46 protein-coding genes and 1 pseudogene (2 of these 47 running past the window's edge) are annotated in these 57,671 nt (G+C 61.1%); 27 read left to right on the top strand and 20 right to left on the bottom strand.

The features are described 5' to 3' along the window. Positions 1–770 carry the 5' portion of a zinc-dependent alcohol dehydrogenase gene (locus ACA041_RS14960; protein WP_497441821.1) on the bottom strand. The gene continues 454 nt to the left of window position 1, outside the view, so 770 of the gene's 1,224 nt are visible here — the first part of the coding sequence; its start codon is at positions 768–770; its stop codon lies off the left edge, out of view. A 340-nt stretch (positions 771–1,110) separates the two neighbouring features. On the opposite strand from ACA041_RS14960, the gene ACA041_RS14955 reads away from it, so the two are divergent. After that, positions 1,111–1,587: a PA2171 family ribosome-binding persister protein gene (locus ACA041_RS14955; RefSeq protein WP_497441820.1), complete on the top strand. Its 477-nt coding sequence runs from the start codon at positions 1,111–1,113 to the stop codon at positions 1,585–1,587. A gap of 56 nt (positions 1,588–1,643) precedes the next feature. On the opposite strand, the gene ACA041_RS14950 is transcribed toward ACA041_RS14955, so the two are convergent. Continuing rightward, positions 1,644–2,180, bottom strand: a complete 537-nt coding sequence (locus tag ACA041_RS14950) for a hypothetical protein (RefSeq protein ID WP_497441819.1) — start codon at positions 2,178–2,180, stop codon at positions 1,644–1,646. Between the two features lie 84 nt (positions 2,181–2,264). Between ACA041_RS14950 and ACA041_RS14945 the strand changes: the two genes are divergently transcribed. Continuing rightward, a complete protein-coding gene (locus ACA041_RS14945; RefSeq protein ID WP_497441818.1) occupies positions 2,265–2,504 on the top strand; it encodes a hypothetical protein in 240 nt (79 codons plus the stop codon). Between the two features lie 15 nt (positions 2,505–2,519). Here the strand turns inward: ACA041_RS14945 and ACA041_RS14940 are convergent, their stop codons facing one another. The 4 genes and pseudogenes from ACA041_RS14940 to ACA041_RS14925 form a co-directional block, all read right to left on the bottom strand. Then, complete coding sequence (locus ACA041_RS14940; RefSeq protein WP_497441817.1) at positions 2,520–4,442, bottom strand: hybrid sensor histidine kinase/response regulator; 1,923 nt, start codon at positions 4,440–4,442, stop codon at positions 2,520–2,522. Positions 4,443–4,528: 86 nt separating this feature from the next. Continuing rightward, positions 4,529–5,194: pseudogene (locus ACA041_RS14935) on the bottom strand (zeta toxin family protein); the annotation flags it as partial. Then, positions 5,160–7,451 carry an ATP-dependent DNA helicase gene (locus ACA041_RS14930; RefSeq protein WP_497441816.1) on the bottom strand — a complete coding sequence of 764 codons (2,292 nt, stop codon included), beginning with the start codon at positions 7,449–7,451 and terminating at the stop codon, positions 5,160–5,162. The pseudogene ACA041_RS14935 and the gene ACA041_RS14930, both read right to left, overlap by 35 nt. After that, the gene (locus tag ACA041_RS14925; protein ID WP_497441815.1) at positions 7,448–9,115 is read right to left on the bottom strand and encodes a VRR-NUC domain-containing protein; all 1,668 of its coding nucleotides are present in this window, start codon (positions 9,113–9,115) and stop codon (positions 7,448–7,450) included. Before ACA041_RS14925 ends, ACA041_RS14930 begins: the two co-directional genes overlap by 4 nt. Before the next feature lie 206 nt (positions 9,116–9,321). Between ACA041_RS14925 and ACA041_RS14920 the strand changes: the two genes are divergently transcribed. Further along, on the top strand, positions 9,322–9,546 hold the full coding sequence (locus ACA041_RS14920) for a YgdI/YgdR family lipoprotein (protein ID WP_497441814.1): 225 nt from the start codon (positions 9,322–9,324) through the stop codon (positions 9,544–9,546). 24 nt (positions 9,547–9,570) lie between these two features. On the opposite strand, the gene ptrR is transcribed toward ACA041_RS14920, so the two are convergent. Continuing rightward, positions 9,571–10,482 (bottom strand): putrescine utilization regulator PtrR, encoded by a 912-nt coding sequence (gene ptrR / locus ACA041_RS14915; RefSeq protein WP_497441813.1) that lies wholly within the window; start codon positions 10,480–10,482, stop codon positions 9,571–9,573. A gap of 99 nt (positions 10,483–10,581) precedes the next feature. Here ptrR and ACA041_RS14910 point away from each other — a divergent pair, with 99 nt between their 5' ends. After that, complete coding sequence (locus ACA041_RS14910; protein ID WP_497441812.1) at positions 10,582–11,973, top strand: aldehyde dehydrogenase family protein; 1,392 nt, start codon at positions 10,582–10,584, stop codon at positions 11,971–11,973. Between the two features lie 161 nt (positions 11,974–12,134). On the opposite strand, the gene ACA041_RS14905 is transcribed toward ACA041_RS14910, so the two are convergent. Then, positions 12,135–13,415 carry a serine/threonine transporter gene (locus ACA041_RS14905; RefSeq protein WP_497441811.1) on the bottom strand — a complete coding sequence of 427 codons (1,281 nt, stop codon included), beginning with the start codon at positions 13,413–13,415 and terminating at the stop codon, positions 12,135–12,137. A gap of 400 nt (positions 13,416–13,815) precedes the next feature. Between ACA041_RS14905 and ACA041_RS14900 the strand changes: the two genes are divergently transcribed. The 4 genes from ACA041_RS14900 to ACA041_RS14885 all read left to right on the top strand — a co-directional run bounded on the left by ACA041_RS14900 (position 13,816) and on the right by ACA041_RS14885 (position 17,561). Continuing rightward, the gene (locus tag ACA041_RS14900) at positions 13,816–14,421 is read left to right on the top strand and encodes a TetR/AcrR family transcriptional regulator (RefSeq protein WP_497441810.1); all 606 of its coding nucleotides are present in this window, start codon (positions 13,816–13,818) and stop codon (positions 14,419–14,421) included. 149 nt (positions 14,422–14,570) lie between these two features. After that, a complete protein-coding gene (locus ACA041_RS14895) occupies positions 14,571–15,536 on the top strand; it encodes a 2-hydroxyacid dehydrogenase (RefSeq protein ID WP_497441809.1) in 966 nt (321 codons plus the stop codon). A 145-nt stretch (positions 15,537–15,681) separates the two neighbouring features. Then, a complete protein-coding gene (locus tag ACA041_RS14890; protein ID WP_497441808.1) occupies positions 15,682–16,749 on the top strand; it encodes a phosphotransferase family protein in 1,068 nt (355 codons plus the stop codon). 44 nt (positions 16,750–16,793) lie between these two features. Continuing rightward, positions 16,794–17,561 (top strand): SDR family oxidoreductase, encoded by a 768-nt coding sequence (locus tag ACA041_RS14885; RefSeq protein ID WP_154860142.1) that lies wholly within the window; start codon positions 16,794–16,796, stop codon positions 17,559–17,561. Positions 17,562–18,118: 557 nt separating this feature from the next. Here ACA041_RS14885 and ACA041_RS14880 read toward each other — a convergent pair. Next, positions 18,119–18,367: a DUF1652 domain-containing protein gene (locus tag ACA041_RS14880; RefSeq protein WP_497441807.1), complete on the bottom strand. Its 249-nt coding sequence runs from the start codon at positions 18,365–18,367 to the stop codon at positions 18,119–18,121. A 192-nt stretch (positions 18,368–18,559) separates the two neighbouring features. Next, positions 18,560–20,056: a PAS domain S-box protein gene (locus tag ACA041_RS14875; protein WP_497441806.1), complete on the bottom strand. Its 1,497-nt coding sequence runs from the start codon at positions 20,054–20,056 to the stop codon at positions 18,560–18,562. Between the two features lie 305 nt (positions 20,057–20,361). On the opposite strand from ACA041_RS14875, the gene ACA041_RS14870 reads away from it, so the two are divergent. Next, a complete protein-coding gene (locus ACA041_RS14870) occupies positions 20,362–21,468 on the top strand; it encodes an enoyl-CoA hydratase/isomerase family protein (RefSeq protein WP_497441805.1) in 1,107 nt (368 codons plus the stop codon). Between the two features lie 3 nt (positions 21,469–21,471). Beyond that, complete coding sequence (locus ACA041_RS14865; protein WP_497441804.1) at positions 21,472–22,623, top strand: acyl-CoA dehydrogenase family protein; 1,152 nt, start codon at positions 21,472–21,474, stop codon at positions 22,621–22,623. 109 nt (positions 22,624–22,732) lie between these two features. On the opposite strand, the gene ACA041_RS14860 is transcribed toward ACA041_RS14865, so the two are convergent. The 7 genes from ACA041_RS14860 to pssA form a co-directional block, all read right to left on the bottom strand. Continuing rightward, on the bottom strand, positions 22,733–23,506 hold the full coding sequence (locus ACA041_RS14860) for an enoyl-CoA hydratase (protein ID WP_497441803.1): 774 nt from the start codon (positions 23,504–23,506) through the stop codon (positions 22,733–22,735). A gap of 13 nt (positions 23,507–23,519) precedes the next feature. After that, positions 23,520–24,647, bottom strand: coding sequence for an acyl-CoA dehydrogenase (locus ACA041_RS14855; RefSeq protein ID WP_497441802.1), 1,128 nt, complete (start codon positions 24,645–24,647; stop codon positions 23,520–23,522). Positions 24,648–24,787: 140 nt separating this feature from the next. After that, positions 24,788–25,981: an acetyl-CoA C-acyltransferase gene (locus ACA041_RS14850; protein ID WP_497441801.1), complete on the bottom strand. Its 1,194-nt coding sequence runs from the start codon at positions 25,979–25,981 to the stop codon at positions 24,788–24,790. Between the two features lie 12 nt (positions 25,982–25,993). Then, a complete protein-coding gene (locus tag ACA041_RS14845) occupies positions 25,994–26,755 on the bottom strand; it encodes an SDR family NAD(P)-dependent oxidoreductase (RefSeq protein ID WP_497442083.1) in 762 nt (253 codons plus the stop codon). A gap of 16 nt (positions 26,756–26,771) precedes the next feature. Then, on the bottom strand, positions 26,772–28,436 hold the full coding sequence (locus tag ACA041_RS14840; RefSeq protein ID WP_497441800.1) for an AMP-binding protein: 1,665 nt from the start codon (positions 28,434–28,436) through the stop codon (positions 26,772–26,774). Positions 28,437–28,691: 255 nt separating this feature from the next. Next, the gene (locus tag ACA041_RS14835; RefSeq protein ID WP_497441799.1) at positions 28,692–29,708 is read right to left on the bottom strand and encodes an AraC family transcriptional regulator; all 1,017 of its coding nucleotides are present in this window, start codon (positions 29,706–29,708) and stop codon (positions 28,692–28,694) included. Between the two features lie 121 nt (positions 29,709–29,829). Then, positions 29,830–31,173 carry a CDP-diacylglycerol--serine O-phosphatidyltransferase gene (gene pssA, locus ACA041_RS14830; RefSeq protein WP_497441798.1) on the bottom strand — a complete coding sequence of 448 codons (1,344 nt, stop codon included), beginning with the start codon at positions 31,171–31,173 and terminating at the stop codon, positions 29,830–29,832. 217 nt (positions 31,174–31,390) lie between these two features. Here pssA and ACA041_RS14825 point away from each other — a divergent pair, with 217 nt between their 5' ends. Further along, the gene (locus ACA041_RS14825; protein WP_497441797.1) at positions 31,391–31,954 is read left to right on the top strand and encodes a TetR/AcrR family transcriptional regulator; all 564 of its coding nucleotides are present in this window, start codon (positions 31,391–31,393) and stop codon (positions 31,952–31,954) included. Positions 31,955–32,010: 56 nt separating this feature from the next. Then, the gene (locus tag ACA041_RS14820; RefSeq protein ID WP_497441796.1) at positions 32,011–32,487 is read left to right on the top strand and encodes a nuclear transport factor 2 family protein; all 477 of its coding nucleotides are present in this window, start codon (positions 32,011–32,013) and stop codon (positions 32,485–32,487) included. 117 nt (positions 32,488–32,604) lie between these two features. On the opposite strand, the gene sfnG is transcribed toward ACA041_RS14820, so the two are convergent. After that, a complete protein-coding gene (gene sfnG, locus ACA041_RS14815; RefSeq protein ID WP_497441795.1) occupies positions 32,605–33,696 on the bottom strand; it encodes a dimethylsulfone monooxygenase SfnG in 1,092 nt (363 codons plus the stop codon). Positions 33,697–34,049: 353 nt separating this feature from the next. On the opposite strand from sfnG, the gene ACA041_RS14810 reads away from it, so the two are divergent. Together ACA041_RS14810 and ACA041_RS14805 are read left to right on the top strand one after the other, a co-directional pair. Next, entirely contained in the window at positions 34,050–35,288 is a 1,239-nt protein-coding gene (locus ACA041_RS14810; protein ID WP_497441794.1) for an acyl-CoA dehydrogenase family protein, read from the top strand. 195 nt (positions 35,289–35,483) lie between these two features. Continuing rightward, a complete protein-coding gene (locus ACA041_RS14805; RefSeq protein ID WP_497441793.1) occupies positions 35,484–36,263 on the top strand; it encodes a TSUP family transporter in 780 nt (259 codons plus the stop codon). On the opposite strand, the gene nudC is transcribed toward ACA041_RS14805, so the two are convergent. Both nudC and ACA041_RS14795 read right to left on the bottom strand, forming a co-directional pair. Continuing rightward, on the bottom strand, positions 36,231–37,061 hold the full coding sequence (gene nudC / locus ACA041_RS14800; protein WP_497441792.1) for an NAD(+) diphosphatase: 831 nt from the start codon (positions 37,059–37,061) through the stop codon (positions 36,231–36,233). The two genes, ACA041_RS14805 and nudC, sit on opposite strands and share 33 nt — an antisense overlap. 6 nt (positions 37,062–37,067) lie before the next feature. Then, entirely contained in the window at positions 37,068–37,880 is an 813-nt protein-coding gene (locus ACA041_RS14795) for a crotonase/enoyl-CoA hydratase family protein (protein WP_497441791.1), read from the bottom strand. Positions 37,881–38,441: 561 nt separating this feature from the next. On the opposite strand from ACA041_RS14795, the gene glgA reads away from it, so the two are divergent. From glgA to ACA041_RS14730, 13 genes are all read left to right on the top strand, one after another. After that, complete coding sequence (glgA, locus tag ACA041_RS14790) at positions 38,442–40,025, top strand: glycogen synthase GlgA (protein WP_497441790.1); 1,584 nt, start codon at positions 38,442–38,444, stop codon at positions 40,023–40,025. 14 nt (positions 40,026–40,039) lie between these two features. Next, complete coding sequence (gene treZ, locus ACA041_RS14785; RefSeq protein ID WP_497441789.1) at positions 40,040–41,836, top strand: malto-oligosyltrehalose trehalohydrolase; 1,797 nt, start codon at positions 40,040–40,042, stop codon at positions 41,834–41,836. Further along, complete coding sequence (gene malQ, locus ACA041_RS14780; protein ID WP_497441788.1) at positions 41,833–43,911, top strand: 4-alpha-glucanotransferase; 2,079 nt, start codon at positions 41,833–41,835, stop codon at positions 43,909–43,911. Before treZ ends, malQ begins: the two co-directional genes overlap by 4 nt. Next, positions 43,908–46,700, top strand: a complete 2,793-nt coding sequence (locus tag ACA041_RS14775; RefSeq protein ID WP_497441787.1) for a malto-oligosyltrehalose synthase — start codon at positions 43,908–43,910, stop codon at positions 46,698–46,700. Before malQ ends, ACA041_RS14775 begins: the two co-directional genes overlap by 4 nt. A 21-nt stretch (positions 46,701–46,721) precedes the next feature. Then, on the top strand, positions 46,722–47,075 hold the full coding sequence (locus tag ACA041_RS14770; protein ID WP_497441786.1) for a DUF2934 domain-containing protein: 354 nt from the start codon (positions 46,722–46,724) through the stop codon (positions 47,073–47,075). 114 nt (positions 47,076–47,189) lie between these two features. Then, complete coding sequence (glgX, locus tag ACA041_RS14765; RefSeq protein ID WP_497441785.1) at positions 47,190–49,352, top strand: glycogen debranching protein GlgX; 2,163 nt, start codon at positions 47,190–47,192, stop codon at positions 49,350–49,352. A 1-nt stretch (position 49,353) separates the two neighbouring features. Beyond that, a complete protein-coding gene (locus ACA041_RS14760) occupies positions 49,354–50,343 on the top strand; it encodes an acyl-CoA dehydrogenase family protein (protein ID WP_497442082.1) in 990 nt (329 codons plus the stop codon). Beyond that, a complete protein-coding gene (locus ACA041_RS14755) occupies positions 50,340–51,098 on the top strand; it encodes a PIG-L deacetylase family protein (RefSeq protein ID WP_497441784.1) in 759 nt (252 codons plus the stop codon). Before ACA041_RS14760 ends, ACA041_RS14755 begins: the two co-directional genes overlap by 4 nt. Continuing rightward, positions 51,095–51,694: an SAM-dependent methyltransferase gene (locus ACA041_RS14750; RefSeq protein ID WP_497441783.1), complete on the top strand. Its 600-nt coding sequence runs from the start codon at positions 51,095–51,097 to the stop codon at positions 51,692–51,694. The genes ACA041_RS14755 and ACA041_RS14750 overlap by 4 nt, the downstream gene beginning before the upstream one ends. Before the next feature lie 177 nt (positions 51,695–51,871). Next, positions 51,872–52,630, top strand: coding sequence for a PIG-L deacetylase family protein (locus ACA041_RS14745; RefSeq protein ID WP_497441782.1), 759 nt, complete (start codon positions 51,872–51,874; stop codon positions 52,628–52,630). Positions 52,631–52,742: 112 nt separating this feature from the next. Further along, positions 52,743–53,543, top strand: coding sequence for an endonuclease/exonuclease/phosphatase family protein (locus tag ACA041_RS14740; RefSeq protein ID WP_497441781.1), 801 nt, complete (start codon positions 52,743–52,745; stop codon positions 53,541–53,543). 244 nt (positions 53,544–53,787) lie between these two features. Next, positions 53,788–56,355 (top strand): autotransporter family protein, encoded by a 2,568-nt coding sequence (locus ACA041_RS14735; protein ID WP_497441780.1) that lies wholly within the window; start codon positions 53,788–53,790, stop codon positions 56,353–56,355. 314 nt (positions 56,356–56,669) lie between these two features. Continuing rightward, on the top strand, positions 56,670–57,671 hold the 5' portion of the coding sequence (locus ACA041_RS14730; RefSeq protein ID WP_497441779.1) for an autotransporter domain-containing protein. 66 nt of this gene lie beyond the right edge of the window; the window shows 1,002 of its 1,068 coding nt (coding positions 1–1,002); it begins with the start codon at positions 56,670–56,672; its stop codon lies off the right edge, out of view.

Raw genomic sequence — 57,671 nt, 5'->3', positions numbered from 1 at the left:
CCCCGGCTGCCCGCCGTCTGTCGAATGATGGTGTCAGCCGGATCGTCATCGTCATCGAAGTTGATTGGAATCACACCATAGGTGCGCTGGGCATAGGCCAGCCGATAGTCGTGATGGTCGACCATGAAAATTTGCTCGGCACCGAACATCTTCGCGCACGCTGCACTCAAGAGCCCCACCGGCCCGGCGCCATAGATCGCAATGCTTGAACCCGGCCCGATCCCGGTATTGAGCACCGCCTGCCACGCCGTCGGCAGGATGTCCGACAGGAACAACACTTTCTCGTCCGCCAGCAGCCCGGGAATCTTGAATGGCCCGGTATTGGCCTTGGGCACCCGGACCAGCTCGGCCTGCCCGCCCGGAATGCCGCCATACAGGCGGCTGAAGCCAAACAAGGCGGCAGGGGGTGGAATCGCCTTTTTATTGATGATGGCGCCACGGCCGGTATTGGTGGTTTCACAACTGGCGAAAAGATCACGCTGGCAAAAGAAGCACTCGCCACACGCGATCACAAACGGGATCACCACCCGATCGCCGCGCTGCACGGCCGTCACCGCCGAGCCGGTTTCTTCAACGATGCCCATGAACTCATGACCAAAGATATCGCCATGCTCCACGGTCGGAATCTTGCCCCGATACAAATGCAAATCCGATCCGCAAATCGCGGTGGCCGTCACGCGCAAAATGATGTCGTCGGGTGCTTCGAGGGTGGGGTCGGGAACGGTTTCGATTTTGACGTCATGGGCTCCGTGATATGTCATTGCACGCATGGCTGCATCCTCACTGGGTCAATAAAGACATCGGTTGTCTGTATTAAGGGAGCGAGTCAGAACCGCGAGTTCAGTTGCGTGATTGACGAATCTGATCAGCGGTCGAGGCTGAAAATCATGCTGTCAGCGCGGTAAAAAGGCCACACCGCGAACTGCATGAGTCAATTTCCAGACTCATGCAGCCTGCACGACTTCAGTTTGCCATCAACGACCTCAAACCATTGATTTATATAAATATTAAAAGATTACAAAAACCGGCACGACAAATGCTCCAACACCAGAAGCGACCTTCGGCCTTGAGACCGTTCGCGCTCACCCTGACTAGCTGAGAGACTCAATCATGAACGCCATAGACCTGTTGAAAGCCGACCATGAACGCGTGAAAGGCATCCTGACCCAATTAAGCGAGTCCACCGAACGCGGTGTGAAAAAACGCACAGAACTGCTGGCCAAGCTGGAAATGGAGATCACCATTCATACCCGTCTTGAAGAAGAAGTCTTGTACCCGGCGTACAAGAAAGCCGGGGGCAAGGAGCAGGACGTGATGTATTACGAAGCCAAGGAAGAGCATCGCACTGTCGATTCGTTGGTGCTGCCCGACCTGAAAGTCACCGACCCGTCGACCCCCGAATTCGCCGGTCGGGTGAAAGTGGTCAAGGAACTGCTGGAGCACCATATCGAAGAGGAAGAGACAGAAATGTTTCCTCAGGCGAAAAAACTGCTGGGCAAAGCCACCCTCGAAGAACTGGGGGCGCAAATGGAAACCTTGAAGGCGCAGTACAAGAAAGAAATGAGTGCGGGCAACATGGCGGCTTGATGCCAGTCACGCGACAATAAAGGTCCGGCGCACGCCGGACCTTTTTTCTGTCCGGTTCAACCACCGGGATTGGTCACCTGAATAAAAACCGCGTAGCTGCCCAGCAATACCCAGAAAGTGGCGAAAATCCACGGTGTGCGCACCGAGAACAACAAGGACTTGCGGTAGCCCTTATGGGACGATTCCATCTCACTGAACAACGGCGACTCATCGTAGGCGAGGCCCATCAAGGGCTCGCTGCGCAACAACTCACTCTGTTTGAAATGCCAATGATCAATGATGTCGTAGGCCGCTCGAATACCCGGCCAGGCGTTGAGCGAACTGAGCAGCCCCAACAACGCCAGGAACGGCGGCACCACCAGGGTGAAGAGTTTGCCCCATTCCGGATTGAGGTTGGACATGCAGGAGGCAAAGGCAATCAGCAAAAAGGATTGCGCGGCCAGGTAGGCATCGGTGCGATTGGCCAGAATGCTGGTTTCGTACTGGATTTCCCGACGGTAGAAATCCAGGCGTTCCTTGGGCGAGCCGAACATTTTGGCATTGTGTTCAGTGAGGGTTTCTTCGGCCGGGGTTTCAGTCAGTATTCTTGGCACAGGAGTCACGCGAGAGAGGTCAAAACCTTTAGAAGAAACCTCTACCGACAAGTTCAGCTCGATTGACAACACAAGGGGTCAGCAATGGACTATCTCGATTGGGTGCAATGGCCGGCGATGCTGGTCACGGTGCTGGCAGCGTGGCTGATCGGTTCGCAAAGCCCCGAACGCCGGGTCTCGGGCTTCATCTGTTTTATCGTCAGCAATGTTTTGTGGGTGATATGGGGCTACCACACCCAGGCGTATGCACTGATCGTGTTGCAGTTTTGCCTGTGCGCCATGAACCTGCGCGGCTTCCGGAAGAACGCGCACTCTGCGACCTGATACAGGGTGCGGGGATCATTTCATGGTTGAAGCGATGATCTCCACCAGATTGAGTTGGGTGAAGGGTTTGGACAGGCGCGGCAGTTGCGTGGAAAAGCCTTCCAGCCGTTCGGCGTAGCCGGTAGCGAGGATGATCGGCAGATCCGGTTTCAGGTTCCGGATGGCTTGCGCCAATTGCGCGCCATCCATCTGTGGCATGGCCATGTCGGTAATGACCAGGTCGATGGCGGGCTCATTATCGATCGCTTTGAGCGCCAGAGAGCCGGACACCGCACTGATCACCCGATGCCCCAGGTCTTCGAGCAACAGGCTGGTGCTGGTCAGCACCAGGCTGTCGTCGTCCACCACCAACACGCACAGGCGCGGTACCGGCGGTGCGGTGTCCTCGTCGGTCACGGGCCGGGCAACCGAACCGCTCGTGGCGACGGGAATCCACAGTTCCGCCGTGGTGCCGTTGTCCTTCTGGCTCTTGAGAATGAATCGCCCGCCCAGCTGTTCGATGAAGCCATGCACCATCGACAGCCCCAGGCCCGTGCCTTTGCCCACGCCCTTGGTGGTGAAGAACGGGTCCATCGCCGAGGCCAGCGTGGCCTCATCCATACCCTCCCCCGTATCACTGACACTCAGGCACACATAGCGGCCTTTCATCGGGGGAAATTGGAGATGCTCGCGAACGTCCGCCGTTCGAGCACTGATCACCATCTTCCCGCCATGGGGCATTGCATCCCGGGCGTTGGTCGCCAGGTTGAGTAATGCCAGCTCAAGCTGATTGACGTCGGCCAGGACCGGTTCGAGTTCGGGTGAAAAACGGGTTTCGAGGACCACGGAAGGTCCGAGGGAGCTGCGTAACAAACCGGAGATGCCTTGTACCAGCGCCGGGATCTCGACCGGTTCGGCCTTGAGTTCCTGGCGTCTGGCAAACGCCAGCATGCGCTGGGTCAACGATACGCCACGCAAGGCGCCCTGGGTGGCGTTATCCACCAACCGGGTAATGCGTGGTTCATCCCCCAGGCGCTTGCGCACGATTTCCAGATTGCCGAGGATCACCGTCAACAAGTTGTTGAAGTCGTGGGCGATGCCTCCGGTGAGCTGGCCGATGGCTTGCATTTTTTGCGCCTGGAACAGCGCCTCGCGGGTTTGCTCAAGGGCCTGTTGAGCCTGGGTAACTTCGGTGATATCACGGGTGATCTTGGCGAATCCGAGTAACGTGCCGGTCTCCCCCCAGATCGGATCGACCACCACATGCGCCAGGAACCGCGTGCCGTCCTTGCGCACGCGCCAGCCCTTGTTCTCGAATCGCCCTTCACGGGTGGCAACGGACAGGGTCCGTTGCGGTTCGCCGGCCTCACGGTCCTCCGGGGTGTAAAACATCGAAAAGTGTTGCCCGATGACTTCTTCGGGCAAATAGCCCTTGATGCGCTGCGCCCCAAGATTCCAATTGGTCAGGCGCCCGTCGGGGGCGAGCATGTAGATCGCGTAGTCCGTGACGCTTTGCACCAGCAGGCGGAATTGCTGCTCGCTTTGCTTGAGGGTTTCTTCGGCCATCTTGCGGTCGGTCAGGTCCCGGGTGATCTTGGCAAAGCCCAGCAATTTGCCCGACGGGTCGATGATCGGATCGATCACCACATGGGACCAGAAATGCGTGCCATCTTTGCGTACCCGCCAGCCTTCGCCCTCGAAACGCCCTTCCCTGATCGCCGTGTCCAGCGCGCGCTGGGGCAAACCGTTACGGCGATCCTCATCGGTGTAGAAACGCGAAAAGTGCTGACCGAGTATCTCGGCCTCCTCATACCCCTTGAAACGCCTGGCGCCGGCGTTCCAGCTGGTGATGATGCCATCGGGATCAATCATGTAGATCGCATAGTCAATCACGGCATCGATCAACAGTCGGAAACGACTGTCATCGATGACGGTGGCTTTGGTTCGATCTTCGCTCATTGATCCCTCACATCATGAATGCTTTTGTGGAGTATGCGACAAAGCGCCAGTTTGGAGAGGCGCAAACCGGCTCTGGTCGCCAAATGTCATCTGTTTACGTATTTGGTGATGAAGGCGTACAGGGCGTTGTAGACAAAATCAGGGACATACTGAGCATGGGCCTGGGTTTTGAGCAGCGCCAGCTGACATTCCTTTAGAACCTCGTCCCGGTCTCGAGTCGCGAAGACATGATTATCGATAATGCTGGAGTACACGCTGTACGTAAAATTTATCTTGGTTGTTGTCGAGGTAACGGAACCATCGGCAGCCCTTGCGTAGGTGCTCTGGGCGATCAAGGCCCGCTCTTTCAACGCGCCGAAGCCGCGTTCGTACAGGTTGATCTGCGACCCGCTGACCGCCTTTGCAGCCGTTTCGAAGGCCAGGATGACTGCTTGCGCATAACACATGCTGGCCTTCAGCCTGGATAGCGTCAGAAACCTTTCCATCTCCCGATTTTCCATGCTTTGTAGCGCTCGTTTAAAGCACGACAGGTAAGCAAACTCTTGCGTGCAGCCAACGATGTGAGTCTCGAATTGATAACCGACGGCGGTCGCTTTCGGGGGAAAGGCCGCGAAATCGAAACTTTCGAATACGCATTCCAGGATGATGTTGTATTTGCCTGTAAACGCATGGGTAAAAATCTTTGCGCTGAGTTCACGGACAAATGCCTCTGTATGCTCATACGCATGCAAAACGCCGAGCTTGATCATTTCTTCGCGCAACCGTCCACCAACGCGGTAACAATTGCCGGACCTTGCTGTCGCCAAAGCGGTCATCGATCAGCATGATGACCCCTTGATCCTGCTGCGTGCGAATCACCCGCCCCGCCGCCTGCACCACCTTCTGCACCCCCGGGAACAGGTACGTGTAGTCATACCCGGCGCCGAAAATCGCCGCCATGCGATGTTTCAATTGCTCGTTGACCGGATTGAGCTGCGCCAGCCCGAGGGTGGCAATGAACGCTCCGATCAGGCGTGCTCCGGGCAAGTCGATCCCCTCACCAAACACCCCGCCCAGCACCGCGAAACCGACACCTTGACTGTCGGCGGTGAACTGATTGAGAAAATCCTGACGCTGCCCTTCCGCCATGCCTCGCGATTGCGCCCACAAGTTGATATGTGGATGTCGCTCGGCCAGTAGCTGCGCAACCTGCTGCAGATAATCGAAGCTGCTGAAAAACGCCAGGTAGTTGCCGGGGCGCTGGCTGAACTGGCTGGCGATCAGCTCGACAATCGGCGCCAGGGACGACTGGCGATGAACGAACCGCGTGGAGATCTGACTGACAATGTGCACTTGCAGTTGATCGGCGTGAAAGGGTGATTCGACATCGATCCACACTGTGTTTGCCGGCGTCCCCAACAGATCGGCGTAGTAATGGCGCGGGCTCAGGGTCGCGGAAAACAACACGGTGCTGCGTGCCGCCGTCAGCCGCGGGCGGATGAAACCGGCGGGCACCACGTTGCGCAGGCACAGCTGTGACAGGTTTTTCTTGCGCGCAACGTCGCGCTTGCTGATGTCGAACAGGAACTGTTCATCGAACAGTTCGGCGACCCGGCAAAATTGCAGCATGTCGAAGTAAAAACTCTGCAAGGCGCTGTCCAGGCCTTGCGGATGATCATTCAGGTAGTCGCCTATACTCGCGCTGCACGACGACAGCGCCTGCAGCAGTTTTTCCGGAGCCTTGTCGTAAGCCTGATAGGCGCCGGGCTGCAGGTCATGCAGGGCGTTCCACTGCCGATTGACCCGCTGCAAGGATGTCTTCAGCGCTTCAGGGGCGGTTTTGCGCACGGCGTTGAGGGTCGATTGGTCGAGGCTGGCGCTGTACATCTGCCGCCCCCGCTCCACCAGGTTGTGCGCTTCGTCCACCAGCACCGCGACTTTCCAGTTGTTGGCCTGGGCCAGCCCGAACAGCAGCGCACTGAAATCGAAGTAGTAGTTGTAGTCGGCCACCACCACGTCTGCCCAGCGGGCCATTTCCTGGCTCAGGTAGTACGGGCAGATGTCATGCTTGAGGGCAACCTCGCGCAATGCGCTCTGGTTCAGCAGGGTCTGCTCGCTGGCGGCCTGGCGCGCCGCGGGCAAACGATCATAAAAACCCTGGGCCAACGGGCAGGATTCACCGTGACAGGCTTTGTCCGGATGCTCGCAGGCCTTGTCCCGGGCAATCATTTCCAGAACCCGCAGGGCTGGCGCCTCGGCGCTCTGGAGTATGACTTGCGCGGCATCGAGCGCCAGTTTGCGGCCCGGGGTTTTCGCGGTCAGGAAGAACACCTTGTCCAGTTGCTGCGGCGCCAGGGCCTTGAGCAGCGGAAACAGCGTGCCGACGGTCTTGCCGATCCCCGTGGGTGCCTGGGCCATCAGGCAGCGACCGGTACTGACCGCCTTGAACACCGATTCGGCCAGATGACGCTGCCCCGGACGAAAGTCGGCGTGGGGAAAGGTCAATAGCTGCGCCGCCTTGTCGCGTGCTTCGCGGTGGGCCATTTCCTGCTCGGCCCATTGCAGGAACAGGCGGCAATGCTGCTCGAAAAATTGTCCCAGCGTTTGCGCGCTGAAGGCCTCGACCAGACAGGTTTCCTTTTCGCTGACGATGTCGAAGTACACCAGCGCCAGGTTGATCTGTGCCAGTTCCAGCTTCTGGCACATCAGCCAGCCGTAGATCTTCGCTTGTGCCCAGTGCAGCTGACGATGGTTGGCGGGCTGTTTACTCAAGTCGCCGCGATAGGTTTTGACTTCTTCCAGGCAATTTTGCGTCGGGTCATAGCCATCCGCCCTGCCCTTGACCTTCAACTTTTGATACAGGCCTTCGAGCGCGACTTCACTCTGGTAGCCCTCGCTGCGCCGGGACGCCACGGTGCGGTGCCCGAGGATGCCTTCCAGGGCAGTCGGCGACGGCGTAAAGCGCAGATCAAGGTCGCCGACCTTGGCGGTGAACTCGCACAACGCGCGTACCGCGATGCTGTAGCTCACGCGCTCTGCTCTGCCCATTGCACATAACAGACGGCTATCGGCATATGGTGCTCATGGCAGAACTGCAGCCAGCGTAACTGGTTGTCCTGCAGGCGATCGCCGGGACCTTTGACTTCGATCATGCGGTAGGTCTTGTCTTGCGGCCAGAACTGGATCAGGTCCGGCATGCCGGCGCGATTGGCCTTGATGTCCAGCAGCAGACGATGGAACCAGTGCTTGAGGTGTTCGGCCGGCAGGCAGGCGAGTGCCTGGTCGAGCAATTCCTCGCTGAGTGCGCCCCAGAACACGAAGGGTGATTGCACGCCCCACTTGGCGGCGTAACGTTCACGGATGGTCTGGCGGTAACGCCCGTCATCGAGTTCCGCCAGGCAAGCCTGGAACAGGTCGGCGCGGCGCACATGGAAATCTTCATTGAGCAGGTCCACTGGCCCACGCTGGAACGGGTGAAAAAATGCTCCCGGCAAGGGCGCGAAGATCGCCGGCCAGCACAGCAGCCCGAACAGCGAGTTGATCAGGCTGTTCTCCACGTAATGCACCGGCGCCGCCGCTTGCGCCAGGTGTGCCTGGACATGAAATTCCACCGACAGCGCCGGATCGGTCCTGGGCAGTTGCAGGTCCAGGCGCAGCATCTCCCGGGGAGACGCACGCTTGATCGGTGGCCCGCCGAGCTTGCGCCGCAGCCTGGGTAGCGTACGCAGCAATTGCTGCTGTTCGGCAGCGCTTTGAGGCAGTTGTTCGGCATGGCTCGCCAGGTCCAGCGCCAGCTGATACTCGCCGCAGCGCTCCAGCACACGAATCAGCCGCAACCGCGCGCCGGGCCAGGCGCATTCGCGGTAGATACCCAGGGCTGTAGAGAAATCCGCCGTGCGTTCGCAATACTGACCGAACTGGAACAACAGTTTGTCGCGACGGCGCTGCAGCCAGGGGTTGCTCAATGCCAGCGCGTTGACCTGCGCGACGATGCCGGCCAATGCTTCACCGGCCTCGAAACGCTGCTGACAGTCATGCAGGAAAACACAGGCATCCACATCCTCGCGGCTGCGCAGGCCACGGGAGTCGGCGCAGAACTCGACTTTTTCATAGGTGAACATCCCCAGGTCGGCCAGCACGAACTCCGACCAATCCTGGTAAAGATTGCCAAAGAACATCAACCGCAAGCGATCACACAGGCCCATGATGGTCAGGCTGAACAGTCGGTCATCCAGCGGTGCGCACCAGCGGCTGAAGCACTGGGCACCGGGAAACTGCTCGCTCAGTGCCGACAGCCAATCGGTCTTCTTGCCCTTGGGCTGATCGATGGCAGCACCGAGGCACTGGAGGATTTCCGCCTTGAGTAGCACCTCGAACAGTTCTTCGATCAACAGTGGCACCTGCTCGTCGATCCAGCCCAGTTGCAGCAACGGGCCGGCAGCGCTGACGGTGTCACCGATCTCGTCGTAATGCAGCTTGCTCACCCGAAAGTGTATGCCCCTGCGCATCACCATCCGCACCAGCAATGCCCTGGACGGTCGAGGCAGGCGGTTGAAACCGCGGATGAACCGTTGTTCCTCGACACTCAACACGTCGGAATAACGATGTTCAAGCCAATCAAGCACTTGTATGAAGTTGTTCAAGTAGTAGAACGGGTCGTCGAGAGGGTTTGCGGTCACAGGGAAACTGGCCATGGCGAGATAATACTGGTTATGCGTACAGATACCAGCTTGGCCCGGTTCGGTGCAAACGGAAATGGATAAGCGGTGGCGATTCAGTTTATTTTTTTGCCGTCTGTCGAACTTTCTGCCGATCCATTGTACCAATCGCGTTAGAGGTACAGTGACGATCAAGCTCGATCGCGACTGTCGCGCGGTTTTTTTAAGGATGAGAGGTGGGTATGAATTTCAAGACTCTGGGCTTGCCCGTTGCCGTAGCGGCCTTGCTGGCCCTGGCCGGTTGCTCGACGCCAACGGTGGTGACCCTGCAGAACGGCACCCAATATTTGACCAAGGACATGCCGAACACCAAGACCGAGGACGGCTTCTACGAGTTCGAGGATATTTCCGGGGCGAAAGTGAAGGTCAGGGCCGATGAAGTGGCCACGGTGCGCAAGGAAGACTGAACCGCGGTACGGATTGAGACCGCGTTATCGTTCTTCGCGAGCAAGCCCGCTTGTGTCTTGTCCCGCCCCCCGCACCACCCCTCGCTCCTCCAGCAGGCGCACGAACATGGTCAGGCTTTGCGACACTGTCCCGCGCCGCCACACCAGCCAGGTGCGCAGGAACCGGAACGATTCCGACAACGGCCAGACACTCACCGTGGCGCATCCTGGCATGCTTTCGAGCATGCTGCGGGGCATCAGCGCCAGACCGGCACCGGCGCTGACACAGGCCAGCATGCCGTGATAGGACTCCATTTCGAAAATCCGGCCAGGCACCGCGGCGTCCTTGGCGAACCAGCTTTCGAAGTGATGCCGATAGGAACAATTGGAGCGGAAGGCGTAGATGCTCTCGCCGTTGACGTCCTGTGCGCGCAGGATGGGGTCATGGTTGAGCGGCGCGATGAGCACCATTTCTTCCTCGAAAGCCGGCACCCCTTCCAGTGCCGGGTGCAGCACGGGACCGTCGACGAAAGCGGCGGCCAGGCGACCCGACAGCACCCCGTCGATCATGGTCCCGGAAGGTCCGGTGGAGAGATCCAGTTCGACTTTGGCGTAGCGCTGGTTATAGGCGGCCAACAGCTCAGGGATGCGCACCGCTGCGGTGCTTTCCAGCGAGCCAAGCGGGAACGATCCTTGCGGCTCCTCGCCCGCCACCGTGGCGCGAGCTTCCTGGACCAGATCGAGAATGCGCCGGGCATAGTCCAGAAAACTCCACCCTGCCGGAGACAGCCGCAGGCGGCTCTTCTCGCGGATAAACAAATCCACGCCCAGATCCAGCTCCAGTTGCTTGATTCGCGTGGTCAGGTTCGAAGGCACCCGATGTATGTGCTGGGCGGCGACGCTGATGCTGCCGTGCTCGGCGACGGCTTTGAAAATCTCGAGCTGTACCAGATCCAAGTCATTCTCCAAACGTGAACGATATGCTCAGTATTATTCAGTTTCCAGAAAACGAACACCACCGTAATCTGAACCTATACCCACCTGCAGGACGGTGCCATGACGCAAATATCCAGCCTCACCCATGCCATTTCGATCAACCCCGCCACCGGCGAGCAGATCGGCCACTACCCTTTCGAATCCGCATCGGAGCTGGACGCCGCCCTTGCCCGAGCCGCTGCCGGTTTCTCCACCTGGCGCCGCACGCCTGTCGAACAGCGCGCCCAGGCCTTGATCGTGCTGGCCCGGGTGCTTCGCGAAGACGCCGCTACGATGGCCAACATGATTACCCTGGAAATGGGCAAGCCCGTCACCCAGGCCCGCGGTGAAATTGAAAAGTGTGCTCAGCTGTGCGAATGGTATGCCGAACACGGCCCTGCCATGTTGACCGCCGAGCCGACGCTGGTCGAAGGCGGCAAGGCGCGCATCGAATATCGCCCGCTGGGTTCGATTCTTGCTGTGATGCCGTGGAATTTCCCGATCTGGCAGGTGCTGCGCGGTGCCGTGCCGGCCTTGATCGCCGGCAATACCTACGTCCTCAAGCATGCGCCGAACGTCATGGGATCCGCTTATCTGCTGCGTGATGCCTTGCGCCGCGCCGACTTCCCGGAAGGCGTTTTCGAGGTGATCAACGTTACGCCGGACGGTGTGTCCACGGCGATCGCCGACCCACGGATTGCCGCGGTGACGCTCACCGGCAGTGTGCGGGCCGGGATGGCCATCGGGGCCCAGGCCGGTGCGGCGATGAAAAAGTGCGTGCTGGAACTGGGCGGCTCGGACCCCTTCATCGTGCTTAACGATGCTGATCTGGACGAAGCGGTCAAGGCCGCCGTCATTGGCCGTTACCAGAACACCGGGCAAGTCTGCGCAGCGGCCAAACGCCTGATTGTCGAGCAAGACATTGTCGAGCAATTCACGCGCAAGTTCGTCGAAGCCACCCGCCAGTTGGCGGTCGGTGATCCGCTGTCGGCCAGTACTTACATTGGTCCCATGGCCCGTTTCGATTTGCGTGATGAACTGGATCAACAAGTGCGCGACACCCTGGAGGAAGGCGCGACCTTGCTCATGGGCGGCAAAAAGGCTGAAGGTTCTGGCAATTTTTACGAGCCGACGGTGCTCGGTGATGTGACCGACCAGATGACCTCGTTCAAACAGGAACTGTTCGGTCCGGTGGCCTCGATCATCACCGCCCGGGATGCGGCCCATGCCCTGGCGCTGGCCAACGACAGCGAGTTCGGACTGGCCTCGACCATTTACACGCGTAATGTCGAGCTGGCGCAACAGATGGCTGGCGAACTGGAAACCGGCGGTGTATTCATCAATGGGTATTGTGCCAGCGACCCGCGCGTGACCTTTGGCGGTGTGAAGAAAAGCGGGTTTGGCCGGGAGCTGTCACATTTCGGCGTCAGGGAGTTCTGCAATGCCCAGACGGTGTGGCTGGATCGGCGCTGAAGCTGTAGGAACTGGCTTGCCGGCGATGGCGGTCTGAAGCCTTGTGCCTGCCAGGACGACGCCTTCGCCAGCAAGCCGGCTCTTCCAGGTCGAAAAAAACGGCTGATCCGCCACGCGGATCAGCCGTTATTCATTTCATCAAATCCAACGAGCCGCCGCGATCACGCACTCAGCGAATAGATCAACGCCGAGATCGCCACCAGCCCCACCGCCGTCACAAACACATTGGAAGCCTGCCCCCGATAGCGCGCCATCGCCGGCACCTTGCGAATCGCATACATCGGCATCAGGAACAGGATCGCCGCGATAATCGGGCCACCCAAGGTCTCGATCATCCCCAGAATGCTCGGGTTCAGGGTGGCAACGATCCAGCACACCACCAACATGAAGGCCGCCGTCATGCGATCCAGCGTCTTCGGCGCCGGACGCTTGCCGCTTTTGACGATCAGCCCCTTCAAGCCCTCGCTGGCACCGATGTAGTGCCCGAGGAACGACTTGGATATGGCCACGAAGGCAATCAACGGCGCCGCAAAGGCGATGGTCGGGTTGCTGAAGTGGTTGGCCAGGTACGACAGGATCGACAGGTTCTGCGCCTTCGCTTCCGCCAGTTGTGCCGGCGACAGGGTCAGCACGCAGCTGAACACGAAGAACAGTACCATCACCACCATCAAGACGTGGGCCCGGGACAGGATCTGCGAGCTGCGCTCCTGGGCGTGATCGCCGTAGCGACGCTTCTGGTCCACCGCGAATGCCGAGATGATCGGCGAGTGGTTGAAGGAGAACACCATCACCGGAATCGCCAACCACAAGGTGTGCAACAACGCCGAGGGTTCAGGCACCGTCGAAGCAGTGGCCAGGATGCCGCCGTTCCAGTGCGGAATCAGGAACACCGCGAGGAACAGCAGTGCCACGATGAACGGATAGACCATCAGGCTCATGGCCTTGACGATCGCTTGCTCACCGCAACGCACCACCGCCAGCAGGCCGAGGATCAGCACCAGCGACAGCACGGCCCGCGGGGGCGGCATGATGTGCAGTTGATGCTCGAGGAAACTGCCCACGGTATTGGTCAGGGCCACGCTGTAGATCAGCAGGATCGGGAAGATCGCGAAGAAGTAGAGCAAGGTGATCAACGCGCCGGCCTTGATCCCGAAATGCTCCTCCACCACTTCGGTGATGTCCGCGCCTTCGCGTCCGGACAGTACAAAGCGGGTCAGGCCGCGGTGCGCGTAGAACGTCATGGGGAACGCCAACACTGCAAGGATCAGCAACGGCCAGAAGCCGCCCAGCCCTGCATTGATCGGCAAAAACAGCGTCCCCGCCCCGATGGCCGTGCCAAACAGGCCCAGCATCCAGGTGGTGTCATGACGATTCCAGCGGGTAAGGCTTGCTGGTGTCGCCGCTACATAGCGTTCGTCGACGCTATTGGCCTGATCATTCATCCGGTGGGATCTCCGCATTCCGGTCACTGGCTACCCGGTCAGGACGAGTCGGAAAACCCGACAGGCAGCGCCCTGGCCGAAACAGGGGCGCGATTGTCCGGGATTAATCAGCAGAAGCAAAGACTTAGCTGAGGAGCGGTTGTGCCGCCCCCTGTAGGAGCAAGCTGGCTCGCGAAGGCGGCGGCACATTCAACAATGATTTGCCTGACCCAACGCTATCGCGGCCAAACCTCGCCCCTGCATCGGATCAGCAGTCCCCCACTTGATAAAGGTCTCCCATCATGTATTTTGAAGTGACCTGCATTCCTTCTGGAGTCTTGCCATGCCACTGGTTCGCGTCGACATCGGCATTGCCCAGTACGCTATCTGATCGCCCTCCTTTTATATCTGTGAGCCGCCCATGCCCCGTGTTTCCCGCAAACAAGCCGATCTCAACCGCGAAGTCATCGTTGAAGCCGCCACGCGGCTGTTTCGCGAACGCGGGCTGCACGGGATCAGCGTCGTCGATGTCATGGCCGCGGCCGGCCTGACCCATGGCGGCTTCTATGGGCATTTCGAGTCCAGGGAAGCCTTGGCACTAGAAGCCAGCGGCCGGGCGTTCGAGCAATCGACAGAGCGCTGGAAAGAACGGATCGGCGCCCATGACGACAAAAACGCCGCGCGCCGGGCGCTGATCGAGCCTTACCTGTCCGCCGCCAGCCGTGACCATCCGGGTGAGAGCTGCCCGGTCGTGGCCTTTGCCGGGGACATGTGCCACGAAGCCGCCGGCAGCGGTTTGCGTGAAACCTTCATGGACGGATTGAACGCGCTGCTCGATACCTTCGGCTCGCTGATCGAAACCGGCGATGACGATGACAACCGCCGGCAGGTGCTGGTGCAATACTCGTTGATGGTCGGCGCATTGACCTTGGCCCGGGCCACCCGGGGCGAGGCGTTGTCGGACGAGATTCTCGAGGCGGCGCGCAGTTTTCTCACCGCGGACCGTCCACCCTTGATTCCTGCCTGATGACTCGATGTACGGAAATAGACCGCAGGCTTCCCCAGCTACACTGAGTCGAAGATCGCAGGATCGTTGGTCATTGCCAAACCGTAATGGAATCAGCAATCTGAAGCGACCTTCGAGCCCCGATATTCTGCTGCCCAAAGGAGCCCAGCATGCCCGCAACCGTTCTGGTACTGGTTGAAACCATCAATGATTACCTGCCAATTCTTGAACATCAGGGCTTTCACCTGATTCTGGCCCCGACGCCCGCCGAGCGCGCGGCGGCCATCACCCGGCAGGGAGGTCAGATCGATGCGGTGCTGACTCGCGGTCCATTAGGGCTGTATGCCGATGAAATCGCCGCCCTGCCCAATCTCAAGATCATCTGCGTGATCGGCGCCGGCTACGAACAGGTCGACCTGCAAGCCGCCGCCGACCGCGGCATCACGGTCACCAATGGCGCCGGGGTCAACGCGTCTTCGGTCGCCGACCACGCCATGGCGATGCTGCTGGCACTGGTGCGCGACATTCCCCGCTGCGACGCCGCCGTGCGACGCGGCGAATGGCCGAAAATCATGCGCCCTTCCCTGGCCGGCAAACGCCTGGGCATCCTGGGTCTCGGCGCGGTCGGCATGGCCATCGCCAAACGCGCAGCCCACGGCTTCGACATGACGGTCAGCTACCACAACCGCCAACATCGCAGCGACGTACCCTACAGCTTCTGCTCGACGCCAGCCGAGCTGGCGCGTGCCTCGGACTTTTTGATCGTCGCCGCCCCCGGCGGCCTGGGTACCAGACACCTGATCAACAAACACGTACTCGACGCCCTCGGCCCCAACGGTTTCGTCGTCAACATCGCCCGGGCCAGTGTCATCGTCACCGCAGATCTGATCAGCGCCTTGGAACAGCGACGAATCGCTGGCGCCGCGCTGGATGTCTTCGATGCCGAACCCCGTGTACCGGATGCACTGAAGACCTTGGCCAACGTGATCCTGACGCCGCATGTCGCCGGGCTGTCTCCCGAAGCCACCCAGGGCACCGTGGAAATGGTGGGTCGCAACCTGGTGGCATTTTTTTCAGGTAACCCGGTGCTCACGCCGATCGATCTGCCGGCAACCCAGACCAAGGCGGTGCTGTAGGCTGTCATTCAAACAGGTGTATCAAAAGCAATGATTGCCCGGCAACACGCTCACCTATAAGGGCTGTTCGTGGTTGTGGGTGTCAGGTGTGCGCATTAGATTAGCCAATAGTCTCAGGCCTCCAGAATAAGCAGAAGGGATAAGCATGGCGCTTACTGACCAGTCCACCCGTATCCGCTCCGGCGAAGAACTCGATGCCAGCCTGATCGATCCGTACCTGAAGGCCCATATTCCGGGCCTCAGTGGCCAACCGGCCATCAGCCAGTTTCCCGGCGGTGCGTCCAACCTCACCTACTTGCTGGAATACCCTGAACAGGAATTCGTCCTGCGTCGGCCGCCGTTCGGCCACAAGGCGAAGTCGGCCCACGACATGGGTCGCGAGTTTCGCATCCTCAATCAGCTGCGGGACGGCTTCCCGTACTGCCCTAAAGCCTACGTGCACTGCACCGACGAATCGGTGATCGGCGCCGAGTTTTATGTGATGGAGCGGGTCAAGGGCATCATCCTGCGCGCCGAACTGCCGCCCGAGCTGGGCCTGGATTCGGCAAAGACCGAAGCCCTGTGCAAGAGCTTTATCGACAAATTCGTCGAACTGCATCAGGTCGACTACAAAGCCTTTGGCCTGGGCGACCTCGGCAAACCCGAAGGTTACGTCGCGCGGCAGATCAGGGGCTGGAGCGAGCGCTACGAAAAAGCCCTGACCCCGGACGCTCCGCAGTGGCAAGCGGTCAAGGCCTGGCTCAATGACAAGATGCCGGCCGATCACCCGAATTCGAGCATCGTGCACAACGATTACCGCTTCGACAACGTGATCCTCGACCCGAATAATCCGATGCAGATCATCGGCGTGCTCGACTGGGAACTGACCACCCTCGGTGACCCGTTGATGGACCTGGGCAACACCCTTGCCTACTGGATCGAAGCCGACGACCCGGCACCGGTGCAGTTGATGCGCCGCCAGCCGAGCCACGCCCCGGGCATGCTGACCCGCCGCGAGTTCGTCGATTACTACGCTCAACGCTCAGGCATTCAGATCGACAATTTCGACTTCTACTACACCTACGGCCTGTTTCGCCTGGCCGGCATCGTGCAGCAGATCTACTACCGCTTCTTCCATGGTCAGACCCAGGACAAACGCTTCGCGCAGTTCATTCACATGAACAAACTGCTGGAGCAGATGAGCTTGCAGGTCATTGCCAAATCCAGCCTCTGACTACGCCCCTGGCCCAATAACAAGACGTTTTATAAGGGAATCCCATGTCCAAGACTCAGTTGTTCGACCTCGACGGCAAGATCGCTTTCGTGTCCGGTGCCAGCCGCGGTATCGGTGAAGCCATCGCCAAGCTGCTGGCCCAGCAAGGTGCCCACGTCATCGTTTCGAGCCGCAAGCTCGAGGGTTGCCAGCACGTGGCCGACGCCATCATCGCCGCTGGCGGCAAAGCCACCGCCATCGCCTGCCACATCGGTGAAATGGAACAGATCAGCCAGGTCTTCGCCGGCATCAAGGAACAGTTCGGGCGCCTGGACATCCTGGTCAACAATGCCGCGACCAACCCGCAATTCTGCAACGTACTGGACACCGACCTGGGCGCCTTTCAGAAAACCGTCGACGTCAACATTCGCGGCTACTTCTTCATGTCGGTGGAAGCCGGCAAGCTGATGCGCGAAAACGGTGGCGGCAGCATCATCAACGTGGCCTCGATCAACGGTGTCTCGCCGGGGATCTTCCAGGGCATCTACTCGGTGACCAAGGCCGCCGTGATCAACATGACCAAGGTATTTGCCAAGGAATGCGCGCAGTTCGGCATTCGCTGCAATGCCCTGCTGCCAGGTTTGACTGACACCAAGTTTGCGTCGGCGCTGGTGAAGAACGAGGCGATCCTCAATACCGCGTTGCAGCAGATTCCGCTCAAGCGTGTCGCGGATCCGAGTGAGATGGCCGGTGCCGTGCTGTACCTGGCCAGCGATGCGTCCAGCTACACCACTGGCGTATCGCTGAACGTGGACGGCGGTTTCCTGTCCTGATTTTTTACACCGGATAGGAAAAGGCAGCCTCGGGGCTGCTTTTTTATTGCGGCTTTCCTGGATTGGAGGTCATTTTGTTTTCAGCGCGGGCAAGGTCCCTCGTAGGAGCCGGCTTGCTGGCGATGGTCGTTAACGACAACGCGCGCGATCCGGTTAAACGCGGCGCACTTGAATCCATCGCCAGCAAGCCGGCTCCTACGGGTATTGCGGGCTATTGCGTCACGCAACGGGTGGCCGTCGTGACCCGGGTCACTTCCCCATCAGCCCTCATGTCGCCATACACATCGGTGTTTTCAGTGGTCTGGCAGGTTCGAACGGGGGCTGGAGGCGGTGCGGCGGGAGGTGGCGGTGGTGGACTGGCACATCCTCCCAGGATGGCTACGCAAAGCACGAAGGACAGTGGAACCCAACGCTGTTTCCCAAGACTGTTCATAAGCTGACCCGCGGTAAGTGATTGCCACATTTCCGCGACTCGACAAATTTACCGCGAACCCGCGGGCCGGCCACAGAAATACTCTCGTACTCCTGATACGACCGTCGGCAAATCCCCGCAGTTCCTAGGAAGTCTCGGGGAGATGCAATGAATTGCTTTCAAGCTCGTAACGCAGCTCCTCGACCAACGCCATCACCGCGTCCGACGTCTTGAGTGTGGCCGCGTTCAACCCACTGACCACCAGATCCACCTGTCCTGACACCGGGTGATAAAGCTTCACTGTCAACGAGTTATCCCCCGTCAGCGTGCATTCACAGGCCAACGGCGAAAAATTCCGTTCCAGTTGGGTGCGCAATTGCGCCAGATAAATCATCCGGTTCACCCTGCCGCAGCGCTGAAAGCGACCGCGCCCTTGAACTGTTCGAGACCCATGTGGCTGTTCCTTGGCTGCTTCAAAGGGGATGCGATAGGAAGCCGGAGGCTCGTATCGCACCCTCACAGCCTAAATTTCGCCAAGCCAGACCAGAACATCCATTTGCACCGCCCCATCTAGTGCATTTGCACCTCAACCTTGGCCCTTGGGTCGCCTCTCGCTTGCGAACAAACCTCGCTCGCGGGCCCAGACAATTGCCTCGCTACGACTGTGCACGTCCAGCTTGGAATACACCGTCGACACATGATTACGCACGGTGTTGGGCGCCAGTTTGAGCCGCGCGGCGATTTCCTTGTCGGCCAGGCCCTGACAGATCAGGCCGAGCACATCGCGCTCGCGGGCAGTCAGGTCGGTGAACGAGACGCTGGGCAACCTGGGCGAGTTGACGTGCTTCACGTTGGCGAGTTTCTCGATCAGCGTGCGACTGAACCAGGAGGCGTCCTTCATCACCTCTTCGATCGCCGAAACGAGCTCAAGCTCGGTGCGTTTACGCTCGGTGATGTCCATCAGCACCAGCAAATAGCAAGGTCCGTCCGGAATGTTCACGGTATCGGCCGACACCGCGCAATCGATCAGCTCGGTGTCCTTCTTGCGCACACGCACATCGACACGGTCCAGGCTTCCGGTTTTTTCCAGCGCCGCAAACAACCGCGTGCGGGCGACTTTATCGTGAATGAAATCGATCTCGGCGATGGTCTTGCCAATCACTTCGTCACTGGCATACGCCAGGGTGTCCAGAAAAGCCTCATTGACGTCCAGCACCACCTGATCAGCGGCGCCAAACACCAGGATGGGTACCGGGGTCAGGCGAAAGGCCTTGGCGAAGCGTTCTTCACTCTGGCGCAAAGCGACTTCGGCCTTGCGCCGAGGCTCCACGTCCACGAAGGAAAACAGCATGCAGGCTTCGTCGTTGAGTTCCAGGGGTTGACCGGCAACGATGACTTGTTTGCAGCCGCCTCCAGACACTTGCAGCTCTGCCTGCATTTGCGGGATGGTCGCCCCTTCGCGCAAACGTTGCTTGGCCAGGTCCTTGTTTTCGGCCCCCTCCAGCACGTCCAGTTCATAGGTCGAACTGCCGATCACTTGATCTCGGGCATAGCCGGTCATCTCCAGGAAGCCAGGGTTGACCTTGATGTAGCGCAAATCGCTGAGGCGGCAGATCACCGCCGGCGCCGGGTTGGCATTGAAGGTCTTTTCGAAACGCTGCTCGGCGCTGGCCCATTCGGTGACGTCGTCCATGATCAGCACCAGCGACTCCGGTTCGCCGGCACTGTCGGTCAACACCATGCTGCGCACGTTGTGCACCCAGGTGCGCTCTTCGTCATCCACCGGCGTGACTTCGACCAGCACATTGCTGAACGTCTCGCCGCGGGCCACGCGGTTGATCGGGTAATTGTCGGCCGCGACCGGGTGGTTATTGCGATAGCGCAACGCGAAGCGCCTGGCGTACTCCTTGGCATCGGCGCCCAGGTCGCCGACCCGGCGAACACCGTGCATGGTCAGCGCCGCCTCGTTGGCCCAGAGAATGGTCTGGTCGAGTTCCAGCAGGATCACCCCGTCGGACAGGCCGGCAATGATCTGCTGCAACTGGCGGCGATTGGTTTCGGTGATCAGGACGTCTTGGCTCATTGCATCTCCACAGGTGTGGCGGCGCGAGAACGCGCCGCCCTGTGAAGATTACGACCGCGGGCGAGCATGATCGTGCAGGGGCTCGAAATAATGGCTGCTCGCGTTGCTCCCCCGGCTGATAACTCTTTTCCCAGGTGTGCCCGGCCACTGCAGGAGCGCTGCGAGCTTTTGATTTACCTTAAGGCAAAAACGCAAACTGACCCTGCACATATCCCGGTTGTACATCACAAATTTGCACTGGTACGATCCAGCATCGCTCGCGCGCGAGCTTCTCTATAAAGAACAATAAAAGCAGGGAGTTAGTGATGACTGCTCAGGTTTCATCGAAGGGGACTTCGTCCATGGATGCCACGCAAAACGAAGTACTGGCCGAGGTTCGCAACCACATCGGTCACCTGACCCTCAATCGCCCCGCCGGCCTCAACGCCCTGACCCTGGACATGGTGCGCACCCTGCAACGTCAGCTCGACGACTGGGCACAGGATTCGCTGGTGCATGCGGTGGTGTTGCGCGGTGCTGGCGAGAAAGCTTTTTGTGCTGGCGGCGACATTCGTTCGCTGTATGACAGCTTCAAAAATGGCGACACCCTGCACGAAGACTTCTTCGTCGAGGAATACGCCCTGGATCTGGCGATTCACCACTACCGCAAACCGGTCCTGGCCTTGATGGACGGTTTTGTCCTGGGCGGTGGCATGGGCCTGGTGCAAGGCGCTGATTTGCGGGTCGTCACCGAGAAAAGTCGCCTGGCAATGCCGGAAGTCGGGATCGGTTATTTTCCCGACGTCGGCGGCAGCCACTTTCTGCCCCGTGTTCCCGGTGAACTGGGCATCTACTTGGGCGTCAGCGGGGTACAGATCCGCGCGGCCGACGCGCTGTATTGCGGTCTTGCCGACTGGTACCTGGAAAGCGACAGGCTGGGCACCCTGGACGAGCATCTCGACCAGCTGCAATGGCACGAAACGCCGCTCAAGGACCTGCAAGGTCTGTTGGCGAAACTCGCCGTGCAACAACTGCCTGACGCGCCATTGAAAGCACTGCGCCCGGCCATCGATCACTTCTTCGCCCTGCCCGATGTGCCGAGTATTGTTGAGCAACTGCGTGAAGTGACAGTCGCCGACCGCCATGCGTGGGCCGTGGCCACCGCCGATCTTCTGGAAAGCCGTTCACCGCTGGCCATGGGCGTGACCCTGGAAATGTTGCGCCGCGGCCGGCATCTGAGCCTGGAAGACTGCTTCGCCCTTGAGCTGCACCTGGACCGTCAGTGGTTCGAGCGCGGTGACCTGATCGAAGGCGTGCGCGCCTTGTTGATCGACAAAGACAAGAACCCGCGCTGGAACCCGCCTACCTTGCAGGCGCTGGACGCCGAGCACGTCGCGAGCTTCTTCAGCGGGTTTGACCAGAGCGGGAACTGAACCATGCACGATATCGAATTGAGCGAAGAGCAAGTGATGATCCGCGACATGGCCCGGGACTTTGCCCGTGGCGAGATCGCACCCCACGCCCAGGCCTGGGAAAAGGCCGGCTGGATCGATGACGGTCTGGTGGCGAAGATGGGGGAACTGGGCCTGCTGGGCATGGTGGTCCCCGAGGAATGGGGCGGCACCTATGTCGACTACGTCGCCTATGCCCTGGCGGTGGAGGAGATTTCCGCCGGCGACGGCGCCACTGGCGCGCTGATGAGCATCCACAACTCCGTGGGCTGCGGGCCGGTCCTCAACTACGGCAGCGAAGAACAGAAACAGACCTGGTTGCCGGACCTGGCCAGCGGTCAGGCCATCGGCTGCTTTTGCCTGACCGAACCCCAGGCTGGCTCCGAAGCCCACAACCTGCGCACCCGCGCCGAACTGCGCGACGGCCAGTGGGTGATCAACGGTGCCAAGCAATTCGTCAGCAATGGCAAACGGGCGAAACTGGCCATTGTCTTCGCTGTGACCGATCCGGATCTGGGCAAACGCGGCATCTCGGCATTCCTGGTGCCCACGGACACTGCAGGTTTCATCGTCGATCGCACCGAACACAAGATGGGCATCCGCGCTTCCGATACCTGTGCTGTGACCCTGAACAACTGCACGATTCCTGAGGCCAACCTGCTCGGCGAACGCGGCAAAGGCCTGGCCATCGCCCTGTCGAACCTGGAAGGCGGTCGCATCGGTATCGCGGCGCAGGCATTGGGAATTGCCCGGGCGGCGTTCGAAGCGGCCCTGGCCTACTCACGTGATCGTGTGCAGTTTGACAAGCCGATCATCGAACACCAGAGCATCGCCAATATGCTGGCCGATATGCACACCCGCCTGAACGCGGCGCGGCTACTGATCCTGCATGCCGCGCGCTTGCGCAGTGCCGGCAAACCATGCCTGTCGGAGGCTTCGCAGGCGAAGCTGTTTGCCTCGGAGATGGCCGAGAAAGTCTGTTCGTCGGCGATGCAGATTCATGGCGGGTATGGGTATCTGGAGGATTACCCGGTCGAGCGTTACTACCGGGATGCGCGGATCACGCAGATTTATGAAGGGTCGAGCGAGATTCAGCGGATGGTGATTGCCCGGGAGTTGAAAAACTACCTGGTGTGATGCCCCAAAAGCTTCGCGAGCAGGCTCGCTCCCACAGTGGATCTCCAGAGTTCAAGAGATCCCTTGTGGGAGCGAACCTGCTCGCGAAGGCGTCCGCGAGAACGCTACATCACTTACCCTGGAACTCAGCCGGACGCTTGGCAATAAACGCCGCCATCCCTTCCTTCTGATCCTGCGTCGCAAACGCCGCATGGAACACCCGGCGCTCGAAGCGCACGCCTTCCGACAGACTCACTTCAAACGCGCGGTTGACGCTTTCCTTGGTCATCATCGCGATCGGCAGCGACTTCGCGGCAATCGTGGTCGCGACTTTCAACGCTTCTTCCAGCAGTTCATCCGCCGGCACGATCCGCGCGACAATCCCGCAACGCTCTGCTTCCACCGCATCGATCAGGCGGCCACTGAGGCACATTTCCATGGCCTTGGCCTTGCCCACGGCGCGGGTCAGGCGCTGGGTGCCGCCCATGCCCGGCAGCACGCCGAGGTTGATTTCCGGCTGACCGAATCTGGCGTTGTCACCGGCCAGGATGAAGTCGCACATCAGCGCCAGTTCACAACCACCACCCAAGGCAAAACCGTTGACCGCGGCAATGATCGGCTTACGGCGGTTGGCCACGCGATCGCTGTCGCTGAACAGGTCGTCGAGGTAGATCTGCGGGTAGGTCAGCTCGGCCATTTCCTTGATGTCGGCACCGGCGGCGAAGGCTTTTTTCGAGCCGGTCAACACGATGCAACCGATGTTCGAATCGGCTTCAAGGCCATCGAGGGCATGATTCAACTCACTGACAATCTGCGCGTTCAGCGCGTTTAACGCCTGCGGACGGTTCAGGGTGATCAGGCCCACACGGCCGTGGATTTCCAACAAAATCGTTTCGTAGCTCACAAGGGACTCCTTCTCAAAGATTGCGCGAAATGACCATGCGCTGAATATCGCTGGTGCCTTCGTAGATCTGGCACACACGCACGTCGCGGTAGATCCGCTCCAGCGGGAAATCGTTCAAGTAACCGTAACCGCCGAGGGTTTGCAAGGCCGAAGAGCATACCTTCTCGGCCATTTCCGAAGCGAACAGCTTCGCCATCGAGGCTTCCACCAACGCCGGTTTGCCGCTGTCACGCAAGGCCGCCGCGTAATGCACCATCTGCCGGGCCACGGCAATCTGGGTCGCCATGTCGGCCAGGCGGAAGGCGACCGCCTGGTGTTCGATGATCGGTTTGCCGAAGCTTTCACGCTCACGGGCGTAGTCGCGAGCTGCTTCGAACGCGGCGCGGGCCATGCCCACCGATTGCGAGGCGATGCCGACCCGGCCGCCTTCAAGGTTGGCCAGGGCGATCCGGTAACCTTCGCCCTCCTCGCCCAGTCGATTGGCCACCGGCACTTTCACGTCTTCGAACAGAATCTGGCAGGTGTCCGAGGCGTGTTGCCCCAGCTTGTCTTCGACGCGGGCGACTTTGTAGCCCGGCGAATCGGTCGGCACGATCAGCGCAGTGATGCCACGCTTGCCAGCACTCGGATCCGTCACGGCGAACACGATCACCACCCCGGCGTTCTGCCCGGAGGTGATGAACTGCTTGCAGCCGTTGAGCACGTAGTGATCGCCGTTCAACTTGGCGCGCGTCTTCAAGCCGCTGGCGTCGGAGCCGGCCTGGGGTTCGGTCAGGGCGAAGGCGCCCAGCATCGCGCCGCTGGCCAGCGGTTTGAGGAAGCGCTCTTTCTGGTCGTCATTGCCGTACTTGAGGATTGGCACACAACCGACCGAGTTGTGCACGCTCATGATGGTCGAGCAGGCACCGTCGCCGGCCGCGATCTCCTCCAGGGCCATAGCGTAGGCCAGGTAACCGGTGTCGCAACCGCCCCATTCTTCCGGCACCAGCATGCCGAAGAAGCCCAGCTCGGCCATCTCGCCGATGGCTTCCTTGGGAAAGCGGTGTTCACGGTCCCATTGCGCGGCGAACGGTTTCAGCCGTTCCTGGGCAAACTGCCGGGCCGCATCGCTGATCTGAAGTTGTTCGTCATTGGGAATCATGCCAAGTCCTTAAAAATTAGCCTGAAGGCGCAAAACCTGTGGGAGCGAGCCTGCTCGCGAAGACTGAGTCTGGCGCACTGTAGATGTTGACTGACAGTGCGCTTTCGCGAGCAGGCTCGCTCCCACATGGGTTGTGTTCTTCAATACAGGCATTCCACGGCCATCGCCGTCGCTTCGCCGCCGCCGATGCAGATCGCTGCGACACCGCGCTTCAGGCCTTTCTGGCGCAGGGCCGAGAGCAAGGTCACGAGGATCCGCGCGCCGGACGCACCGATCGGGTGACCCAGGGCACAGGCACCACCATGGACGTTGACCTTCTCGTGGGGAATTTCCAGTTTGGTCATGGTCACCAGGCTGACCACGGCGAAGGCTTCGTTGACTTCCACCAGGTCGACTTCGTCCAGGGACCAGCCGGTTTTCTGCATCAGCTTCTTGATTGCACCCACCGGAGCCACCGGAAACAGGCCCGGTGTATCGGCAAACGCGGCGTGCCCGTGAATCACCGCCAGCGGTTTCAGCCCGCGTTTCTCGGCTTCGGAACGGCGCATCAGCACCAGTGCCGCAGCGCCATCGGAGATCGAACTGGAGTTCGCCGCCGTAACGGTGCCACCTTCGCGGAACGCCGGTTTCAGCGAGGCGATCTTGTCCAGCTTGGCTTTGGGCGGCTGTTCGTCGTGGCTGATCACCAACTGCTCTTTACCGACGGTCACAGTGAGCGGCACGATCTCGTCCTTGAAGCTGCCGTCCTTGATCGCCTGTTGGGCGCGGGTGGTCGAAGCGATGGCGAACGCGTCCTGGGCCTCGCGGCTGAAACTATTGGTTTCGGCGCAGTCCTCGGCGAAGGTGCCCATCAGGCGGCCTTTGTCGTAGGCATCTTCCAGGCCGTCGAGGAACATGTGGTCGAGCACCCGGCCGTGGCCCATGCGGTAACCGCTGCGGGCGCGGTCCAGCAGGTACGGCGAGTTGGACATGCTTTCCATCCCGCCGGCGACCACCACCTCGGCGCTGCCGGCCACCAGCATGTCGTGGGCCAGAATGGCCGCTTCCATGCCCGAGCCGCACATCTTGTTCAGGGTGGTACAGCGGGTCGACTTGTCCAGCCCGGCGCCCAGGGCTGCCTGGCGAGCAGGCGCCTGGCCGAGGCCGGCGGACAGTACGCAGCCGAACAGCACTTCTTCGACCGATTCAGGCGTGACACCCGCCCGTTCGACGGCCGCACGAATGGCGGCAGCGCCGAGTTGCGGCGCGGTCAGGCTCTTCAGTTCGCCCTGGAAGCCGCCCATCGGGGTGCGGACGGCGCTGACGATAACAATTGGATCGTTGGCAATAGTCATGACAAATCCTCTTTACTTGGCGGCCATGCGCAAGGCGCCGTCGAGACGGATCACCTCGCCATTGAGCATGCTGTTTTCAATGATATGCCTGACCAGCCCGGCGTACTCGCCCGGTTTGCCCAGGCGCGGTGGAAACGGCACGCCGGCGGCCAGGGAAGCGCGGACTTCCGGGGTCATGCCCGCCATCATCGGCGTTTCGAAAATGCCCGGTGCGATGGCCATCACACGGATACCGAAGCGCGCCAGTTCACGGGCGGCGGGCAAGGTCAGGCTGACGATCGCACCTTTGGAAGCCGCGTAGGCCGCCTGGCCGATCTGGCCGTCGTATGCCGCAGCCGATGCGGTGTTGATGATGATTCCGCGTTCGCCATCGGCATCCGCCTCGGTCTCGGCAATCGCCGCGGCCGCCAGGCGCAGCATGTTGAAGCTGCCGATCAGGTTGACGTTGATCACCTGGCTGAAATTGGCCAAGACGTGGGGCCCGGTTTTGCCAAGGATTTTTTCACCGCGCACGATGCCAGCGCAGTTGACCAGACCACTGAGGCCACCGAAGGCTTTTACCGTCGCCTGCACGGCGGCTTCGGCCGCGGCTTCGTTACTGATGTCGGCGACCACGCTTTGCGCGCCGAGGCGTTGAGCCTGCGCGGCAAGCGCCTCGGCGTTCATGTCCACCAGCATCACTTTTGCGCCCGCCGCGACCAGCATTTCAGCCGTGGCCGCGCCGAGACCGGAAGCACCGCCGGTGACGAGAAAAACCTTGTTTTCGATCTGCATCATCGTTTCCTTGGATTCAAGCTTGAACGTTCTTCGCCGCAGCCTCTTGAGCCTTGGCGATTTCCTGATTGCGCAAGATAAAGCGCTGCAACTTGCCGCTTGGGGTTTTCGGCAACTCGCTTACAAATTCGATTTCGCGAGGGTACGAGTGCGCCGCCAGACGCTTGCGCACATGTTGGCGCAGTTCTTCGGCCAACTCCGGTTCAGGGCGATATTGCGCGCTGAGCACGACAAAGGCCTTGACCAGCTCGGTGCGCTCCGGATCAGGCTTGCCGACCACCGCCGCCTCGACTACCGCCGGGTGTTCGATCAATGCGCTTTCGACATCGAACGGACCCACACGGTAACCGGACGTGGTGATCACGTCGTCACTGCGGCCGACGAAGCTGATGCTGCCGTCCGGGTTCCACTCGACGGTGTCGCCACTGAGGTAATAGTTGCCGACGAAGGCCTTGGTCGGCGCGCCTTCGTAACCAGCGAACCAGCACATCGGAGACTGGGTGCGATCGATGGCCAGGATGCCCGGCTGGCCGACGCCGAGTTCCTTGTACTCATCGTCCAGCACCACGATACGGTGGCCCGGCGAGGCAAATCCGGCGGCGCCCATGTGGATCGGATGCTCCAGGCCATGGTGGTTGCACAGGACCATGCCCAGCTCGGTCTGGCCGTAATGGTCGTGGATGACCACGCCGAGGTTGTCGGCAAACCAGCGAATCACTTCCGGGTTCAGCGGCTCGCCGGCGCTGCTGACGATGCGCAGCTTGCCCTTGATCGAACGGGCGAACTCATCGCTACCGGCAATCAACAGGCGATACGCGGTCGGTGAGCCGGTGAGGTTGGTGATGCCGTATTTGTTGATCACCCGGCAGGTGCTTTCGAGGGTGAACGGGCCATCGTAGAACGTGATCGGATGCCCCATGGCCAGGGGACCTGTGACGCCGAAATAGATGCCATAGGCCCAGCCCGGATCGGCGAGGTTCCAGAACGCATCTTCGGGGCGCAGGTCCACCGCGTCACGGGTGTAGCTCTGGAAGGCGACGATGGCCTTGAGCGGCACCGACAACGCTTTGGACGGGCCGGTGGTGCCCGAGGTGAACATCAACAGGAACGGGTCTTCGCCGGTCAGCAGCACCGGTTCGCATTCGGCGGAGAAATTGCCCAGTTCGGCCCAGAAGCTGAAGTCGCCACGGACGATGCCCTGGCCTTTTGGGCCGCCTACGGTGACGATGGTCGGGCAGTCGGCGACTTCAGTGAGTTTCGAGCGATTGACCGCGTCGGTCACCACCACTTTGGCGCCGGAGCTGCTCAAGCGATGTTCGATGGCCTTGGGGCCGAAGGCGGTGAACAGCGGCTGGTAGACCGCGCCGATGCGCCAGGTGGCGAACACGGTGATCAGCAATTCGATGTTGCGAGGCAGGAGGCCGGCGACCTTGTCGCCCTTTTGCACGCCCTGGGCCAGCAGGAAATTGGCGAACCGCGCAGCCTTGTCCTGCAAGTCATTGAAGGTGTAGGTCGCGCTGGCGCCATCGCGGCCTTCCCAGAACAGAGCGATGCGCCCCGGCAAGGCATGCCGGTCGCAACACTCGACACAGGCGTTGAGGGCCGTCAAATCGCCCGCGAGTGCGGCGTCCACGGTGTGCTGGTAATCGAACTGTGAGGTCGCAGACAAGTAATCGCGCATTGCCAGAATCCCTGTGTCTTCTTATTAGGTTTGGGGGAACCGTAAGTAACAGGGAAATACTCGCTCCACATGGCGGGCGGGACAATGGTCAAAGCTATCAAGTTGCTTGACTGGTTTGGCCAAGATCCAAGAGGTGTATCGCCTGTGAGGGCTTCTTCGCGAGCAAGCTCGCTCCCACATTTGATCTCTTCGTACACAAAGGCTGCGGCACTGAAAATCCAATGTGGGAGCGAGCTTGCTCGCGAAGGCGCCGGATCAGTCAGCCTCGTTAAGAATCAAACTGCGGTAATGCCCCGGATTCGACCCCGACCACTTGCGAAACGCTTTGTAGAACGAGCTGGCATCGGCAAACCCCAGACGCGTGGCAATCTCGGCGAAACTGATGGAGGGCTCGGCCAGCCAGACAATCGCCAATTCCTTGCGTACGCTGTCCTTGAGCCCCTGGTAGGTCTGCCCTTCTTCGGCCAGGCGCCGGCGCAAGGTCGAGGCCGACATGCACAGTCGTTGCGCCAAAGGCTCGGTTTCGGGCCAATGGTCGGCCGGCAATTGCCTCAGATCGTGCTTGATCCGGCTGGCCAGGCTTTGCGGGTCGCGGTACTTCACCAGGATATTCGCCGGCGCATGGTCCAGGAATCGCTTGAGCTCTTCAGCCGTGCGCTTGATCGGCAGATCCAGGCACTCGGCAGAGAAGATCATTCGGGTACGCGGCCGATCAAACCGCAGGTTCTCGGAGAACATCACCTGGTAGTCATCGCAGAAATCCGGCTGCGGGCACCGCAGTTCGATGGCCAGGATCGGAATCCTTCGCCCCGCCAGCCAGCAGGCCACGCCGTGAACGATCATCCAGTAGGTGAAATAGGTAAACGCCCGGCGCGGGTCCTGGTCGTCCTCCAGCAGTACGATTTCCGCCAGGCTCTGCTGACGCACCAGCTGTGCGGGCATGTGTTCGAGCATCAACGACAGAAACGCCAGGCCCGAGGTCAGGCCGGCGGCCAGGCTCGGCTGGATCATGGAGCAGCGACAGAGAAACGCCAGGCTGCCGGACTTGAGCTTGCGCGGGTCCATGCCAAAAAACTCGTCGTCCCGCCGCCGGGCCAATAAACGCCACAGGCGCGCATACGCAGTGGCCGGGACACGGGCGTTGGCGGCTTCCAGCAGTGCCGGATCGATACCGACCTTGTTCAACACCTCGTCGGTGGCGGCTCCCGGGGCGCAACTTTGCAACAGCGCTTCACGCACCAGTTGAATGGAGATGGTGTCTTTTTCCGACATTGAGCGAAGCATGCCCTGTTGTTATTTGGATGGCAGGCATAGTAGCGCAGCCGGCAGCGCAAACGCAGACCCCTTGTGGGAGCGAGCCTGCTCGCGAAAGCAATCTCAATAGCAAAAAACTTTACAGAATGCGATAGAGCAACCGCTCAATCCGCACCCGGCTCACACGCTTGAGAAATTTGGCCACCGCTGGCGGGTATTCCAGCAGCGTCTCCAGATCCTGATAGCGCTCGATGCGGCGGGTGTGCTGGAAAATCTCGTCCAGCTCTTTCTGCCGCGGTTCGAGCAACTCGCCCTTGGGATCATCGATCAGCAAGGCGTTTTCCAGGTCCAGGCGGAATGCCCGCGGATTGAGGTTGTTGCCGGTCAGCAAGGTGTAGCGCTGGTCGATCCACATGCCTTTGAGGTGATAGGTGTTGTCGCCGTCTTTCCACAGGTGCAGGTTCAACTGACCGCTGTCGATGCTGCGATGATGGCGCTTGGCGAAGCGCCGCAGGCTGATCTCATACAGATACGGCAGCGCCGCGATCACCTTGAACGGTTCACTCGGCGGGATATAGAAGTCGTTGGCCGTCTTGTCGCCGACCACGATGTCGATCTTCACCCCCCGCGCCAGCGCCCGGTTGATTTCCCGGGTGACGGCCAACGGCAGGTTGAAGTACGGCGTGCAGATCGTCAGTTGCTCCCGGGCACTGGCGATCAACTCGCAAATCAACCGGCTCAGCGGATTGTTCTTGCCCACGCCGAGCAACGGGCTGACGGTCAGACCGTCTTTGGCGACAGTGCCGGTGCTGGTGTCGTAGGCCGCGTGCTTGAGGCGGCTGCGCAGGTCGCCGATGTCGTTGCGCAGGCTGCGGGTGCTTGGCAGGTTGGGCAGGTCCAGGCGATGTACCGCTTTGGAGGCGATCAGGCCATGCTGGATCAGGTGCTGCATCGAATCGGCCAGCGCGCTGTTGTGCAGCAGGTGATAACGGTCGTAACGGTATTTGTCGAACTTATGCAGATAGACGTTGTTCAGACTGGCGCCGCTGTAGATCACGCAGTCATCGATCACAAAACCCTTCAAATGCAGCACGCCGAACAGCTCGCGGGTCTGCACCGGCACGCCATACACCGGGACCACGCTGTCGCGGGTGCGGGTGGTTTCCTGATACCAGGCCGAGTTGCCCGGCTGCTTGCCGGCACCGATCAGGCCACGCTGGGCGCGCAGCCAGTCGACGACCACCACCACATCCAGCTCTGGACGCGCCAGTTTGGCGGCGTGCAAGGCATCGAGGATTTCCTGGCCGGCTTCATCCTGCTGCAGGTAGAGCGCGACGATATAGATGCGCCGGGTCGCCTGGGCGATTTGCTCCAGCAGACAACGGCGGAACCCGGCAGCGCCGGACAGGATGGTGACGGCATCGGCAGTCAGCGGAAAACTGCGCAGTTTGGGCAGCAGAGAGCGTTTGAAAAGCGACGGCATAGGGCTCGCAGTGGGTCGAATCCGAAGAGTTTGAGAGCTTACACCATGGATTGTCCCGGGTCTTGTCAGCGACCGTAAAGGCCCCTTCGCGAGCAGGCTCGCTCCCACATTTGAAATGCGTTCCCCCTGTGGGAGCGAGTCTGCTCGCGAAGGCAATTTTACAGACACCATAAATATCTTCTTGACCATGGAGAACGATCGTTCTACTGTTTGCCCCATGAACGAAATCATTAGCAACGACACACGCGACATCATTCTGGATGTCACCGAAAAGTTGATCTATAAAAGTGGCATCGCCGCCACCGGCATGGATCTTCTGGTGAAAACCGCCGGCGTCTCCAGAAAGAGTATCTACCGCTACTTCGCCAACAAGGAGGAGCTGACCGTCGCAGCCCTGCAACGGCGGGACCTGCGCTGGATGAACTGGTACCGGAGCGCAGTCGATCAGGCCGATACGCCAGCCGGGCGGCTGCTCAACCTGTTCACCGTGCTCAAGGCCTGGTTCGCCTCCGAAGGCTTCCGTGGCTGCGCCTTCATCAACACCAGCGGTGAAACCGGCGACCCGCAAGACCCGGTGCGCCTGGTCGCCAAAGAACACAAACAGAAGCTGCTCGCCTACCTGTGCGAGCTCTGCACCGAACATGGCGCACAAGATCCGCAGACGCTGGCCCGCCAGCTGCTGATCCTGATCGATGGTGCCATTACCGTGGCGCTTGTCATGGGTGATCACAGTGCCGCCGATAATGCGCAATGCATGGCGCGAAAGTTATTGGACCTGTAACACTGCAAACAAGCCTGACAACTTGCAATAACTTTAATTTGAGAGGGAGACGTTAAATGTCTAACGCCGAAGTTCGTCCGCCATTGCCGCCATTCACCCGTGAATCGGCCATCGAGAAAGTTCGCCTGGCCGAAGACGGCTGGAATTCGCGCGACCCGCAACGGGTGTCGCTGGCCTACACCCTGGACACCAAGTGGCGTAACCGGGCCGAGTTTGCTTTTAACCGCGAAGAAGCCAAGGGTTTCCTGACTCGCAAATGGGCCAGGGAACTGGATTACCGTCTGATCAAGGAACTCTGGGCGTTTACCGACAACCGCATCGCCGTGCGTTATGCCTATGAATGGCACGACGACTCGGGTAACTGGTTCCGCTCCTACGGCAACGAAAACTGGGAGTTCGACGAGAACGGCTTGATGGCCAACCGGTTTGCCTGCATCAACGATTTGCCGATCAAGGAAAGCGAGCGCAAGTTTCACTGGCCGTTGGGTCGTCGGCCGGATGATCATCCTGGGCTGTCCGAGCTCGGCCTGTAATCGCAGCCCCCTGTAGGAGCGAGGCTTGCCCGCGAAGGCTGATTCACATTCAACGAATCAAGTTGCCAGTTACATCGCCTTCGCGGGCAAGCCTTGCTCCTACAGGGGTCAGGGTGGTCAGGCGACCGCGGCTTGTTTCACGCCGGCCCGGGCTTCCAGCTCGCGCACCAACGGCAACACCCGCTTGCCGAAGTACTCCACTTCTTCCTGGAAGTGCAGAAACCCCGCCAGCACCAGGTCCACACCCACGGCCTTGAGTGCCACGATCCGTTCGGCAATCTGCTGCGGTGTGCCGATCAAGTTGGTCTTGAAGCCATCGTTGTATTGCACCAGATCCTCGAACGTCGACTTGGCCCAGTTGCCCTCCCCTTCAGGTGACGCCCTGCCCGCCTGTTTCGCCGCGTCCCCGAACGCATTCACCGCGTCCGGATCGGCCTGGTCGATGATCTGCGCCAAGACTGCACGTGCCTCTTCCTCTGTATCACGGGCGATGACAAACGCGTTCACGCCAACCTTCACCGAATGATTGTTCGCGGCGGCCTTGCTGCGGATGTCGTCGACCTGCGCCTTGATGCCTTCCGGGGTATTGCCATTGGTGAAATACCAGTCCGACACCCGTGCCGCCATGTCCCGGGCCGCGCGGGAGCTGCCGCCCTGGAAGATTTCCGGCTGACCCAGTGGCTTGGGTTTGAGGCTGTAGTTGTCGAAGCGATAGAAGTCACCGCGAAAGGTGAAGTTGTCCTGGGTCCAGATGCCCTTGAGCGAGCGGATGAACTCTTCGGATCGACGATAGCGCTCGTCATGTTCCAGCCAGTGTTCGCCAATGGCCTGGAACTCGCCTTTGAACCAGCCGCTGACGATGTTCACCGCCACCCGGCCGTTAGTCAGTTGATCGATGGTCGCCAGCTGCTTGGCCGCCAGGGCCGGCTGCCAAGGGCCGGGCAGGATCGCGGCGATCACTTTCAGCTTGGTGGTAGCGGCCAGCAGCGCATGGCTGAAGGCGACCGATTCATGCTGGTACTCGGCACCGTAACCGGCGGTGAAACGAATCTGCGTCAAGGCGTATTCAAACCCGGCCGCTTCGGCCAGTTGCGCCAGTTTGCGGTTGTAGTCGATGCCCCAGTGGGTGCGTTGTTCGATCTTGCTGACCACCAGCCCGCCGCTGACGTTCGGTACCCAGTAGGCAAATTTGACGGCTTGTTGACTCATTGGCGTGTCCTCGCAATTCAGGGAAGTCCTGGGGCTAGAGCAGCAACCATGCCAGCGCTGGAACGCGGCTGGTGACGCGACGGTCTTGAGCCTGGCAAAAACCCTGTGGGAGCGAGCCTGCTCGCGAAGGCGGCGTGTCGGCCAACATCGATGTCGAGTCTGATGGCCACTTCGCGAGCAGGCTCGCTCCCACAGTGATCTGGGTGTGTCAGAGGCAATTTGCTGCTGTGCTGTTTGCAGGGCAACAGTTGCAGTCGGAATAAACCTGCAGCAGCGCGCAATTCCGGCCTGCGGGTTTCGGCATGGACCGTGCAATCCCCCTGGTCACTCACTGCCGATCCAGGAACTGTCCCATGACCGAACACCAGGTAATCAATCCGCTGTCCATTGGTACCGACTATGAAGCACTGGCCACCCGGTTCCGACCGCTTTTCCAGCGCATTGGCGCCGGTGCCGTCGAGCGCGAACAGGCGCGCAGCCTGCCTTACGAAGCCATCCAGTGGCTCAAGGATGCCGGGTTTGGCGCAGTGCGAGTGCCGATTGAATACGGGGGTGGCGGCGCCTCCCTGCCTCAGCTGTTCGAACTGCTGATCGAACTGGCCGAAGCCGATTCCAACATTCCCCAGGCGTTGCGCGGGCATTTCGCCTTTGCCGAGGATCGCTTGAACGCGCCGCCGGGGCCGGCCAGGGATCTGTGGTTCCAGCGTTTCGTCGATGGTGACATTGTCGGCTGCGCCTGGACCGAAATCGGCAACGTGGCCATCGGCGAGGTGGTGACCAAGGTTTCGCCCCACGGCAATCAGTGGCGGCTCAATGGCGAGAAGTTCTACAGCACCGGCAGCCTGTTCTCCGACTGGATCGACGTCTATGCCCAGCGCAGCGACACCGGTGGCGACGTGATTGCCGCGGTCCGCACGCGCCAGCCCGGCATTGTCCAGAGTGACGACTGGGACGGTTTCGGTCAGCGCACCACCGGCAGCGGCACATCACGTTTTATCGACGCCGAAGTCGAGGCCGCGAATGTCATCGACTTCGCCACCCGCTTCAAGTACCAGACGGCGTTTTATCAGCTGGTGTTGCTGGCGAGCCTGGCCGGGATTGGTCGCGCGGCGTTGCGTGATGTGGCGCATCAGGTGCGTGAGCGTAAACGTATTTACAGCCACGGCAATGCGCAGCATGTCAGCCAGGATGCGCAGGTGCAGCAGGTGGTCGGTGAAGTGGCCGCGCTGGTGTATGCCGCCGAAGCCAGCGCGCTGAAGGCTGCAATGCCGGCGCAGCGGGCTTATCTAGCACGGTTCTCGGGTGATGAGGTATTGGAACGGGCGGCGAATGTTGCGGCGGAACTCGAATCGGCCAAGGCTCAGGTGGTGGTCTCGGAGTTGATCCAGCGTGCCACCACCGAGCTGTTCAATGCCCTTGGCGCCTCGGATATCCGCCAGGGCAAGGCGCTGGATCGGCATTGGCGCAATGCGCGGACCGTGTCGTCGCATAATCCGCTGATCTACAAGGCGCGGATTGTCGGGGATTGGGAGATCAACGGGACCGAGCCGCCGTTTGTGTGGCAGATCGGCAATGGGCCGCAGCCAAAGTGATGGTTTGTCCGGGCTGACGCCTTCGCGAGTAGGCTCGCTCCCACATTTAACCGAGTTCTACAGAAGAACGCGGTCGATGTGGGAGCGAGCCTGCTCGCGAATAGGCCAGATGAGTCGCCGCAACGTCTGGATCCAGTTAAGATACCGGCCCTTCCCCGCAGCCCTTTCCTGCGTCCTGCCGAATAAGCCGATTCCATGCCTTTCGAACTCAGTGTTGACCTCACCACCCTTGCCATCCTGGCCCTTGTCGCTTTCGTTGCCGGTTTCATCGATGCCATTGCCGGCGGTGGTGGTCTGTTGACCACCCCGGCCCTGTTGACCGCCGGCCTGCCGCCCCACTTGGTGCTGGGCACCAACAAACTCAGTTCGACCTTCGGCTCGGCCACCGCCAGCTTCACCTTCTACCGCCGCAAGCTGTTCCACCCAAGACAGTGGATGCATGCGATCGTCGGCACCCTCGTCGGCGCTCTGACCGGCGCCGTGGTCGCCCATTACCTGCCCGCGGACTGGCTGAACAAGATGCTCCCGGTGATCATCTTTGCCTGCGGCCTCTACCTGTTGTTCGGCGGCACACCCAAAGCGCCGCTGGACAGCGACGCGCCGATCAGGAAAAAGTGGCAGTCGACCCAGGGCTTCGGCCTCGGTTTCTACGACGGCGTGGCAGGCCCCGGCACCGGTGCGTTCTGGACCGTCAGTACGATGCTGATGTACCCCATCGATCTGGTGAAGGCCAGCGGCGTGGCGCGCAGCATGAACTTCGTCAGCAACATAGCCGCGCTGTCGGTGTTCATATTTTCCGGGCAAGTGGACTGGATCATCGGCCTGAGCATGGGCCTGTCGGTGATGGTCGGTGCTTTTTTCGGCGCGCGCACCGCCATCAGTGGCGGGGCGAAATTCATTCGCCCGGTGTTCATTACCGTGGTGCTGGGCTTGACCGTGCGGTTAGCCTGGCAGCACTGGTTCAGCGTGGCCTAGGCGCCGCGCCACGTAGACGTCGATCAGGTAACGGGCAATCGAGCGTGACGCCGGCAACGGCGGCAGCGCGTTAACGTTGAACCACTGGGCGTCTTCGATCTCGTCTTCCTGACACACGATCTCGCCCCCGGCATATTCGGCATGGAAGCCGAGCATCATCGAATGCGGGAACGGCCAGCACTGGCTGCCCATGTACTGGATGTTCCTGACCTCGATCCGCACCTCCTCGCGGACCTCGCGGATCAGGCAATCCTCGGCCGATTCACCCGGCTCGGCAAAACCGGCCAACGTGCTGTAGACCCCGGTGACAAACCGCGGCGAACGCGCCAGCAGGATTTCATCGCCACGGGTCACCAGCACGATCATGCTCGGCGAAATCCGCGGGTAGCTGCGCAAGTCACAGGGTTGGCAATACATCGCCCGTTCCCGTGGAACCTGGGTCATGGCCTGCCCGCAATTGCCGCAAAAACGGTGCTCGCGAGCCCAGGTGCCGATCTGCGCGGCATAACCGAGCACCTTGTACACCGTGTGATCGCCCTCGAGCATGAACGCCCGCAGGCCTTTCCAGTTGCAGCCCGGTACTTCGCTGTGACTGCGCAACTCCAGCAGATACACCGGTTCGCCATCCAGATGGCCAATGCCGTGCTCGGCAAGGATCGGCAGGTCCTGGCGCTTGAGCCATTCGCGCGGGAACAGCGCGCCATTGTCATCGAACAGAAAGCCTTCGGGGCTGCGCGCAACCGCCCAGCCGCCCGGTTGATCGGTGTCCAGTACTGCAGTGGTCCAGCGTGAAGTCATGTTTAATCAGTCCAGAAATTCGGGTTTCTGTTTGCTCATATGGGCGGCCATGGCCACGCGCAGATCAGTGGATTGCAACATGGCGGCGTTCCAGGTGGCGACGTATTCGAGGCCGTCGTCAATGCGATGGTCGCGCATGTAGCTGATCATCTCCTTGGTGCCGGTGATGGCGATCGGCGACTTGCCGGCGATCTCGCGGGCAATGCCCATTACTCCATCGAGCAGGCTGGCAGCGTCGCTGTAGACGCGATTGACCAGGCCCATGCCACGCGCTTCTTCGGCGCCAAAGCCGCGACCAGTGTAAGCCAGTTCACGCAGCATGCCGTCACCGATGATCCGCGGCAAGCGTTGCAGGGTGCCAACGTCGGCAGCCATGCCGATGTCGATTTCCTTGATCGAGAATTGCGCATCGGCGGCGGCGTAACGCATGTCGCAGGCGGCAATCAGGTCGATGGCGCCCCCCAGGCAATAGCCCTGGATTGCCGCCAGCACCGGCTTGCGGCAGTGGTCGACGGCATTGAAGGACGCTTGCAGGGCGAGGATCTTGCGCCGCAGCAGACGCGCGTTACGGCCGACATCCTTGCCCAGTTCATTGGCCACGCCGGCCAGCATCATCAGGTCGATGCCGGACGAGAAATGCTTGCCGGCACCGCTGAGCACCACCACCCGGACTTCGTCGGTGTCCTCGACCCACTGGAAGATCTCGATGATTTCGCTCCAGAACGCGGCGTTCATCGAATTGATCTTCTCCGGGCGATTGATTTGCACGTGGGCGATTTTATCGGCCAGTTCGACGGTGAACGCGGTGTACTGGGACATGCTAGTGATCCTTAACCGGGCAAGAACGAGGCCTGAACTATAACAAGGCAGTACGACGGGCAGTAAGGCTGCGGTTCGGACAAAGACGGGACTGGTTCGAGCCGCACTATATTGGTGCACAACAAGGAATCGCATCGCACAGTTGTATGACGGCTTGTTTAATTTTTAGCGCTGAAACCCGGAAAAACATGCCCTTCGTCGGTGCGTGCCCCTGCGACATTCGGGACGTCCGTACCTCTTTGAACCGATTGTCGAACAATTTTGCCATTCGACCTCCCCCGCTCTAACTTCTGGCCTAGACTCCTTTTCGCGAGCAAAAACCGGTAGGTCATAAAGTGGGAAAAAAGTCGAAACTTTTACCCACGGCGACGGGTCACCTGAAAGGGAGGTGCGTTGCGACTGGTGCAATCCTTGCAATATCGATTTCAAGCCTTACTGCTCCAGCGCACGGGCAGCGTTTGCTCACCCACTGCGTAGCGCGTTTGCGCCCGGCCAGATGAATTGGCCATGGAACATCATTTGCCAGACCTAAGAATTAGATCAATAACACGGGAGATTCATATGATCAGTGCGGCTTTAGATATCCAGGGAGAACGTGCTCATCAGCAGGTCGGCGAATCGAGCGTCGTGAGCCCCAGTGCTCAATCGATCAGCGTCCCCGGCACCAAGGCGCTGGCACCGGTTGCCAAGCACAATCCGAATAGAAAGAAAGTATTGTTCGTCACCTCCGAAATTGCCGACCTGGTGAAGACCGGCGGTCTGGGTGACGTTTCCGCGGCCCTCCCCCGGGCCATGGCACAACTGCACGATGTTCGTGTGCTGATCCCCGGTTACCCGCAGGTCCTGCACAGCGAAAACCCCATTCATATCATTGGCGAGTTGGGCGGCCACGCGGCCCTGCCCCCTTGCCAGATCGGGCGCATGGACATGCCCGATGGCCTGGTCATCTATGTGTTGATCTGCCCTGAACTCTACGAGCGCGAAGGTTCGCCCTACGGCGCCAACAACGGCCGCGACTGGCCGGACAACCATATCCGTTTCGCCCGCCTGGGCCTGGCCGCCGCCGATATCGCCGCCAACCTCGCGCAGATCCACTGGTGCCCGGACCTGGTGCACGCCCATGACTGGCCCGCCGGCCTGGCGCCCGCCTACATGCACTGGCGTGGGCAGCGCACCCCGACCTTGTTCACCATTCACAACCTGGCCTATCAGGGCGTGACCAGCCTGGGCTCGTGCCCCGAACTGGGGATTCCCACCCACGCACTGCAACAGGAAGGCATGGAGTTCTACGGCAAGATGTCGTTCCTCAAGGCCGGCATGGCCTATTCGAGCCACATCACCACGGTCAGCGCCACCTACGCCCAGGAAATCACCACCCCGGCCTTCGGCTGCGGTCTCGACGGTTTTCTCTCCGCCAAGACCCAGCAAGGCCTGCTCAGTGGCATTCCCAACGGCATCGATGAAAGCTGGGATGCGGCCACCGACCCACATTTGTTCTGCCCGTTCAGCATCGGCGATTGGGACGGCAAGGTCGTCAACGCGGCCCACGTTCGCGAGCTGTTCGGCCTGGAAGACTCCGAGGGTCCGCTGTTCGCCGTGGTTTCGCGACTGGTCTATCAGAAAGGCCTGGACCTCACCGAAGCCGTCTCCGAATACATCGTCAACTCCGGCGGCCAGATCGCGATCATCGGGCGTGGCGAGCCGGAAGAAGAACAAGCCATGCGTGAACTGGCCCTGCGCTTCCCGGGACAGATCGGGGTACGCATCGGCTTTAATGAAACCGACGCCCGACGCATGTTCGCCGGCAGTGATTTCCTGCTGATGCCTTCGCGCTATGAACCCTGCGGCCTGAGCCAGATGTATGCCCAGCGCTTCGGTTCCTTGCCGGTGGCCCGCAACACCGGTGGTCTGGCCGACACCATCGAAAACGGCGTGACCGGTTTCCTGTTCGACGAATCCACCGTTGAAAGTTACCAGGAAGCCCTGAGCCGGGCCTTCAAGGTATTCGCCTACCCCGACCTCCTGAATGCCATGCGCTGCCGCGCAATGGCCGCGCCATTCAACTGGTGCCAGGCGGTCGAACCCTACGCCGAACTTTACGAACAGCTGGTGGCTAAAGCACTGGGTAAATCGAACCGACAGTAAGAGGTTTTTTATAGATGCCGTTACGGACCCTTGAGACCTGGCCCCACGGCGCAATCATGCTGGACGCCGAACACACGCGTTTTGCCTTGTGGGCGCCAGATGCGTTTTTCGTCAGTGTTGAACTGGAAGATGGACAATCCTTGCCACTATTGCCTCAGGCCAATGGCTGGTTCGTGATCAATACCCGCTGTCCCGCCGGCACGCGTTACCGCTACAACATCGACGGTGAGCTGGAGGTGCCCGACCCGGCCTCCCGCGCCCAGGCCGGTGACATACACCTGCACAGCGTCGTGGTCGATCCCCTCGCCTATGAGTGGCAACACGGCAACTGGCTGGGTCGGCCATGGAACGAGGCGGTGATTTACGAATTGCACGTCGGTGCCCTCGGCGGTTTCAGTGAAGTCGAGAAGCACCTGGCGCGCCTCGTCGACCTGGGGGTTACCGCGATCGAACTGATGCCCCTTGCGCAGTTTCCCGGTGACCGCAATTGGGGCTACGACGGAGTCCTGCCCTACGCGCCGCAATCGTCCTATGGCACCCCCGAACAACTCAAACACCTGATCGACACCGCCCATGGCCATGGCCTGGCGGTGATTCTCGACGTGGTCTACAACCACTTCGGCCCGGACGGCAATTACCTGCATCGTTACGCCAAGGGCTTTTTCCGCGAAGACAAGCACACACCGTGGGGCGCCGCCATCGACTTCCGGCGGCGCGAGGTGCGGGATTTCTTCATCGAAAATGCGCTGATGTGGCTGCTCGAATACCGCTTCGACGGCCTGCGCCTGGATGCGGTCCACGCCATCGAAAGCCCGGACTTTCTTCAGGAACTGGCGCAACGGGTTCGGCAACTGACAGATCCGGCGCGGCATGTGTGGCTGACGGTAGAGAACGAGCACAACCAGGCCAGCCTGTTGCAGGAAGGCTTCGACGCGCAGTGGAACGATGACGGGCACAACGCTCTGCACGTACTGCTGACCGGCGAAACCGATGCCTATTACGCCGACTACGCCGACAACCCAACCGAGCAACTGGCGCGCTGCCTGAGCCAGGGTTTCGTCTTTCAGGGCCACGTGACCCGCCACGGCACTCCCCGCGGCGAACCCAGCGGCCACTTGCCACCCAGTGCTTTTGTGCTGTTCCTGCAAAACCACGACCAGATCGGCAATCGCGCATTTGGCGAACGCTTGCATCAGCTGACCCCCCGCGACGCGTTGAAAGCCGCGACCGCCCTGCTGCTGCTGTCACCGATGATCCCGCTGATGTTCATGGGCGACGAGTTCGCAGCGCAAGAGCCGTTTCTGTTTTTCACCAGTCACCACGGTGAGCTGGCGCAACTGGTGCGTGAAGGACGACGAAACGAGTTTGCCGCGTTCAGCGCCTTTGCCGATCCGCATAAACGCGAGCAGATTCCCGATCCGAACGCACCACAGACCTTTGAGGCGTCCCGGCCGAAACTGACCGCCACCGGGCCATCGGCCATGCAGGGCCTGTATCACCAGCTATTGCGGCTTCGCCATAAACACATCATTCCCCATCTGCCCGGTACTGTTGCCCTGGGCGCCGAAGTGCTGGCCGAGGGCGCGGTGACGGCACGCTGGCAACTGGGTAATGGCAATCAGCTGCGTATTGACCTGAACCTCAGCGACACACCAGTGGTCCACTCCCCACAGGCCGATGCTTCGCTGCTGTTCGCACACCCACCGCAGTCGGCCGGCCTGTTGGATCAGGGCACGCTTGCCCCGTATTGCGCGCTAGTCAGCCTCACGGCCGCAGCCCCTTTGCTACCCCCGGATGGAGAGCGCCAATGAGTGATGCGCAATTGGAAATACTGGCCAGCCGAGCTGGTTTGGCAGTCGACTGGATCGACGCCAACGGCCGCCCGCAGAAAGTCGCCCCATCGGTTTTGCGTAACGTCCTCATCGGACTCGGCCACCCAGCGAGTACCGCACAGGAAATCGATGCCAGCCTGCTGCAATTGCAGGCAGTGCAACAGACCCGGCACCTGCCGCCGCTCATCACCGCCGATGTCGGCGTGGGTTTGAGCCTGGCGCATTATTTCGAGCCACAGACGCCCTGCGAGGTCCATCTCGAAGATGGCTCGCGGCTCAACCTGAAGCTGGACGATGAGGCGACTCTGCCCGGCCTGATTCCGGTTGGTTACCAGCACGTGAGCATCGACGGCCAGTCTTTTACCCTGGCCGTTGCCCCGGCTCGCTGCTACAGCGTCGGCGATGCCGTCGACAGTCCGATCCCGCGGGCCTGGGGCCTCAGCGTACAGCTGTACTCGTTGCGTCGTCCCGGAGACGGCGGATTCGGCGACACCCAGGCCCTGGAAGATCTGGTCAGGGTCGCTGGCGAGCGCGGCGCCGAAGCATTGGCCATCAGCCCGATGCATGCGATGTTCGCCAACGATACCCATCGCTACAGCCCTTATTCGCCGTCCAGCCGTCTGTTCCTCAACAGCCTCTATGCCGCCCCGGGCCTCATACTCGGTGAGCGCGCCCTGCGCACGGCGATCGATGCCACGGGTCTGGCCGCCGAACTCAAGCGCCTTGAAGAACTGCCGCTGATCGAATGGCCAAAGGCTGCCGAGGCCAAGCATCGGCTGTTGCAGGCGCTGTACGAAGGGTTTGTGCAGGGCGAACACCCGCTGCATGCCGACTTCAGCAGCTTCCGCCATGCCGGCGGCGAAGCCCTGGAAAACCACTGTCGCTTCGAAGCCATCCAGGAAGCCCGCGCCGCCAAGGGTCAAGGCCTGGACTGGCGCGAGTGGCCCGAACAATGGCGTGACCCGCGCAGCGCCGCCCTCGCCGAATTTGCCGAAGAGAACGCCGGTCGCATCGGTTTCTTTGCCTTCTGCCAATGGCTGATCACCCGCTGCCTGGAGCGCGCGCAAACCGCCGCCCGCAGCAGCGGCATGAGCATCGGGCTGATCGCCGATCTGGCGGTGGGTGCCGACGGCGGTGGCAGCCAGGCCTGGAGTCGCCAGGACGAATTGCTCGCCTCGCTGACCGTGGGCGCGCCACCGGACATCCTCAACCGCTCCGGCCAGGGTTGGGGTATTTCCGCGTTCTCCCCCGAAGGCCTGGTCCGTAACGGTTTTCGCGCGTTCATTGAAATGCTCCGGGACAACTTTGCCCATGCCGGCGGCCTGCGCATCGACCACATCATGGGCCTGCAACGGCTGTGGGTAATCCCCAATGACGCTCCCCCTGCGGATGGCGCCTACCTCTATTACCCGGTGGATGACCTGCTGCGCTTGCTGGCCCTCGAATCCCATCGCCATCAGGCCATCGTCCTGGGCGAAGACCTCGGGACGGTGCCGGAGGGCCTGCAGGACAAACTCATCGCCCGCTCGATCCTCGGCATGCGCGTGCTGCTGTTCGAACAGGACAACGCGCACTTCAAGCCGATGCTCGACTGGCCCGACAACGCGCTGGCGACCACCAGCACCCACGACCTGCCGACCCTCAATGGTTGGTGGCATGGTCACGATATCGACTGGAATGCGCGCCTCGGTATGGTCGACGCGCCGGGCGAAATCGAATGGCGGCATCACCGCGAACGCGAGCGCGAAGGTCTGCGCCGGGTGTTGAGCGAGGATCCGCAGAACTTTCGCGAAGAGTCCCATGAAACCGATCAGGTGCTGGATGCCGCGATCCGTTTCCTCGGGCATACCCCGGCGCCGCTGGTGCTGCTGCCCCTGGAAGATGCTCTGGGCATCGAACAACAGGCCAACCTGCCCGGCACCACCGACGCCCACCCCAACTGGTCGCGACGCCTGCCCGGTGACAGCGAAACCTTGCTCGATGGCCCGGACGCCGCCCGACGCCTGGAACTGCTCGCCTGCGCGCGACTTCAGGCGGCCGAGCGTGACCAATGAATCAAGCAGCCATCCAACCGTTGCGGGCCACCCTGCGACTGCAGTTTCATAAAGGCTTCACCCTGGATCAAGCAGTGCCGCTGGTACCCTATTTCGCCAGCCTGGGCATCAGCCATATTTACGCTTCACCCCTGCTGAGCGCGCGCCCCGGCTCCATGCACGGCTACGACGTGGTGGACCCGACCACGGTCAACCCGGAGCTTGGCGGCGAAGCGGCATTGCGCCGCCTGGTCAGTACCTTGCGTGAGCACAGGATGGGGCTGATCCTCGACATCGTGTCCAACCACATGGCCGTCGGCGGTGGCGACAATCCCTGGTGGCTGGATTTGCTGGAATGGGGGCGTCTGAGTCCCTACGGCGAGTTCTTCGATATCCAGTGGCATTCGCCGGATCCGTTGATGTCGGGCCAACTGCTGTTGCCCTTCCTCGGCAGCGATTACGGCGTCGCCCTGCAGGACGGCACCCTGCCCTTGCGTTTCGATGCGCAGCACGGCGCGTTTCATGTCGAACACTACGAACATCATTTCCCGATCTGCCCGACCAGTTACGGCGAACTGCTCAAGGCAGATGACCTGCTGGATGCCGATCAGGCGACTCAGCTCAAATCCCTGGCAGACCGTTTCGCCACCTTGAGCTACCAGATGGATGCGCACAGCCTGGCGATGCCGCTCAAGGCGGAACTGCGCGAACTGGCCAATGATCCGGCGATTCTGCAAGCCATCCAGCGCAACCTGGAGGCTTACGATTCGCTGACGCGCGAGGGATTCGAGCACCTGCACGACTTGCTCGAACGCCAAAGCTACCGCCTGGCCAGCTGGCGCACGGCGGCGGACGATATCAACTGGCGGCGTTTTTTCGATGTCAACGAACTGGGCGGCCTGCGGGTCGAACGGCCGGCGGTGTTCGAGGAGACTCACGCAAAAATTTTCGAGCTGGTGGCCGAAGGCCTGGTCGACGGTCTGCGCATCGATCACATCGACGGCCTGGCCGACCCGCGTGGTTACTGCCGCAAATTACGGCGCAGGGTCGATAGCCTGTCACCGGAGCGGCACCTGCCGATCTTCGTCGAGAAGATCCTCGGCGAAGGCGAAACCCTGCACCGCGACTGGTCGGTGGATGGCACCACCGGTTACGAATTCATGAACCAGTTGTCGCTGCTGCAACACGACCCTGAAGGTGCCCCTGCCTTGGGCAAACTCTGGAGCCGATACAGCGAACGGCCCGCCGATTTTCGCCAGGAAGCGCAACTGGCACGCCAGCAGATTCTCAACGGCTCCCTCGCCGGGGATTTCGAGAGCGTCGCCCAGGCCTTGCTGCAAGTGGCCCGGGACGACCTGATGACCCGCGACCTGACCCTCGGCGCGATCCGTCGGGCGTTGCAGGAACTGATCGTGCACTTCCCGGTTTACCGGACCTATATCAGCCCCCGCGGTCGCAGCGCGCAAGACGATGTGTTTTTCCAGCAGGCCATGGACGGTGCCCGGCAAGCGCTCAGCGAAGCCGACTGGCCGGTGCTCGATTGCCTGGCTCGCTGGCTTGGTGGTGAGCCGTGGCGCAGACGCCCGGCAGGCCGCCAGCGCAAAATGCTCAAGCACGCCTGCGTACGCTTCCAGCAGCTGACCTCGCCGGCCGCGGCCAAGGCGGTGGAAGACACAGCGTTCTATCGTTCTGCAGTGTTGCTGTCTCGTAATGACGTGGGGTTCAGCACCGAGCAGTTCAGCGCGCCGGCCGCCGATTTCCACGCGGTGTGTCTCAACCGTCTGGAAACGTTTCCCGATAATTTACTGGCCACCGCCACCCACGACCACAAACGTGGGGAAGATACCCGTGCGCGGCTGGCGGTGTTGAGCGAACGCAGCGCCTGGTACGCCGAACAAGTGCCGCTCTGGCAAGCCCTGGCCCGGCCCCTGCGCGACGATGACCAGATGCCATCGACCGGCGACGAATTGATCCTGTATCAAGCGATCCTCGGCAGCTGGCCGCTCGATTTGCGCGACGACGATCCAACGGCGATCGAGGCCTACACTCATCGCCTCTGGCAGTGGCAACAGAAAGCCTTGCGTGAAGCCAAGTTGCAAAGCAGCTGGAGCGCGCCCAATGAGGCTTACGAACAAGCGGTGCACCAGTTCCTGGAGCGGCTGATGCTAAGCCCCGAAGGTGAACTGTTGCGCGCAGCCCTGGGCAAGGCGGTCAACACCCTCGCCGCCCCGGGCGCACTCAACGGTTTGGCGCAAACCTTGCTGCGCATGACCGTGCCCGGCATACCGGACCTTTATCAGGGCAACGAGTACTGGGATTTCACCCTGGTGGATCCGGATAACCGGCGACCGGTGGATTACGCCAATCGGCAACAGGCCCTGGTCTCCTCGGGTTTGCCCGAGTTGCTGTCGAACTGGCGGGACGGGCGCATCAAGCAAAGCCTGATCGCCCAAGTATTGAACCGGCGGGCCGAACACGCCGAGCTGTTCCGGCGCGGGGCGTATCAAGCCCTGGACGTCGTCGGCAGCCAGGCGCACCGGGTGCTGGCGTTTGCCCGCTCGCTGGAAGGTAAACTGGCGATCGTGATCGTACCGATACGCTGTGCCGAACTGCTGAAAAGCAGTGCCGAGCCGCGCATTGATGCGTCGCAGTGGGGCGATACGCGGGTCCAATTACCGTTCGCCACCTCTGATGAACATTTGAAGGGACTTTTTTCCAGCGTCGCAGTCACAACCCAAGGGGAACTGATGATCAGCGCTGCGCTGGGGGATTTCCCGGTCAATCTCTTTATCCAAACTACCGACATTTGAGTTCAGTTCAGGAGCATGGCGATGAGTACCGAAGATAAACGCATCCGCGAATTTGCCTATCAGATCTGGGAATCGGAAGGAAAACCCGAAGGCCACGAAGCCCGTCACTGGGAGATGGCCCGCAAGCTGGCTGAAGCCGAAGCCCTGGCACCGAGCAAGTCGACAAAAGCCGCCGGCAGCAAAACCGGTGCCAGCAAAACAGCGCCGAAAAAGCCCGACGGCAAGCTAGTCAATGACAAGTCACTCGATGGCAAGGGTCCTGAGCCTAAAACCAAGGCCAAGACCAAGCCGGCCGCGGCTTCATCCGTGGTCCCGCCCGGTGAAAAAGCCGCCGAGAAGAAGCCTCGCGCCACGCGTAAACCGCCCGCGGTCTGACGCTTCCTTACCTGTCCTGAATGAATTCGTGGCGAGCCCCCTCGCCACCGAGGGCTCGCTCGTCCTCGAAAAACACCAGAGCCCAGAATTGTCCCCCTATTTGCAGGAGCATGTATGAGCAGTCCAAAGAAATCCGCGCCAGAACCTCACGTCGAGGTGCCATCGCGAATCCGAGAAGGTTTGCCCTTCCCATTGGGCGCGACCTGGGATGGGCTGGGGGTCAATTTCGCCTTGTTTTCCGCCAACGCGACCAAGGTTGAGCTATGCATCTTCGATGATGCCGGCGAAGTCGAACTCGAACGCATCGAGTTGCCCGAATACACCGACGAGATCTACCATGGCTACCTGCCCGATGCGCATCCGGGGATGATCTACGGCTACCGCGTCTATGGCGCGTACGACCCGGCCAACGGTCATCGCTTCAACCACAACAAATTGCTGATCGACCCCTATGCCAAACAACTGGTCGGTGAGTTGAAGTGGTCTGAAGCACTGTTCGGCTACACCATCGGCCACCCCGACGCCGACCTCAGCTTCGATGAACGCGACAGCGCGCCCTTCGTGCCCAAATGCAAGGTGATCGACCCGGCCCACACCTGGGGTCACGACCATCGCGTCAGCGTGCCGTGGGACAAGACCATCATTTATGAGACTCACGTACGCGGCATCAGCATGCGTCACCCTTCCGTCCCCGAGAGCCAGCGTGGCACCTTTGCCGGGTTGATGGTCGATGACGTGCTGGAACACATCCGCAAGCTCGGCGTGTCGACCGTGGAGTTGCTGCCGATCCACGCTTTCGTCAATGACCAGCACCTGCTGCACAAAGGCATGACCAACTACTGGGGCTACAACAGCATCGCGTTTTTTGCCCCCGACCCGCGATACCTGGCCAGCGGCAAGATCGCCGAATTCAAGGAGATGGTCGCGCACCTGCACGAAGCCAATCTCGAAGTGATCCTCGACGTGGTCTACAACCACACCGCCGAGGGCAATGAACAGGGCCCGACCCTGTCCATGCGCGGCATCGACAACGCCTCTTATTACCGCTTGATGCCTGACGACAAGCGCTACTACATCAACGATTCCGGCACCGGCAACACCCTGGACCTGAGTCACCCCTGTGTGCTGCAGATGGTCACCGACTCCCTGCGCTACTGGGCCACGGAAATGCACGTGGACGGTTTCCGCTTCGACCTGGCGACCATTCTCGGCCGCTACCACGAGGGCTTCGACGAACGTCACAGCTTCCTCGTCGCCTGTCGCCAGGACCCTGTGCTGCGCCAGGTGAAGATGATTGCCGAGCCATGGGATTGCGGCCCCGGCGGTTATCAGGTCGGTGGTTTTCCGCCGGGTTGGGTCGAGTGGAACGACAAGTTCCGCGACACCGTGCGTGCGTTCTGGAAAGGCGATGACGGCCAGCTCGCGGACTTCGCCAGCCGCATGACCGCTTCCGGCGAGATGTTCAACCAGCGGGGCCGGCGGCCATACGCCTCGTTGAACTTCATCACCGCCCACGACGGATTCACCCTCAACGACCTGGTCTCGTACAACGACAAGCACAACGAAGCCAACGACGAGAATAACCAGGACGGCAGCAACAACAACCTGTCCTGGAACCACGGCGTCGAAGGCCCCACCGACGATCCCGAGATCAATGAACTGCGTCAGCGGCAGATGCGCAACTTCTTCGCCACGTTGCTGCTGTCCCAGGGCACGCCGATGCTGGTGGCCGGCGACGAATTCGCCCGTACCCAGGAAGGCAACAACAACGCCTATTGCCAGGACAGCGACATCGGCTGGGTCAATTGGGACCTGAGCGATGACGGCAAGGCCCTGCTGAAGTTCGTCAAACGCCTGATCAAGTTGCGCCTGACCTACCCGATCCTACGCCGCGGCCGCTTCCTGGTGGGTAATTACAACGAGGACATCGGGGTCAAGGACGTCACCTGGCTGGCGCCGGATGGCAGTGAAATGTCCATCGAACAGTGGGAAGAAGCCCATGGCCGCTGCCTGGGCATGCTGCTCGACGGCCGCGCCCAGGAAACCGGGATCCGCCGCAAGGGTGGGGATGCGACCCTGCTGCTGGTGGTCAATGCCCATCATGACGTGGTCAATTTCCTGCTGCCGGAAGTGCCTGATGGCAGTTTCTGGACCTGCATGATCGACACCAACCAGCCATCCATTCGCGGGCAGGAACGCTTCCAGTTCGGCCACGAGTATTCGGTCACCGGCCGTTCGCTGCTGCTGTTCGAACTGCAGCGTGAGGATGAAGAGTGAAATGGACCTCCAGGGGTTTCTTCAACGCCAGTCACCGGGCTACGCCGACACCCAGGCGTTGGGCCGGTGCCTGCGGGCCCTGGTAGAGACGGGTCTCGATCAGTTGCCGCTGCCTGGCAGTGGCCGGAGCCTGGAGCGTTTCCAGGCGCTGGCCGAGGTCGGCGGGCATGACCTGGGGTTGTGCAAGCTGTACGAGGGTCACACCGACGCGCTGGCGATCATCCAGCAACTCGGTGCTTCGCCAACGCCGGGCAGCACCTGGGGCATGTGGGCTGCCGAACCGCCGCAAGCGCGGGTCCGGGTCAGCCCTCAAGGCCAGAATGTCGTGCTGAATGGACGCAAGGCCTGGTGTTCGGGGGCTGCGGTGTTGAGCCACGGCTTGCTGACGGCATGGGACGCGCAGGACCGCCAGCAACTGGTGGCGGTGGCGCTGGATCAGTCAGGTGTGACCATCACCGATCAAGGCTGGCAAGCCGTCGGCATGGGCGCGACCGGCAGCGTCGACGTACTGTTCGACGGCGCCCAAGGGCAGGCCATCGGCAATCCCGGCGACTACCTGCAACGCCCCGGCTTCTGGCAAGGCGGGATCGGCATTGCCGCCTGTTGGTATGGCGCCGCCCGCAGCATTGGCGAACGCCTGCGCCGTCACTGCGCGAACCGCGAAGAACCCCATGCCCTCGCCCACCTCGGGGCCGTCGACCGCGCCTTGCATGCCGCTGCCGATGTGCTGCGGCTCAGTGCCCTGCGCATGGACGCCGCGCCATTGGACAACGCCGAGCTGCTAGCCCGTCGGGTGCGGGCGGTGGTCGAACAGAGCGCCGAGCAGGTGATCCAGCATGTCGGCCACGCCCTGGGTGCCGGCCCCTATTGCAAGGATCGACAGTTCGCCCGGCTGATCGCCGACCTGCCGGTGTTCCTGCGCCAAAGTCACGCCGAACGAGACCTGGCCGCGCTTGGTCGACAGGTCATCAACGGAACATGGACCTTATGAAAACCAATCCCATTGTCGGCCAGGGTACGCCCCTGCACCTGTGGCAATCCTGCAGCCATCTGGCGCAGTTACCGCTGATCGACATCCTGACCCTGGTCCCGCAAGGTTGCCGGGCCGTCATTATCGCCCCCCATCCGGACGATGAAGTGCTGGGCTGCGGCGGCTTCCTGCAATTGCTCGCCGCCGCCAATCGGGCGCTGCTGCTGATCTCGGTCACCGATGGCAGCGCCAGCCACCCCGGCTCCGAACGCTGGCCGGTGGAACGCCTGAGCGCGGTCCGCCCGCAGGAATCCGCCGAAGCCCTGCGCCGTCTTGGTTTGCCGATGCACAGTCTGAAATGGTTGCGCGGCGGGTTCGCCGACAGTCAGGTGGCGGCACGTGAAGCCGAGTTGAGTGCGTTCATCGAACGCCACCTGTGCGCCAACGATGTGGTGTTTACCACCTGGAGCGAAGACGGTCATTGCGACCATGAAGCCGTGGGCCGCGCCAGCGCTGAAGCGGCCCGGCGCGTCGGCGCGACCCTGCACGAACTGCCCGTCTGGACCTGGCATTGGGCTACCCCTGACGCCAGTGACGTGCCCTGGCACCGCGCGCGAAAAATCCTGCTCAAGCCCCATCAAGTAGCTCGCAAGCGGCATGCCGTTCACGCCTTCGCCAGCCAGTTGGAGGGCGACCCGCAAATCGGCTTGCCACCGGTCCTGGCGCCCTACGTACTGGATCGTTTGCTGCAACCGTTCGAAGTGGTGTTCCTGTGAGCGTCGAAGATCGCTACTTCGACGGGTTGTTTGCGGGCAGCGACGATCCCTGGGCGTTCCGTGATCGTTGGTACGAACAGCGCAAACGCGCCATCACCCTGGCCGCGCTGCCCCGGCCACACTATCGCGCGATCTTCGAGCCGGGTTGCGCCAACGGGGAGCTGAGTGCCGAACTCGCCACCCGTTGCGACCGACTGTTGTGCTGCGACACCGCAGCCGCCGCGGTGACGCTGGCCGGTACTCGCCTCAGCCTGTTCGATCATGCCGAGGTCCGTCACAGCCGCTTGCCGGGCGATTGGCCGAACGAACAGTTCGACCTGATCGTGCTCAGCGAAGTCGGCTACTACCTGGACGCCGCAGACCTCAAACAACTGATCGAACGCGCTGCACAGTCACTGACCGCCGACGGCCAACTCCTGGCCTGCCACTGGCGCCCGCCGATCGATGCCTGCCCGCTCAATGCCCGACAGGTGCATGACCTGCTCCATGAGCATTTGCACTTGCCACGCCTGGTCCTGCATCAGGAGGCCGATTTCCTGTTGGAACTGTGGAGCCGCGAACCACGGTCGGTGGCGGCGCTGGAAGGTTTGCGCTGATGGACGATTTTTCCGTTGCGATGCCAACGCAAGCTGATCGCCCCCGCATCCGTTAGATAAAAAACGTACCAGATGGAACATCGACGCGACGAATAGCCATACATGAGCAATACTCTGCTCGCGGCAATCCAGGGTTTGGAGCGCTGCATAATGTAATCAAACAAGGACGTAGCCCCGATGAAACCTGTTTCCATCAATGAAAGCAGCCAGCCCGCGCAGATCTGGAACAGCGCCCCTCAACTGGACACCATCCCCGTCATCAACACCGAGACCCTGGTCCCCCCCGGCGCCCGTGCCGTCGTGATCGCACCGCATCCCGGCGATGAAGTCGTCACCTGCGGCGGCTTGCTGCAGTTGCTCAGCACCCTGGGGCATCCCCTGCAACTGATCTCGATGACCGACGGCAGCGCCAGCCATCCGGGCTCGCAGCAATGGTCGGAAAAACGCCTGAGTGTGTTTCGTCCCCAGGAAAGCGTCGAGGCCTTGCGCCGGCTCGGGTTACCGATGCACAGCCTGAAATGGATTCGTGGCGGCTTCACCGACAACGCCCTGGCCGAACGGGAACTTCAACTGACTCAATTCATTGCCCATTACTTGCGGCCCGGCGACGTAGTGTTCAGCACCTGGGGCGAGGACGGCAATGATGATCATGGTGCGGTGGGACGGGCCAGCGCCAAGGCCGCGGCCATGGTCGGTGCGAGGTTTCATGAAGTGCCGTTCTGGGCCTGGCACTGGCCGAACCGTGATCGCGCAATGATTCCCTGGCACCGCGCGCGCAAGATTCGGCTCGACACCTGGACCGTCGCGCGCAAGAGCCACGCCACCCACGCTTACGCCAGCCAGCTCGACGGCGAACCGGCCATCGGCCTCGCCCCGCTGCTACCCCGGGTATTGCTGGAGCGGATTCGGTTGCCGTATGAAATCGTGTTCGTCTGAGCCAACACCAATCCAATGTGGGAGCGGCGAACCTGCTTTCCCAGAGCTGTACTGAACTGCCCGCCTCCACTTCAGTCGCATACATAAGCAGCCCTGAATCATAGGAGAGAACGTGAGCAGTGATTCCACGCCGCAGGCCATCGAATCCACACCGCTGGACACACCACCGGCAGTTCATCGGCTGAGGGTTCTCACCGTCAACACCCACAAGGGTTTTACCGCGTTAAACCGGCGCTTCATTCTTCCGGAACTGCGTGAAGCGGTGCGCAGTACCTCGGCTGACCTGGTGTTCCTGCAGGAAGTCGTCGGCGAACACGAGCGTCATTCCTCTCGTTTCAACAACTGGCCGCAAACGTCGCAATACGAGTTCCTGGCGGACAGCATGTGGAGTGACTTCGCTTATGGCCGCAATGCGGTCTACCCCAATGGTCACCACGGCAATGCCCTGCTGTCGAAATACCCGATCCGCGAATATCGCAACCTCGACGTCTCGATCACCGGCCCCGAACGCCGCGGCCTGCTGCATTGCGTGCTCAACGTGCCGGGGCACGCCGAGGTCCACGCGATCTGCGTGCACCTGAGCCTGCTGGAAAGTCATCGTCAGTTGCAACTTCAGCTCTTGTGCCAGCTGCTCGAATCCCTGCCTGACGAGGCACCGGTGATCATCGCCGGCGACTTCAACGACTGGCAACTCCAGGGAAATGCCGCCCTGGTGCGCCGCGAATACCTGCATGAAGCCTTCGAACGCCATCATGGCCGCCCCGCGAAAACCTACCCGGCGCGCTTTCCGCTGCTGCGACTGGACCGGATTTACCTGCGTAACGCCAGCAGCCATGACCCACGGATCCTGGGCACCAGGCCGTGGACACACCTGTCGGATCACTTGCCGTTGGCGGTGGAAGTACACCTCTGACCCCTGCACTCATCGGAGCTACCTGTCATTTGTGACAGTAGTCGCGCCGCAAATCTATTGCTACGGTGGCGGCGTCCGTATCGGTTTTCCGTACGGGCACACGAGCCACTGTAGCCGTCGTTGCCGAAGGTTTTTCAATACGGGTAGTTTGTTCCCGATGCTATCTCGCAACTCGCGCTGCCGAATGCGTCCTTGCCCTTTTGACGAATGAGGCTGGGTCGCCGATCAATACGCGGAGACGAGCATGAACTTTTCGACAAGGATGCCCAAGTACCGTTACGGCGCCTGCGCTGTTTCAATCTGGCTGTGCATCGGCGCACCACAGACCGCCCACGGCAGCTGCACGCTGACCCCCACCGCCGGTAACGACAACTACGTGTGTGACAGTGCCAGCAGCGGGCCATTGACCGACCTGTCGGGCAATAACAGTCTGACCTTCCCCGCCAATGGCAGCGGCACGGTCAATGGCAACGTGACCTTCGGCGCCGGCAATGACAGCGTGCAGATGAATTCCGGCACCCTCGCCGGCACCCTCAATCAGGGCGACGGTGCCGACACGTTGACCATCGGTGCCGGTCAGATCACCGGGGCTGTCAGTCAGGGCAATGGCGTCGACGATTTCAGCATGACTGGCGGCACCCTGCAGTCCCTCGCCCAGGGCGACAACCGCGACTTCTTCCGGATGACCGGCGGCACCATCGTTGGTGCTTTCGAGGATGGCGACACGGCGACAATGACCGGCGGCAGCATTGGCCGGGTCGACATGAAACTCGATGACAATCTGTTCGATCTCTCCGGCGGGCAGATACTGGGCAACCTGGTGACCGGGTTCGGCACCGACACGATTATCGTCTCCGGCGGGCGGATCGGCGGCAACGTGTCTGTCAGCGGCGGCAACGACCGCATCACGGTGACGGGGGGCGAAATCGTTGGTGAGATACGCGCCAGTGCCGGTGACGATACGCTGCTCTGGGACGGCGGCGGGATCATTCGGCTGGCCATCCTCATGGGTGAAGACCATGACAGCGCAACCTTGCGCAATCTCGGTGAAAGCACTCTCGCCCTCACCCCGACCCTCGATGGCGGCAATGGCAATGACCTGCTGACCTTCGATCGGACCACCTCGGCGGGCAGCGATCGTTACATCAACTGGGAAACCGTCAACCTCAATAACGGCTCGCGCCTGGACCTGGACAGCACTTTACGGTTGGGGGACAGTGCCAGCGGTACGGGCGTGTTCACGATCGACGCCAGCAGCACACTGACCTCGGCCCAGGGCAGCATCACGCCTTTCACCGCTGGCCAGCGCGCAACCTTGAACAACGCCGGGGTGATCGACTTGAGCAGCGGCAATACCCGCACCGGCGACACTCTGACGGTTCAAGGCAATTACGCGGGCAACGGCGGTCAACTTTTCTTGCAAAGTGCGTTGGGTAATGACAATTCCCCCAGCGACAAACTGGTGGTCAGCGACGGGACATTGACGGGCAATACCCTGATTTCTGTCGCTAACCTCGGAGGCGCAGGTGCCCTGACGCGCCAGAACGGCATCCAGGTGATAGAGGCTCAGGGCGCTGCCGTCAGTAATAATGACGCCTTCGCACTCAAGGGCCAGGTGTCGGTCGGAGCTTTCGACTACCGCCTGTTCAAAGGGGGGGTGACCGCTGGCAGTGAAAACAGTTGGTACCTGCGTTCGGCGGTTGTCGCGCCAGCGGTGACCACCGTTCCCAATCCTGAACCGGGCTTGCCGCCCATCACGGTGCCGGTGGTTGCCACACCGGTTGCGGCTCTCGCGCCGCTCGGCAGCCCCGAACTGCCAGCGTTGCCAGCCGCCGTGCCCGGTGCCGCACCGATTGCCCTGTATCGTCCGGAAGTCCCGACGTGGTCCGTGTTGCCGCCAGCGGCCGCACAGTTGACCCTGGCGGCCCTGGGCACCTTCCATGATCGTCAGGGCGATCAGCGCCTGCTCACTGAAACCGGCGCCCTGGCTGCTGGCTGGGGCCGGGTCTACGGCAAGCACTTCGACCAGACCTGGGCCGGTACCGTGACGCCACGGCTCGACGGTTCGCTCAACGGCTTTCAGGTCGGCAATGACCTGTTCGGTTCCCAACTGGCGGGAGGGCAAACCTGGCGCACGGGTTTCTTCGTTGGCCACAACCGCCTGAAGGGCGATGTCGACGGCTTCAACCAGGGCTTCGAAGGCAAGCGCGCGGGCGAGGTAGAGCTGGAGGGTGAAAGCCTCGGCCTGTACTGGACGCTGGCCGATCCCGTCGGCGGTTACCTGGACGCGGTGGCGATGTACAGCTGGCTCGACGGTGACAACCATTCCGAACGGGGCCTCACACTCGACAACGAGGGCCATGTCCTGACCCTTTCGGCAGAAGCCGGTTACCCGTTCGCGGTAGCGGACGACTGGGTGGTGGAACCTCAGGCACAGTTGATTTACCAGAAAGTCTCACTCGACAGCCAGGATGACGGCATTTCGCACGTGTCATTCGACTCCAACGCCGCCTGGACCGGTCGACTCGGGGCGCGCCTCGAGGGTCGCTACACCGTCGGTGGCCGGCCATTGGAACCTTACTTGCGCGCCAACCTGTGGCACACGTTGTCGGGAACCGACAGCGTCACGTTTGACCACGCCGATCAAATCGACACCGAGCAGCAATCGACGCAGGCCGATATTGGCGTCGGGGCCGTGCTAAATCTTGCCCCATCGGTCAGCGTTTATGCCGGTGTCGACTACAGCAGCAATATCGACAGCAACCAGCGACGTTCCGTGTCCGGCAATCTGGGCCTGAGGATGCGCTGGTAATGCGAGTGCAAACGCTTTAGCCCGCAGCTTTTTTGACGATTTGACCAACAAACAAGCGGTTAGAGATGCGCCATAAATCAGTCACTTAAAATCACTAAAATACCAATACCGCTTATCGGCCAAATTCTTGACGCAAGGTCAACGGTCTTCTTAGCTACACGTTACTACCCCCGGAAACATACCAGGGGCAAACCTCCAGGCACCCGCGACAACGGGCCGCCAAAGGTTTGCCCAACCCATTCGGTCGCCCCTCAATCGGGGTAGGAGAGAGACGCCCAAGCGAGATAAGGCATGCTATTGCAAGGTAGACCTCCATGAAAAAATCACTGACCCCACAAGAGATCAAAGTCACGTTTTGCACCGTGTCCAGTTCTCTCCTGCTGTGTTCATCCATGGAAGTCCAAGCCTCGCCTGCCGAGCCAATAAGCCCACCCTGGTATGACCAGGCGCTTGCCACGCCCAGCTTGCCCGCCTCGGCTGTTACCTATTCCGCATACTTGAACCCCCATCCTGACCTGCGAGGTGCGCGTCTCACTATCGAAGACGCCGCCCCTTCGGCGTGGGATCAGCTCTACGGGCAGGCATCGCGGCAGGCACAAACCGATTATCTGGCCCAGGGTTCTTCCATCCCGGGCGCCAACGAACTCAAAGGCCCGGCGATCCTCACCCTGCAAAGTGGCAGCGGCCATACCCAGCGGGTCGGGCTGATCGGCGGCACGAGCCAGTTCCAGGGCAATAGCACCGGTTTGCTGACCAGTCGCGCCCTTGCCGATCCCCAGACCGACACCCTCAACCTGCAAGGCGAGAGCCTCGGCGCCTACTGGAGTCTGACCGGTCCCCAAGGCTGGCACGTCGACTTGAGTGCCAGTGGCGGCCGCGTCAACGGCTACAGCCTTAACGGCCAGGGCGCCCGGCAAGCGACCGAAGGCAGCGCGGTGACGCTGTCGGTAGAAGGTGGTTTCCCGATCGGCCTGGGCGAAAACTGGGTGGTTGAACCCCAGGCACAACTGATCAATCAACGGATCACCCTGGACACCCCCAATGCGGAATCGAGGAACGCCTCGTCCAACGACCTGACCTCCTGGAGCGGTCGGGTCGGTGCCAAGTTGAAAGGCAGTTACGACATCAATGGCCTGCCCCTTGAACCTTATGTGCGGACCAACTTGTGGCACACGGTGTACACCGGCAATGCGGTGACCCTGGATCAAGTCGACAAGATCAGCAGCAGTCGCTATTCCTCGACGGTCGAAGTGGGTTTGGGGCTGGTGGCCAGGGTGACGCCCGCGGTGAGTCTGTACGTCAGCGCCGATTACAGC

It is taken from the genome of Pseudomonas sp. LBUM1676 (assembly GCF_059695605.1).
Note: the sequence above shows the minus strand (reverse complement) of the source record. Positions and strands in the feature narration are given on the sequence as shown.

Bases quoted from the DNA above. Each gene is read 5' to 3' on its own strand.
- ACA041_RS14955 (WP_497441820.1), top strand. From the start codon at position 1,111: ATGAACGCCATAGACCTGTTGAAAGCCGACCATGAACGCGTGAAAGGC.
- ACA041_RS14945 (WP_497441818.1), top strand. From the start codon at position 2,265: ATGGACTATCTCGATTGGGTGCAATGGCCGGCGATGCTGGTCACGGTG.
- ACA041_RS14940 (WP_497441817.1), bottom strand. From the start codon at position 4,442: ATGAGCGAAGATCGAACCAAAGCCACCGTCATCGATGACAGTCGTTTC.
- ACA041_RS14925 (WP_497441815.1), bottom strand. From the start codon at position 9,115: ATGGCCAGTTTCCCTGTGACCGCAAACCCTCTCGACGACCCGTTCTAC.
- ACA041_RS14920 (WP_497441814.1), top strand. From the start codon at position 9,322: ATGAATTTCAAGACTCTGGGCTTGCCCGTTGCCGTAGCGGCCTTGCTG.
- ACA041_RS14910 (WP_497441812.1), top strand. From the start codon at position 10,582: ATGACGCAAATATCCAGCCTCACCCATGCCATTTCGATCAACCCCGCC.
- ACA041_RS14905 (WP_497441811.1), bottom strand. From the start codon at position 13,415: ATGAATGATCAGGCCAATAGCGTCGACGAACGCTATGTAGCGGCGACA.
- ACA041_RS14900 (WP_497441810.1), top strand. From the start codon at position 13,816: ATGCCCCGTGTTTCCCGCAAACAAGCCGATCTCAACCGCGAAGTCATC.
- ACA041_RS14895 (WP_497441809.1), top strand. From the start codon at position 14,571: ATGCCCGCAACCGTTCTGGTACTGGTTGAAACCATCAATGATTACCTG.
- ACA041_RS14890 (WP_497441808.1), top strand. From the start codon at position 15,682: ATGGCGCTTACTGACCAGTCCACCCGTATCCGCTCCGGCGAAGAACTC.
- ACA041_RS14885 (WP_154860142.1), top strand. From the start codon at position 16,794: ATGTCCAAGACTCAGTTGTTCGACCTCGACGGCAAGATCGCTTTCGTG.
- ACA041_RS14880 (WP_497441807.1), bottom strand. From the start codon at position 18,367: ATGATTTATCTGGCGCAATTGCGCACCCAACTGGAACGGAATTTTTCG.
- ACA041_RS14875 (WP_497441806.1), bottom strand. From the start codon at position 20,056: ATGAGCCAAGACGTCCTGATCACCGAAACCAATCGCCGCCAGTTGCAG.
- ACA041_RS14870 (WP_497441805.1), top strand. From the start codon at position 20,362: ATGACTGCTCAGGTTTCATCGAAGGGGACTTCGTCCATGGATGCCACG.
- ACA041_RS14865 (WP_497441804.1), top strand. From the start codon at position 21,472: ATGCACGATATCGAATTGAGCGAAGAGCAAGTGATGATCCGCGACATG.
- ACA041_RS14855 (WP_497441802.1), bottom strand. From the start codon at position 24,647: ATGATTCCCAATGACGAACAACTTCAGATCAGCGATGCGGCCCGGCAG.
- ACA041_RS14850 (WP_497441801.1), bottom strand. From the start codon at position 25,981: ATGACTATTGCCAACGATCCAATTGTTATCGTCAGCGCCGTCCGCACC.
- ACA041_RS14845 (WP_497442083.1), bottom strand. From the start codon at position 26,755: ATGCAGATCGAAAACAAGGTTTTTCTCGTCACCGGCGGTGCTTCCGGT.
- ACA041_RS14840 (WP_497441800.1), bottom strand. From the start codon at position 28,436: ATGCGCGATTACTTGTCTGCGACCTCACAGTTCGATTACCAGCACACC.
- ACA041_RS14835 (WP_497441799.1), bottom strand. From the start codon at position 29,708: ATGTCGGAAAAAGACACCATCTCCATTCAACTGGTGCGTGAAGCGCTG.
- pssA (WP_497441798.1), bottom strand. From the start codon at position 31,173: ATGCCGTCGCTTTTCAAACGCTCTCTGCTGCCCAAACTGCGCAGTTTT.
- ACA041_RS14825 (WP_497441797.1), top strand. From the start codon at position 31,391: ATGAACGAAATCATTAGCAACGACACACGCGACATCATTCTGGATGTC.
- ACA041_RS14820 (WP_497441796.1), top strand. From the start codon at position 32,011: ATGTCTAACGCCGAAGTTCGTCCGCCATTGCCGCCATTCACCCGTGAA.
- sfnG (WP_497441795.1), bottom strand. From the start codon at position 33,696: ATGAGTCAACAAGCCGTCAAATTTGCCTACTGGGTACCGAACGTCAGC.
- ACA041_RS14810 (WP_497441794.1), top strand. From the start codon at position 34,050: ATGACCGAACACCAGGTAATCAATCCGCTGTCCATTGGTACCGACTAT.
- ACA041_RS14805 (WP_497441793.1), top strand. From the start codon at position 35,484: ATGCCTTTCGAACTCAGTGTTGACCTCACCACCCTTGCCATCCTGGCC.
- nudC (WP_497441792.1), bottom strand. From the start codon at position 37,061: ATGACTTCACGCTGGACCACTGCAGTACTGGACACCGATCAACCGGGC.
- ACA041_RS14795 (WP_497441791.1), bottom strand. From the start codon at position 37,880: ATGTCCCAGTACACCGCGTTCACCGTCGAACTGGCCGATAAAATCGCC.
- glgA (WP_497441790.1), top strand. From the start codon at position 38,442: ATGATCAGTGCGGCTTTAGATATCCAGGGAGAACGTGCTCATCAGCAG.
- treZ (WP_497441789.1), top strand. From the start codon at position 40,040: ATGCCGTTACGGACCCTTGAGACCTGGCCCCACGGCGCAATCATGCTG.
- malQ (WP_497441788.1), top strand. From the start codon at position 41,833: ATGAGTGATGCGCAATTGGAAATACTGGCCAGCCGAGCTGGTTTGGCA.
- ACA041_RS14775 (WP_497441787.1), top strand. From the start codon at position 43,908: ATGAATCAAGCAGCCATCCAACCGTTGCGGGCCACCCTGCGACTGCAG.
- ACA041_RS14770 (WP_497441786.1), top strand. From the start codon at position 46,722: ATGAGTACCGAAGATAAACGCATCCGCGAATTTGCCTATCAGATCTGG.
- glgX (WP_497441785.1), top strand. From the start codon at position 47,190: ATGAGCAGTCCAAAGAAATCCGCGCCAGAACCTCACGTCGAGGTGCCA.
- ACA041_RS14760 (WP_497442082.1), top strand. From the start codon at position 49,354: ATGGACCTCCAGGGGTTTCTTCAACGCCAGTCACCGGGCTACGCCGAC.
- ACA041_RS14755 (WP_497441784.1), top strand. From the start codon at position 50,340: ATGAAAACCAATCCCATTGTCGGCCAGGGTACGCCCCTGCACCTGTGG.
- ACA041_RS14745 (WP_497441782.1), top strand. From the start codon at position 51,872: ATGAAACCTGTTTCCATCAATGAAAGCAGCCAGCCCGCGCAGATCTGG.
- ACA041_RS14735 (WP_497441780.1), top strand. From the start codon at position 53,788: ATGAACTTTTCGACAAGGATGCCCAAGTACCGTTACGGCGCCTGCGCT.